The sequence below is a fragment of the Streptomyces sp. SX-6 genome, from assembly GCF_059089585.1.
In genome coordinates, this window is sequence record NZ_JBTHHU010000015.1 from 113,881 (window position 1) to 168,444 (window position 54,564).

The following is a 54,564-nucleotide window of genomic DNA, read 5'->3' on the forward strand; positions in this document are numbered from 1 at the left end:
GTCGCCTGCGCGCGCATCCACTCCCTGGTGAAGGTGAACGCCTCCGCCCGTGCGGGCTCGATGATCGGCAGCAGATAGTCCAGCACCGCCCCCGGGTCGAGCTCGATCTCCGGCTTGACGAATCCCTCGGCCCTCAGCAGCTCGTGGACCGACTCGGCGTCACCGTCCAGCGTCAGCCGCAGCGCGGTGCCTATCTGCGGCGGCAACCCCTGGGGCAGCCGGTCCACCGTGCCGAAGTCCAGCACCCCCAGCCGCCACTTCTCCGGCGGGCCGTCCGGGGCGTCCCCGGTCAGCAGCCGGAAGTTGCCCGGATGCGGGTCCGCGTGCAGCAGCCCCGTGCGGGTCGCGCCGGAGAACAGGAAGCGCGCCAGCAACTGACCGGCCCGGTCCCGCTGCTCCTGGGTGCCCTCCGCTATGACCTCGGACAGCGGCGTCCCGTCCATCCACTCCGTCACCAGCACCTGGTTGCCCTGGTGCACCACCTCCGGCACCGTCACATCCGGGTCACCGGCGAACTCCCGTGCGTGTGCGCTCTGGGCCCGTGCCTCCAGTGCGTAATCCAGTTCCTCGGACACCCGGTCACGCAGCTCGGAGATGAGGGGCTTGAGGTCCATGCCGGGGACAAGCGGCCCCAGCAGCCTGACAAAGCGCCCCAGTTGGGTGAGATCGGACAGCAGTGCATCGCCCGCCCCGGGGTACTGCACCTTGACCGCGACCTCGCGGCCGTCGTGCCAGACCGCTCTGTGCACCTGGCCGATCGACGCCGCGGCGGCCGGCTTGTCCTCGAACTCCTCGAAGAGATCCCGCCAGTCCGGGCCGAGCCGCTCCGCCAGCGCGGCGTGCACCGACGCGGTCGGCATCGGCGGTGCCGCCTCCTGAAGCTTGGTCAGCGCCGCCCGGTAGGGGCCCGCGATCTGCTCCGGGAGCATCGACTCGAAGACGGACAACGCCTGCCCGAGCTTCATCGCACCCCCCTTGAGCTGGCCCAGAGTTGCGAACAGCTGCTCGGCCGTACGCTGCTGCAGCTCCGCGGCGATCAGCTCCGCCGGCCGCCCGCCGATGCGCTTCCCCAGCCCGAGCGCGGTGCGGCCTGCGAACCCCAGTGGCAGCGCGGCCAACTTGGCGGTACGAGCGACCGCCTTGCGCGGTAGATCAGACATGCGCCCCTCCAACTAGCTGAACAGCCACGCCGCTGACGGCGGTTACCCGTGCATTCTCCCGTGCGGGACCCCCGAGGCCGAGGACCGCCCGGGACCGGCGGATCCCGCCGCACCGCACGAACACCGCGGATGAGCCTCGACGGTGCGGGAGGACCAGTGGGGACCCGGCAGCGCCAGCTCCAGGCGCACCCCCGCGTTCGCCATGGACCCGCAGTCGAGGAACGCGAGCGCCCACGACACGGTCAGCCCCGCCACCACCGTGGCCAGTGCCATGTCGCAAGACGGTACCCCCGCACGCCGGCCGGACCTCCACTGGGCAAGCATCCGTGGCCAGGCGGCGTCCTCCTCGGCCCGCCCCAGCTCCATGCAGCCCGCGCACGCGGACCAGCCGGGCAGCACCAGCGGCCCCACCACCCCGGTGGCCTCGGCAACTCCCGCGTACAGATGCGGCATCCCGGCGGAGACGAGATCCGTCGCCGCCGCGGGATCCGGTGCGTACGCCGCGAGCCCCTCGCGCGGCGCGAACACCGTGAGGGCCAGCGGCGGTTCGGGCCCCGCGCCCCCGGCCTTCCGCTCCCCGGGGCCGCCGCGCGCCCGGTCCCGGGGCAGGGGCAGCGGCGCGGCCTGCCGCACCACCCGCCGCGCGGCGGCATCCCGCCGCTCGCCCTCCCGGTCGGTGCCCAGCCCGCCGGGCCCCACGTCCCACGGCTCGACACAGCCGCCGTCCACCACGTCGACCCGGCCCACCCCCGACGCCGAGAGCAGCGCCGCGACGGCCGCACCCACCCGGCCGGCGCCCCGCACCTGCACCCGGGACTCCTGCCGCGCGGCCATCAGCCGCATCGCCGCACCCGGCTCCGGATACAGCACGGACAGCGAGGCCAGATCCGGCCGCAGCCGCTCCAGTGCTCCGCCGCGGCTCCGCAGAGCGGCACCGCCCTCGCCGCCGCCGCGCGAGTCGTCGAGCAGCCCGGCCCGGGCCAGCCGCCCCACCACCGCGTCGGCCCGCCCCTCGGGCAGCGCCATGGCTCTCGCTTCCTCACGCAGCAGCGGCAGGCCACGCGTGCCGTCCAGCAGGCCGAGGAAAGAACCCGTCGCGGTGTCCACCGGCGAGACCACCGCCGCGTGCGCCCGGGTCATCCCGAACTGCACGGTGTCGCGGCTGCGCCAGGCGCGCCGCAGCGCGGGCTTGATCACCGGATGTGCCGAGTCCGGCAGTGCAACCGCCTCCGGCGCGACCTCGCACACGTTCGTCTGCATGTCTCCCCCTCGAACCCCTCGAACCCCTCAAGCCCTTGAACCCCTCGAATCCTCGAGCCGGATTCAGCATGCACGTCCCGGGCGATGACCGTGCGCAGTTATCCACAGGCAGTCGGTGATTGTCGTATGAATGGTCGTGGCGCGGGTTTCTTCGCCAACCCGGCGGCGGGCGGGACTTCACGTGCCGCCAGCGGGTAACGTCGGGGCGTGCCCGTCGACCCACTGCACAGTGCCGCAAGACCACCGCGCAGCGCCTCGAGCCCGTTGGCCAAAGGCGCCGAGGACAGCGCGGTCGAGGTCCGTCGGAGCGCACGCCGTCGCAGAACCGTCTCCGCCTACCGCGAGGGCGACCGCACCGTGGTCCTCATCCCGGCCCGTATGTCGGACGCGGAGGAGCAGCGGTGGGTTGGCGTGATGCTCGAGAGGCTCGCTGCGCAGGAGAGCAAGCGGATGCTGGGCGACGCCGAGCTGGCGGACCGTGCCGAGCGCCTCTCGGAGCAGTACCTCGGGGGCCGCGCGCGGCCCGACACGGTGCGCTGGGTCACCAACCAGAACACCCGTTGGGGGTCGTGCACCCCGGCGGAGGGCAGCATCCGTCTTTCGCACCGGTTGCAGGGCATGCCCGAGTACGTCGTGGACTACGTCCTCCTCCACGAGCTGGCGCATCTGCTCGTACCCGGCCACGGCGCCGCCTTCTGGCAGCTGCTGGATGCGTACCCGCGCACCGAGCGTGCACGCGGGTACCTCGAAGGTGTGGTTGCCGCCGACCGGCTGCCGCACCTGCCGGCCGCTCGCACAGAGTGAGGTGAGGTCCGGGGCGGTTTCCGCCCCGGACCTCACCCCGTTCGCCTACGGCTCGTCTACAGCCGGGCCCGGGTCTGCTGCACCAGCCGCACGACCGATGCATCGGCGACCGAGGCCACCTCGTCGTACGGGAACCAGCGCACGTCCAGCGACTCCTCGCTGACGGCCGTCACGGCGCCCTCGGGTGCGAGCACCGCGTACTGCACGTCCAAGTGCCAGGCGCAGGGCGTCCGGTGACGGTCCAGCCGTATGGGGCCGCCCGGCAGGAGGGTCAGCCCGGTGGCGATGCCCGACTCCTCCGTGGCCTCGCGCAGTGCGGCACCGGCGAGCGTGGCGTCCTGCGGCTCGCAGTGGCCGCCCGTCTGCAGCCACATCTGCAGCTTGCGGTGCAGGGTGAGCAGGACGCGCCCGCCGACCGGGTCGACGATCAGGCCGCTGGCCGTGATGTGTCCGTCGCGGCAGGCCTTCCACATGCCGTCCGGGTGGGCCTCCAGGTGGTCGAGGTAGGCCAGCCGGAGGGCCTCCTGCGCGGGGTCACCCGACGAAGCGGTCCACTCCTTGAGCACCCGCTCCGCGTCGTCCCGAAGCGTCACTTGCCGCCCTCGGAGTCCGCGGAGCCTTCGGGGCCCTTGCTGTCCGAGGGGCCCTCGCCGTGCGAGCCCTTCTCCGGCTCGCCGGGCTTCGGCGCGCCACCGGCCGCCTCGCCGAGCATCTTGTCGAGCTCGGAGAAGTCCAGGTGCTCGCGGTGCACGAAGCCGTCCGGGTCGTCCAGGTCGGCCGCGGTCGGCAGCATGTCCGGGTGCTCCCAGAGGCCGTCACGGCCCTCCAAGCCGCGTGCGTCCGTGAGCGAGGCCCACAGCCGGGAGGCGTCGCGCAGACGGCGGGGCCGCAGCTCCAGGCCGATCAGCGTGGCGAAGGTCTGCTCCGCGGGGCCGCCGGTGGCCCGGCGCCGGCGCAGGGTCTCGCGCAGGGCGTCGGCGGACGGCAGGTGCGGGGCGGCGGCAGCGTGCACGACGGCGTCCACCCAGCCCTCGACCAGCGCCAGCGCGGTCTCCAGACGGGCGAGCGCGGCCTTCTGCTCCGGCGAGTCCTCCGGCTGGAACATGCCCTGCTGCAGGGCCTCCTGCAGCTGCTCGGGGTGGGTGGGGTCGAGCTGGCCGACCACGTCCTCGAGCTTGGCGGTGTCGACCTTGATGCCGCGGGCGTAGCCCTCGACGGCGCCGAACAGGTGCGAGCGAAGCCACGGCACGTGCGCGAAGAGCCGCTGGTGGGCCGCCTCCCGCAGAGCCAGGTACAGCCGCACCTCCTCCTGCGGGACGCCCAGGCCGGAGCCGAACGCCTCGATGTTCAACGGCAGCAGCGCGGCCTTGCCGGCCGGGCCGAGGGGCAGGCCGATGTCGGTCGAGCCGACGACCTCGCCCGCCAGCACGCCCACGGCCTGGCCGATCTGGGTGCCGAACATGGCGCCGCCCATGGAGCGCATCATGCCGATCAGCGGGCCGGCCATGGCCTGCATCTCCTCGGGCAGGACGCTGCCCATGGCCGCACCGACGCGCTCCGCGACCGGGTCCACCAGCTCCTGCCACACCGGCAGGGTCGCCTCGACCCACTCGGCGCGGCTCCAGGCCACCGCCGTGCCGGAGCCGGACGGCAGCGAGGTGACGCCGTCCAGCCACAGGTCGGCCAGGCGCACGGCCTCCTCGACCGCGGCGCGCTCGCCGTCCGTGACGCTCGCGTCCTTGGAGCCGTCGGCGGTGCCCTGCGCGACGGTCTGGCGCGCGATGTTCTTGGCCATCTCCCAGTTCACCGGGCCGCCCTCGTACGAGAGCATCTGGCCGAGCTGCTGGAAGGCGGCGCCCAGGTCGGACGGGTTCATGTTCATGGAACCGAACATCGCGGCGAACGGATTGTCGCCGCCTGCGCCCGGTCCGAATCCGAAGGGATTCACCGGACCCTGTCCGTGGTCGCCGCCACCCTGGTCACCACCCTTCTTCTTGCCGTTGTCGCCGTCTTCCGGCTTCTCCGGCGGAAGACCGAATCCGAATGGGGTGTCACTCACGGGTTTCCTCGGCTCGTAGGGCCACCGGCTCACGACCGGCGGCGAATGCCCGACAACACCACCCAGCGTAGACACCTCGGCCGTATCCGGGCTTGGTGCTTCGCCGACCCGGGGCCTGCGGCAGGATGGACGTCACCTGGTACGTACGGGTCATGACACACGTGGTGACGCGTACGCACTGAAGACAACCGCTGGAGACGCCCGGTGAGTTCCCCCGACCGAGAAGTTCGCGCAGCGCGAAACGGTTCCGCGCGAGACAGTACGAGCCTGCACGGCCGACGGCCCGTGGTCGCCGTGACCGGTGCCGCGAGCGGTGTCGGCGCGCTGCTCACGCGGCGGCTCGCCGCGTCCGAGGAGGTCAAGCACGTCGTCGCCATCGACGAGCGGCGCGGTGATGTGACCGAGGCGCAGTGGCATGTACTGGACGTACGCGACCCGGTGATCGCGGAGAAGCTGCGCGGCGCGGACGTCGTCGTCCACCTCGCGCTCGACCTCGACCTCGAGACCGACGCCGCCGCCCGTACCGCCTACAACGTGCGCGGCACCCAGACCGTGCTGACCGCCGCCGCGGCGGCGGGGGTGCACCGGGTGGTGCTGTGCACGTCGGCGATGGTCTACGGGGCCCGCCCCGACAACGACGTCCCGCTCGCCGAGGACGCCGAGCTGCGGGCGACGGCCGAGGCCACCGGTGTCGGCGACCTGCTGGAGATCGAGCGCCTCGCCCGCCGGGCCCCCCGCGCGCACCCCGGCCTGAACGTCACCGTGCTCCGGCCGGCGGTGCTGGTCGGCGGCACGGACACCGCGCTCACCCGCTACTTCGAGTCGCCGCGCCTGCTGGTGGTGGCCGGCTCGCGGCCCGCCTGGCAGTTCTGCCATGTCGAGGACCTGGTGAGCGCGCTCGAGTTCGCCGCCCTGGAGAAGGCCGAGGGCGAGCTGGCGGTCGGCTGCGACGGCTGGCTGGAGCAGGAGGAGGTCGAGGAGCTCACCGGCATCCGGCGCATGGAGCTGCCGTCCTCGGTGGCGCTCGGCGCGGCCTCCCGGCTGCACCGGCTGGGCCTGACCCCGTCCCCGGCGGGCGACCTCGAGTACACGATGCACCCCTGGGTGGTCAGCGGGCACCGGCTGCACGACGCGGGCTGGCGGCCGCGGTGGACGAACGAAGAGGTCCTCGCGGAGCTGCTGGAGGAGGTCGCGGGCCGGCACACGGTCGCGGGGCGCCGCCTCGGCCGCAAGGACGCCACCGCCGCGGGCGCCGCCGGTGCCACGGTCGCCCTGCTGGGCACGGCCGCGCTGGTGCGCAGGGCGCGCAAGGCCCGCCGCAGGGCGTAGGCGGGGGCCGTACGCCGGGGGACGGCGGGGTCCCCGTGGCGGGGCGTATACGGCACGATGGGCTCATGGTGCGTACGTACGATCACCCGGGCGAAGCCGCGGCACCGGATCCCGTCCGGCTGCTGGCGGTCCGTGACACCCCGCTGTCCGTGGACGAAGTGTTCGCGGCCGTCGGGGACGACGCCGCGGGCGGCACCGCGCTCTTCGTGGGCACGGTGCGCGACCACGACGGCGGCGCCGACGTCGAGCGGCTCGCCTATTCCGCGCACCCCTCCGCCGAGGCCGAGCTGAGACGGGTGGCGGAGAAGGTGGCGGCGGACTTCCCGGTGCGGGCGCTCGCGGCCGTGCACCGGGTGGGGGAACTGGCCGTCGGTGACCTCGCGGTGGTGGTGGCGGTCTCGTGCCCGCACCGGGCCGAGGCGTTCGACGCGTGCCGCAGGCTCATCGACGACCTCAAGCGCGAGGTGCCGATCTGGAAGCACCAGCGGTTCGCGGACGGGACCGAGGAGTGGGTGGGGGCGTGCCAGTCCACGGCGTAGTCCACGGCCACAGCCACGACCACGTTCACGGACGGATCGCTTCCGGTTGCGTAACCGGCCCCCTCACGTGAGCGTTGAGACGGCAGGCTATTAATCTGCTCATCGGTCAGTTAACGATGGTGTAAAGGGGTCGGAGGCCGGCATGGCGGCGCTCGCGTGGTTGCTGATTCCGGTTGCCGCGGCTGTGGTGGCCGCCCTGTGGGGAAGTTGGGCGGCCAGAAACCGCAAGAGCGGCGACGTTGCGGAGCTCGCTGGGTACGAGAAGTTCCGTGAGGCGATGGAACGCTCGGACTCGGGGCCCGGTTCGGCCTGAGGTCCTGCGCCGGATGCGCAGGACCCGCCGAGACGGGGGACGCAGGGGCCCTGCCCCGTACGGACCGCCCCGGGAGTGGACTGTCGGACCCGTCCCGTACTGTCGTTCCATGCCCCGGCGCACCGCGACGATGCTCGCTTCCCTCCTCATGCTGGTCGCGTTGCTCTGCGCCGGCGTGCTGATCCCCGTGCCGTATTCGGAGATGTCGCCGGGGCCGACGGTCAACACCCTGGGCGAGCACGGCGGCGAGCCGGTGATCCAGATCTCCGACCGCAAGACCTATCCGACCTCCGGGCACCTCAACATGACGACGGTGCGGGTGACTGGGGCGCAGTACCGGATGAATCTGGTGGAGGCCGTCTACGGCTGGCTGAGCCGCGACAGCCTGGTGGTGCCGCACAGCACGCTCTATCCGGAGGACAAGTCGCAGGACGAGCTGAACCAGGAGACCGCCGAGGAGTTCAGCCAGTCCCAGGAGAGCGCCAAGGTCGCGGCGCTCAAGCAGCTGAAGATCCCGGGCGTCGGCACGCACGTCGTGGTGTCGTCGGTGGTGAAGAACAGCCCGGCCGAGGGGCGGCTGCACGCGGGCGACGTGATCAAGTCGGTGGACGGCGCGGAGGTCGGGCAGCCCGGTGACGTCGCCAAGCTCGTCACCAAGCACCAGCCGGGCCAGAAGGTCACCTTCCGGGTGATACCCGCGAAGGAGGCGACCGCCGCCGAGAAGGAGAAGCGGCAGCCCACGGCGGAGGAGACCGTCACCCTCACGACGGCCCAGGCTCCCGGGGACAAGCGGGCGATCGTCGGCATCCAGGCGGGGTCGGCGCACACCTTCCCGTTCCCGATCAACATCAAGCTGGCGGATGTCGGCGGGCCCAGCGCCGGGCTCATGTTCGCCCTCGGCATAGTCGACAAGCTCACCCCTGGCGGCGACCTGGCGGGCGGCAAGTTCATCGCGGGCACGGGCACGATCGACGACACCGGCAAGGTCGGGCCGATCGGCGGGATCGAGATGAAGACCGTCGGCGCGCGGAACAAGGGCGCGCGCTACTTCCTGACGCCCAAGGACAACTGCGCGGCCGCGGCCAAGGACACCCCGTCGGGGCTCAGGCTCGTCAAGGTCGACACGATAGGCGACGCCCTCGCGGCGCTGGAGAAGATCCGCAAGGGCGACGACGCCGCCCTGCCGGGCTGTTCGGTGCGCTGAGCCTGGCCGGCGGATCTTCGCCTCATGGGCGCGGTCGGTTCGGCACCGCAGGATTCCGCCGTCGTGGCTTATCACGTGGCTTATCACCGCTGCGGCGGAGACGATGCGGGGCTCCGGCCCCGCACCCCGAGGCCTCCGGCTCCTGAGTGGGCGGCCACTGTGCCGCGCGGCGAAGGCCGCCGGACATCTCCCGGAGCGCGTCCGCGCGGCAGGGGCCCCGTCCCCAGGTCCCGGCGTCCTCAGTCGGCGAAGGTCACGGACAGCGCCTCGGCCAGCCCCGGCACCAGGTCCGGCCCCGTCAGCACCTCGGTCGGCGAGTCCTTCTCGCGCAGCCGCACCGCGGACTCGCGCGCCCCGTCGCGCAGCACCGCGACCGTCATCCGGACCTCCTGCCGGTCCGGGTGCCTGGCCACCCACTTGGCCAGCTGCTTCTCGTTCATCCCGTGCGGCACGGAGCCCTCCGCGGACGGCGGCAGCATCAGCCGCTCCACGGTCAGGGCGCACCCGACCACGGCATCCGGCCAGGCGATCGTGCCGAGGAACTTGTCGAGGGCGGTGCCAGCCGGCAGCTCGTCCTGCTCGATGGGGGTGAAGGACGGCGCGGAGGAGGCGTCCTGGGCCCCGTCGAGGCCGAGCTGGGCGGCCAGCGCGGGCTCCTGGGTGCGGAGCCGCGCGGTGTCGACGAGGGCGAAGAGGCGGGCGGGCTGGTCCCAGCCGAGGCCGGAGGCGTACTCGTCGATCTCGAGCACGGCGCGGGTGAGCGGGCTGGCGGCCATGGGGGTGCCGGGGTCGGGCAGGTTGGGAAGGCTCGGGAAGCCGGAATTGCTGGACATGCTCAATATCGTGCCCTGCCCGGGGCCGAAACCGGGAACCGAGTAAGCCCTCGGTAAGTTGCCACACTGGGGTCCTACTATCCCCAGGGCCCCGATCGACAGCCCCACTGACAGCGAACTTCGAGGTGCGCACCTTGGCTTTCCAGATGCCGGACCGCGGCGGAGGCCCGACAGGGCCGCGGATAAGAGTCGGCCGGCCGTCCCGGCGCGTCCGGACCCTGCTGATGACCTTGGGCGTGCTGGCAGCGCTGGCCATGCTCTTCGTCATGTTCGCCGGGTTCTGGACCGATTGGCTCTGGTATCGATCGGTGCACTACTCCTCGGTGTTCACCACCACGCTCGGTACCAAGATCGGTCTCTTCGCGGTCTTCGGGCTGCTGATGGCCCTGGCGGTGGGGCTCAACATCTGGCTGGCACACCGGTTGCGCCCGCCGCTGAGCGCCATGTCCGTGGAGCAGCAGAGCCTCGACCGCTACCGGATGAGCATCGCCCCGTACAAGCGGTGGGTGCTGCTGGCGGTCACCGCGATGGTCGGGCTGGTCGCCGGCGCGTCCGCCGCGGGGCAGTGGCGCACCTGGCTGCTGTGGATCAACGGCGTCCCCTTCCACCAGCAGGACCCGCAGTTCCACAAGGACATCTCCTTCTACACCTTCGATCTGCCCTGGTACCGCTTCCTGCTGAGCTTCGGCTTCGCGGCGGCCGTCCTGTCGCTGATCGCCGCCGCGCTCGTGCACTACTTGTACGGCGGGCTGCGGCTGACGAGCCCGGGCGAGCGCGCCACCGCGGCGGCCACGGGCCATCTGTCCGTCCTGCTCGGCGTCTTCGTGACCCTCAAGGCGGTTGCCTACTGGCTGGACCGCTACGGCCTGGCCGTGAAGTCCAGCGGGCTCAAGTCGACCGAGGGCTGGACGGGTCTGCGGTATGTGGACGCCAACGCCTATCTGCCGGCCAAGACGATCCTCTTCATCATCGCGCTGATCTGTGCCGTGCTGTTCTTCGCGACGCTCTGGCGGCGCACTTGGCAGCTTCCGGTGATCGGCTTCGGGCTGATGGTGCTCTCGGCGATCCTGATCGGCGGGCTGTACCCGGCGATCGTGCAGAAGTTCCAGGTCCAGCCGAACGAGCAGGCCAAGGAAGCGCCGTACATCAAGAAGAACATCAACGCCACGCGCACGGCGTACGGCATCGACGGCGCGGAGGAGAAGGACTACGCGGGCGCGAGCGACATCAAGGACAAGGACAAGCAGAAGCTGCGCGCCGCGGCCGACTCCACGGCCAGCCTCCGCATCCTCGACCCGAACATCGTGTCCCCGGCGTTCCAGCAGCGCCAGCAGGGCAAGGGGTACTACCAGTTCCCGTCCACCCTGGACGTCGACCGCTACAAGATCGACGGCAAGGAGCAGGACACGGTCATCGGTCTGCGCGAGCTGAACCTCAGCGGCATCCCCGAGCGCAACTGGATCAACGACCACTTCAAGTACACCCACGGCTACGGCGCCATCGCCGCCAAGGGCACCTCCGCCGACAGCCAGGGCGAGCCCGACTATCTGGAGCGGGACCTGCCGACCACCGGCAAGCTCGGCTCGTACGAGCAGCGGGTGTACTACGGCGAGAAGACCACGCAGTACTCGATCGTGGGCGGCCCGCAGGAGGAGCTGGACTACTCCAGCGACAAGGGTGAGCGGAGCTACAGGTTCAAGGGCAAGGGCGGCGTGAGCCTGTCCAACCCGGTCAACCGCGCGGCGTACGCCGTGGCCTTCGCCGAGCCGCAGATCCTCTACTCGGGTGCCATCGGCGACGGTTCGCGGATCCTCTACAACCGCACGCCCAAGGAGCGCGTCGAGGCGGTCGCCCCGTGGCTGACCATCGACGGCGACTCCTACCCCGCGGTGATCAACAACCGGATCCAGTGGGTCGTGGACGCCTACACCACGTCCAACGGCTATCCCTACGCCTCCCGGACGACCCTCGGCGACTCCACCGCGGACTCGCTGACGACCGGTCAGCGGGCGGTGGTGGCCCAGCAGAACCAGGTCAACTACATCCGCAACTCGGTCAAGGCCACCGTGGACGCGTACGACGGCACGGTCACGCTGTACCAGTGGGACCAGCAGGACCCGGTGCTCAAGACGTGGATGAAGGCGTTCCCGGGCACGGTGAAGCCCAAGACGGCGATCAGTGACGACCTGCTGAGCCACCTGCGCTACCCGCAGGACCTCTTCAAGGTCCAGCGCGATCTGCTCACCCGCTACCACGTCAAGGACGCGGAGACGTTCTACACCGGCAGCGAGCGCTGGCAGGTGCCGGACGACCCGACGAACAAGTCGGACCACGCGGTGCCGCCGTACTACCTGAGCATGAAGATGCCGGACCAGAAGGAGCAGACGTTCTCGCTCACGACGACGTTCACCCCGAACCGGCGCGACAACCTCGGCGCGTTCATGGCGGTGGACGCCGATGCGAAGAGCGACGACTACGGCAAGATCAGAATCCTCAAGCTGCGCTCCGACCGGACGGTCTCCGGCCCCCGGCAGGTGCAGAGCAAGTTCAACGGTGACACCGAGATCGCCAACAAGATCAATATCTTGAAGCGGGGCGACTCGGAGATCGAGTACGGCAACCTGCTCACCGTGCCGCTCGAGGACGGGCTGCTCTATGTGGAGCCCGTCTACGTCCGGGGTGCGGGGGCGAACTTCCCGCAGCTGAAGAAGGTGCTGGTCACCTACGGCGAACGGACGGCGTTCGAGGACACCCTGCCGCAGGCGCTCGACGTGGTGTTCGGGGTGAAGGGCTCGTCGCCCCCGCCGCCCGGTACCACCCAGCCGCCGGGCAAGCCCTCGGGCCAGGACGCCACCGTGCAGCAGGCGCTCAAGGACGCGCAGGACGCGTGGGACGCGTCGCAGAAGGCCCTGGAGGACAAGGACCTGACGGCGTATGACAAGGCCCAGAAGGCCCTGAAGGACGCGCTGGACCGGGCGAGCAAGGCCGAGAAGGCGGCCGCCGAGAAGGCCGGCGACAAGGACGGCGGCCGGAAGGAGGGCAAGCCGGGCAGCTGACCCGGGCCCCGCCCCGCGCTCGTGGTACGGTTGTGCCACAACAGCGCGGGGTGGAGCAGCTCGGTAGCTCGCTGGGCTCATAACCCAGAGGTCGCAGGTTCAAATCCTGTCCCCGCTACTCAAGGACAAGGCCCGGAGTCTCGTACTCCGGGCCTTGTCGTATGTCAGGGCGTATGTCGGGGGCGTATGCCGGGCGGACACACCCCGGATCAGTGTTCGCATCGGACGCCACGCTGCTCTGTGCGGGTTGTGTGGGGGGCTTTTGATTAGAGTTTGGGGCACCGCTGTGTCGGGAAGTCGGGAAGTCGACAAAACGCTGAAGTGACCTCACTGGCTGCGGTAATCCTGGTGTACGCAGGTTGCGGGAGTGCGACGATGGGACTCATGGGGGACAAGACGAGGCTGGTGGAGGCACGTCGGCTTGCCGCCGCTCCCGGTCACGGGAGCGACCAGAGCAGCTCTGACCCGGCGTCAATCGGCGCGCAGGCGACCGGTCCCACGCAGAACCCCGCCGCCGCCGAGGCGGCCGACCTCGAACTCGAAACCGCCCGCCGCCGTGCCATGGAGACCGGCGACCCCGCGGCCTTCAGCATGCTCGGCGCCCTCCTGCTGCGCCGGGGCGACCTCGACGGCGCCGAGCGCCATCTGCGGGCCGCGACGGCGGAGGGGGACCGCTCCGCGGCCAACAACCTCGGCGTCCTGCTCCACCAGAAGGGGTACGCCGACGAAGCGGCCGCCTGGTGGCGCGTCGCCGCGGTCGCGGGGTCCGCGGCGGCCGCGCACGCGCTCGGCCGCTACCACCGCGAGCGCGGCGACGAGCCGGCCGCCGAGTACTGGCTGCGCCAGTCCGCCGAGTCCGGGCACGCGCTCGGCGCGTACGCCCTCGCCGACCTGCTGGAGCACCGCAGCGACGTGGGCGCGGAGCGCTGGTTCCGCTCCGCTGCCGAGCGGGGGCACCGCGAGGCGGCGTACCGCCTGGCGCGCATCCTCGATGGCCGGGCACCCGGCGCCGCGAGAAGCGCCGGGCCCGGCGGGATCGCCGCGAGCCTCGGCCCGTCCACCGGCACCCGGTACCCGTCCGTCGGCGGCGGCGACACCTCCGTCCGCGACCTGCGGGCCGCGGCGGCGGGCCGGGGCGTGGCCGCCGAGGCCGAGCAGTGGTACCGGCAGGCCGCGGCCCGCGGCCACCGCCGCGCCGCCCTGCACCTCGGCACCCTGCTCGAGGGGCGCGGCGAGACCAAGGAGGCCGCGCGCTGGTACCTGACCTCCGCCAAGGACGGGGAGTCGCGGGCGGCCTGCGCCCTGGGCTTCCTGTTCCGCGACGCCGGTGACACCGAGAGCGCCGCCGTGTGGTGGCGCCGCGCCGCCCAGGACGGCGACGGCAACGCCGCCAACGCCCTGGGCGCCCTGCACGCCGACCGCGGCGAGACCCAGCAGGCCGAGCGCTGGTACCGGACGGCGCTGGAGGCAGGGGACGTCAACGGCGCGTACAACCTGGGCCTGCTCTGCGCCGAACAGGGGCGCACCGCGCAGGCCGAGCAGTGGTACCGCCGCGCCGCCTACGCCGGGCACCGGGAGGCAGCCAACGCGCTGGCCGTGCAGCTGCTCCAGGTCGGCGACGCGGCCGGGGCCGAGCCGTGGTTCTCCAAGGCCGCCGAGGCGGGCAGCGTCGATGCCGCGTTCAACCTGGGCATCCTGCACTCCGGCAGGGGCGAGGAGCGGGCGGCGTTCCAGTGGTACGAGCGGGCCGCCGCCGCCGGGCACATCGACGCGGCCCTCCAGGTCGCCATGGTCATGCTGCGCGAGGGCGACGAGGGGGCGGCCGAGCGCCATCTGCGGGTCGCCGCGCGCGGGGGCAACGCGGAGGCCGCCTTCCGGCTGGGCGCACTCCTCGACCGCGAGGACGGGCCGGCCGACGAGTGCGAGGAGTGGTACACCCGGGCCGCCCGGGACGGCCACCGGCGCGCCCAGGTGCGGCTCGGGATGCTCGTCGCCGAGCGCGGTGACGTGGTCGAGGCCGCCCGCTGGTACCGCGAGGCGGCCGAGGCGGGCAGCCGCAACGGGGCGTTCAACCTCGGGCTGCTGCTCGCCCGGGAGGGCAGCGAGCCCGAGGCGGCGCTGTGGTGGACCCGGGCCGCCCAGGCCGGTCACGGGCGCGCGGCGCTGCGGCTCGCGCTCCTGGCGGCGCGGCGGGGCGACCTGGCGGAGGGTCAGCTCTGGTGCGCCCAGGCCGTCGAGTACGGCCCGGCGGAGGTGGCGGAGCGGGCCGCGCGGCTGCGGGACGCGCTGCAGCAGGAGCTCTCGGCGTGAGACCGGTGCCGTAAGCCGTTTGCGCGTCTTCCCGTGCTGGGGTTACAGTTGGTCTCACCGACGCGGGGTGGAGCAGCTCGGTAGCTCGCTGGGCTCATAACCCAGAGGTCGCAGGTTCAAATCCTGTCCCCGCTACTCAAGACGAAGGCCCGGATCCTCGAGGATCCGGGCCTTCGTGCTGTGCGCTATTCCGTCGAGCAGTCGGGGCAGACGCCGCGGTAGGTCACCTCGACCCCGGAGACCTGGAAGCCGAAGCGTTCCGCCGCCGGAAGGTCGCCGAGGAGGTCCCCGGCGGGGTGGACGTCGCGGATGGTGCCGCACCGGGAGCACACCAGGTGCTGGTGCGCGTGGTGGGCGTTCGGGTCGTAGCGCTTGGCGCGCCCGTCCGTGCTCACCTCGAGGACCTCGCCCAGGGTCACCAGCTCCCCGAGCGTGTTGTAGACGGTCGCGCGGGAGATCTCCGGCAGCCGCTCGGCCGCCTTGGCATGCACCTCGTCGGCGGTGTAGTGCACGTGGTCCCCGTCGAGAACCTCGGCGACGACGCGCCGCTGCGAGGTCAGCCGCCATCCGCGGCCTCGGAGCCGTTCCAGCAGGTCACTCATGCCATTCACCCATCAGTCAGATAGCACCAGCGTAGCAGTGGGCCTCGTCCACCCATGGAACCCATATTTATATCTAGCTCATCTTGACTTAGACATAGTCCAATGTAAGACTCGGCCTCGGTTCAGGCCAGGGATGCAGGACGAGATGACGGAGGCGCACGTGTCGGTTCAGGACGAGGCCAAGGTGACTACGGGCCCGCTGACCACGGAGTCCGGCGCTCCGGTCGCGGACAACCAGAACAGCGAGACCGCGGGCGTCGGCGGCCCGGTCCTGGTGCAGGACCAGCTGCTGATGGAGAAGCTCGCGCACTTCAACCGCGAGCGCATCCCGGAGCGCGTCGTGCACGCCCGTGGTGCGGGTGCGTACGGCACCTTCACGGTGACCGCGGACGTCACGCGGTACACGCGGGCGAAGTTCCTCTCCGAGGTGGGCAAGCAGACCGAGACGTTTCTGCGCTTCTCCACCGTGGCGGGCAACCTGGGTGCCGCGGACGCGGTGCGCGACCCGCGCGGCTTCGCGCTGAAGTTCTACACCGAGGAGGGCAACTACGACCTCGTCGGCAACAACACCCCGGTCTTCTTCATCAAGGACGCCATCAAGTTCCCGGACTTCATCCACACCCAGAAGCGCGACCCGTACACCGGCTCGCAGGAGGCGGACAACGTCTGGGACTTCTGGGGGCTCTCGCCCGAGTCCACCCACCAGGTGACCTGGCTGTTCGGCGACCGCGGCATCCCCGCCTCGTACCGCCACATGAACGGCTACGGCTCGCACACCTACCAGTGGAACAACGAGGCCGGCGAGGTCTTCTGGGTCAAGTACCACTTCAAGACCGACCAGGGGATCAAGAGCCTCATCCAGGACGAGGCCAACAAGCTGGCCGGCGAGGACCCGGACAGCCACCAGCGCGACCTGCGCGAGGCCATCGAGCGCGGTGAGTTCCCGAGCTGGACCGTGCAGGTGCAGATCATGCCCGCGAAGGACGCGGCCGCGTACCGCTTCAACCCGTTCGACCTCACCAAGGTGTGGCCGCACGAGGACTACCCGCCGATCGAGATCGGCCGGCTCGAGCTCAACCGCAACCCGGAGAACATCTTCGCCGAGGTCGAGCAGTCGATCTTCTCGCCGGCGCACTTCGTGCCGGGCATCGGCCCGTCCCCGGACAAGATGCTCCAGGGCCGTCTGTTCGCCTACGGCGACGCGCACCGCTACCGCGTCGGCATCAACGCCGACCACCTGCCGGTCAACCGCCCGCACGCCACCGAGGCCCGGACGAACAGCCGGGACGGCTACGCCTACGACGGCCGCCACGGCCGGTCGAAGAACTACGAGCCGAACAGCTTCGGCGGCCCGGTCCAGACGGACCGTCCGCTGTGGCAGCCGGCCCCCTTCACCGGGGCGAGCGGCAACCACGAGGCTCCGTCGCACGCCGAGGACAACGACTTCGTCCAGGCGGGCAACCTCTACCGGCTGATGTCGGAGGAGGAGAAGGAGCGCCTCATCGACAACCTGGCGGGCTTCATCGCCAAGGTCTCGCGGGACGAGATCGCCGAGCGGGCGATCGGCAACTTCCGCCAGGCCGACCCCGACTACGGCAAGCGGCTGGAGGCCGCGGTCCAGGCCCTGCGCGGCTGACGCCCTTGCCGTACCAACCGAAGAGGCCGGACGCCACAGGGCTCCGGCCTCTTCGGCCGTCACCGGCTCAGCGCGTGCTCGCGGGCCGGTGCCCAGCAGCGGATGATGTCGCGCACCGACACCACGCCCACGACCTCGTGGCGGTCGAGGACGATCAGGTGCCGGAAGCCGCCGGACGTCATGGCCGCCGCGGCCTCGTCGAGGGTCCAGCCGGGGGCCGCGAAGACGACGTCGGTCGTGGTGTGGTCGCGCGCGTCCTCCCGGTCGGGATCGAGCCCGTTCCCGACCGCGTTGAGGATGTCGCGCTCGGTCAGGATGCCGGGACCGCCCGAGTCGGGGTCGAGGACGACCGCCGCGCCGACGCCGCGCGCGGACATCAGCCGGGCCGCCTGCCGGAGCGTGTGCGCGGGGCCGATGGTGAGCACCATCGAGGTCATGGCGTCGCGGACGAGCATGGGCCACCTCCGTCGTGACTGTGCGTCGGATATGACGGGTCGTCATCACGGGTTTTCACAAGTTCACAAGTGTGGCGGCCTTCATCGTCACACGATGCCGGGGCAACGACAAGGGGTGCGTACCGGGATTCCCGGTACGCACCCCCTTCGCGGTCACTTCCGCAGGTAGCCCAGCAGTTCGTCGTGGAGCAGGCCGTTCGAGGCGGCGGCGTTGCCGCTGTGCGGCCCCGGACGTCCGTCCAGGCCGGTGAACCGGCCTCCGGCCTCCTCGACGATGACGGCGTTCGCCGCCATGTCCCACAGCGACAGCTCCGGCTCCGCGCAGATGTCCACCGAGCCTTCGGCGACCATCATGTACGGCCAGAAATCGCCGTAGCCCCGCGTGCGCCAGCACGCGCGCGTCAGGTCCAGGAAGCCCGGGAGCAGCCCCCGCTCCTCCCAGCCGGAGAGCGAGGAGTACGCGAACGACGCGTCCTCGATCCGCTCGACCCGCGAGGCCTGGAGCCGCGTCGCCGACATCAGGCTGCGCCCGGTGTAGGCGCCCGCGCCCTTCGCCGCCCACCACCGGCGCCCGAGCGCGGGTGCCGACACCACGCCGACGACCGGCTGGTAGGCGCCGTTCTCGTACACGGTCAGGGAGATCAGCGTGGCCCAGACCGGCACGCCGCGGACGTAGTTCTTGGTGCCGTCGATCGGGTCGACGATCCAGCGGCGCGGGCCGGTGCCCTCGCTGCCGAATTCCTCGCCGAGTACGGCGTCGCGCGGGCGCGCCCGCTGAAGCTGGCCGCGGATCAGTTCCTCGGCGGCCTTGTCGGCCTCGCTCACCGGTGTCATGTCCGGTTTGGTCTCGACCTTCAGGTCGAGGGCCTTGAACCGGTCCATGGTGGCCGCGTCGGCGGCGTCCGCAAGGACATGGGCCAGTCGCAGATCATCGTGGTAGTCGGACATGCCAGGCACACTACCCGCGTCGGTGTGCTCATCGGTCGGGCCACGCTCGCGACGCAGGACCTCTTGACACCGTGTGGCGACGCGTCAATTCTGTGGCAGCAACGGGTCAGCAATACTCGTGCGGACCGTACGGCCGGGGAGGCGACGATGCCCGCGGCACGAGAACTCCTGCTGGACGCGGCCTTCGCGGCGCTCGGCACCCGGCCCTGGCACGGGGTCCGGATGGTCGATGTCGCCGCCGCGGCCGGGGTGTCCCGGCAGACCCTCTACAACGAATTCGGCAGCAAGGACGGCCTCGCCCGGGCCCTGGTGCGGCGGGAGGCGGACGCCTTCCTCGCCGGGGTGGAGCGCTCCCTGGCCGATGCCGCCGCGCGGAGCGGCGCGGACGCGGGGGAGTGCTGCGCGGCGGCCGCCGCCTGGACCCTGCGCGCCGCCCGTACGAACCCGCTCGTCCACGCCGCGCTCACGGGGTGCCGCGGGGAGCGGCTGCCGGCCCAGGCGGTCCCGGCCGTGCCCGCGCCGCGTACGCCGCCCGCGGCGGCGCGGGGCGCCCCGTCGCCGCCGGTGCTGATGGACCGCATGTGCGAGAGCGCCACCGCCGCGGTCAGACTGACCGGCGAGCCGGCGGAGCCGGATGTGACGCGGCTGGCCTGTGAGATCGCGGTACGGGTGACGCTGTCCTACGTGGTCTGCCCGGCGGCGTCCGACGGGGAGGCGGCGAAGCATGTCGCCCATGTGGTCCGCGCCCTCCTGGACCACAGGACCTGAGGAATCAGTGCGCCGAGCCGGAGAGCTGGAGGCCGATCACGCCGACGATCACGAAGGAGATCGAGACGAGCTTGAGCGTGGAGACCAGGTCGCCGAGGAAGACCATGCCGTAGATCGCGGTGCCGGCCGCGCCGATGCCCGTCCACACCGCGTACGCCGGGCCCACGTCGAGGCGTCTGAGCGCGAGCGTCAGCAGGCCGAAGCTGCCGAGCGCGAAGCAGGCGAAGGCGATCGTCGGCCAGAGCCGGGTGAAGCCGTGCGAGAGCTTCAGGCAGACGGCGAAGCCGGTCTCCAGCAGACCGGCGACCACGACCAGCAGCCATGCCATCGGATTGCCTCCCGTGTCGACGACCGCCCCGCCCGTCCCGGGCATGCTGATGCCCTTGCCAGCGGCGGTCATTCGCAAACGTAGGCGATCAGTCGCCTTCGCGCCGCTCGCGGGTGGCGAGCAGGCGGCGCAGGGAGTACAGCCGCTGGGGATCGGCGTGCCCGTCCTCGACCCACTGGTCGAGCGCGCAGTCCGGCTCGTCGTGGCTGCACGCGCGCGGGCAGTCCTCCGTGCCGGGCTCGAGGTCGGGGAAGGCGTGGATGACCCGCGAGGGATCGATGTGGTGCAGCCCGAAGGACCGTACGCCCGGGGTGTCGATGACCCAGCCCGAACCGCCCGGCAGGGGCAGCGCCAGGGCCGAGGTGGTGGTGTGACGGCCGCGGCCGGTGACGGCGTTCACCCGGCCGGTGGCCCGCTGCCGGTCCGGGACCAGGGCGTTGACGAGGGTGGTCTTGCCGACGCCGGAGTGCCCGACGAACGCGGTGACCCGCCCGGCCAGCCGCTCGCGCACCCGCTCGGCGGCATCGCCGTCGGCCAGCTCCAGCCGGTTGGTGACCACGTACGGCACGCCCAGCGCCCCGTACGACGCCATCAGGGTCTCGGCCGGGGCCAGGTCCGACTTGGTCAGTACGAGCAGCGGTTCCAGGCCCGCGTCGTACGCGGCGACCAGGCAGCGGTCGATCAGCCGGGGGCGCGGCTCGGGGTCGGCCAGGGCGGTGACGATCGCCAGCTGGTCGGCGTTGGCGACCACGACCCGCTCGAACGGGTCGGTGTCGTCGGCCGTCCTGCGCAGCACCGAGCGGCGCTCCTCGACCCGGACGATCCGGGCGAGCGTGTCCTTGTCGCCGCTCAGGTCGCCCACCACGGCGACCTGGTCGCCGACCACGACGCCCTTGCGGCCGAGCTCGCGCGCCTTCATGGCGATGACGATGCGGTCCTCGACGAGGACGGTCAGACGGCCCCGGTCGATGGTGATGACGAAGCCCTCGGCGGCGTCCTCGTGCTTCGGGCGGATGCTGGTCCGCGGCCGGTTGCCCTTGCGGTTGGGGCGGACTCGGACGTCGTCCTCGTCGGTGTGCTTGCCATAGCGGCGCATGGGTCGTCCAGGTCTCTCAGGTTCTCGGCACCGCTGTCGCTCCCGCGGCTGATCCGAGCATCCCGGCCCACAGCCCCGGGAAGTCGGGGAGGGTCTTGGCGGTGGTCGCGACGTTCTCCACCTGCACACCGGGGACGGTGAGGCCGATGACGGCCGCGGCGGTGGCGAGCCGGTGGTCCTCGTAGGTGTGGAAGACGCCGCCGTGCAGGGGGCGCGGGCGGATGCGCAGGCCGTCGGCGGTCTCGGTCACGTCGCCGCCGAGCTCGTTGATCTCCTTGGCGAGCGCGGCCAGCCGGTCGGTCTCGTGCAGTCGCAGGTGGGCGATGCCGCGCAGCTCGGACTCGGAGTCGGCGAGCGCCGCGACGGCGGCGATCACCGGGGTCAGCTCGCCGACCTCGTGGAGATCGGCGGAGATGCCGTGCACGCGGCCGGTGCCGGTGAAGGTCAGCCCGGCGTCGGTCAGTTCGCAGGTTCCGCCCATGGCGGTGAAGATGTCGCGCAGCGCGTCACCGGGCTGGGTGGTGTGCTCGGGCCAGTCCGGGACGGTGACCCGGCCGCCGGTGACCAGGGCCGCCGCCAGGAACGGCGCGGCGTTGGACAGGTCGGGCTCGACGACGATGTCGCGGCCGAGGAGCGCGCTGGGCGAGACCCGCCAGACGTCCGGCTCGCCGCCCGACTCCGGCGTGTCCACCTGGGCGCCGGCCGCCCGCAGCATGTCGACCGTCATCCGGATGTGCGGCATGGACGGCAGCTCGCCGCCCACGTGCCGCACCTCGACGCCCTGGTTGAAGCGCGGCCCCGACAGCAGCAGGGCGCTGACGAACTGGGACGACGAGGACGCGTCGATCTGCACCGGCCCGCCGTCCAGGGCGCCCGCGCCGTGGACGGTCAGCGGCAGTGCGCCGCGGTCGTTGTCGTCGATACGGGCGCCGAGGGCGCGCAGCGCGTCGATCACGCCGTGCAGCGGGCGCTCGTGGCTGCGGGGGTCGCCGTCGAAGCGGACGGGGCCGTCGGCGAGCGCGGCGACGGGCGGCAGGAAGCGCATGACCGTGCCCGCGTTGCCCACGTCGACCGTGGCGGGGCCGTGCAGCCGGGCGGGGATGATGCGCCAGGCCTCGCCGGTGCCGTCCGGGCCTACGCCCTCCTCGATGCCGACGCCCATGGCGCGCAGCGCCTCGGCCATCAGCAGGGTGTCCCGGGAGCGCAGCGGACGGCGCAGCCAGCCCGGCTCGGCGGCGAGCGCCGCGAGGACGAGACCGCGGTTGGTGACCGACTTGGAGCCGGGCACGGTGACGGTCGCGTCGACGGCTGAGGTCGCGGCCGGGGCGGGCCAGAGGTCGGTGTGCGCAGGGCTCTCGGTCATGCCCTCAACCTTAGTGGCTCGTTTCCGGGTCACACTCCGAGCAGCCAGCGGCCCCCGGCGGCCAGCGAGGCCAGCGACACGACGTGGAACAGCAGCAGCCACATGGCGGGCGGGATGCCGGTCAGGCGGGCCAGCTGGTCCGCGTCCGAGTCCCCGGCACCGCCCCGGCGCCGCTTGTGCTGGAGCTCGAAGGCCGGGCGGATGCCGCCGAGCAGCAGGAACCAGACCACCCCGTAGCCGAACACCGCCTGCACCTCGGCGTCGGCCAGCCAGGAGACCAGGACGAACGCTGCCCCGGCGACCACCACCGTCAGCACGCCGTACGCGTTGCGGATCATCACCAGCATCGCGGCGAGCAGCGCGGCGGCGCCCCACAGCAGTGCGGTGGTGTGCCCGGCCGCCAGCAGCGCGGCCCCGGCGAGGCCCAGCAGGGAGGGCGCGGTGTAGCCGGCGGCGGCGGTGAGGATCATGCCGAGGCCGGTCGGCTTGCCGCGCGAGACGGTCAGCCCGGAGGTGTCGGAGTGCAGGCGTATGCCGCTCAGGCTGCGGCCGGTGAGCAGGGCCACCAGCGCATGGCCGCCCTCGTGGGCGATGGTGATGGCGTTGCGGGTGACCCGCCAGACACCGTGCGGGGTGACGGCCGCGAGCGCGACCAGCGCGGTGACGATCACCGTCCAGTGGGACGGGGCGGGCTGGGTGCCGAAGACGCGGTCCCACAGGGTGGTGGCGGTGGTGTCCATGCGTGAGCCGCTTTCCTCGTGCGCGTGCGTTGGTCGTCCCTGCTGAGGGACGGCCGGGACCGGGCCATGGTTCCCCACAAGGCGTGACACCTGAGGCAGCATGGGCGTACGGGGAGTGAGCCGAAAGGGGAGGTGCCCGAACGATGTGCGGGCGGTATGCGTCGAGCCGGAGGCCGGAGGATCTGGCCGGGCTCTTCGAAGTGGAGCTGTGGGAGCCGGAGGAGACTCTGGCCCCCGACTGGAACGTGGCCCCGACCAAACAGGTCCACGCGGTGCTCGAGCGCCCGCTCAAGGGCTCCGGGGACCCGCGGCCCGTACGGCAGTTGCGCACCCTGCGCTGGGGACTGGTGCCCTCGTGGGCCAAGTCCCCGGACGGCGCGGCCCGGATGATCAACGCCCGGGCGGAGACCGTCCACGAGAAGCCCTCCTTCCGGCGGGCCTTCGAGGCCCGCCGCTGTCTGCTGCCCGCCGACGGCTACTACGAGTGGGTCACCGGCGCCGAGGAGCGCGAGCTCGAGGAGAAGGGCCGCCGCAAGCGCCCGCGCAAGCAGCCGTACTTCGTCCTGCCCGCCGATGGCTCCGTGATGGCGATGGCCGGGCTGTACGAGTTCTGGCGGGACCGCACGCTGCCGGACGACCACCCGGACGCCTGGCGCGTGACGTGCTCGGTGATCACGACGGAGGCCGACACCGAGCCGTTCGCGGGGGAGGGGCACGAGGGCGGACCGTGGTCCCTGGCCGCGATCCACCCCCGGATGCCGCTCGTCCTCCCGCCCGACCGGTGGGCGGCGTGGCTGGATCCGGCGCACACGGACCCCGAGGAGCTGCGGGCGCTGCTCACGCCGCCGCCCGCCGGGCGGATGCGGGCCTACCCGGTCGCGACCGCGGTCAGCGACGTCCGCAACAACGGTCCCGAACTGCTCGCCGAACTCGAGGCGCCCGAGGAGGCGACGCTGTTCTGAAGGCGGCGCTGTTCTGAAGAGTGTGGGACGGCAGGATGGGCCCGTGACCGTAGAGACAGTGGAAACCCCCGGCGGGGACGCGCGCGTTCACTGGCACCCGGCCCCCGCGAAGCCGCGGCTCGTGCTCGCCCTCGGGCACGGCGCGGGAGGGGGCATCGAGGCCCGGGACCTCGCGGCGCTCGCCGCCGCCCTGCCCCCGCACGGCATCACCGTCGCGCTCGTCGAACAGCCCTGGCGCGTCGCGGGCCGCAAGGTCGCGCCCGCGCCCCGCGTCCTGGACGAGGCCTGGTGCGCCCTGTGGCCGGCGCTCACCGCCCCCGGCGTGCCCGTCGTCGCGGGCGGCCGCAGCGCGGGCGCGCGCGTGGCCTGCCGGACGGCCGGTGACCTGGGCGCGGTCGCCGTGCTCGCGCTGAGCTTCCCGCTGCACCCGCCGGGCCGCCCGGAGAAGTCCCGCGCCGACGAGCTGCTCGGCACCGGCCTGCCCACCCTCGTCGTGCAGGGTGCCCGTGACCCGTTCGGGCGCCCCGAGGAGTTCCCGTCCGGCACCGCCCCGGTCCCCGTGCCCGGCGGCGATCACGGGTTCGCCGTGCCGAAGAAGGCGGACGTCACCCAGGAGGACGCAATGACCGTGCTCACGGACGCCGTTCTGACCTGGCTGGACGAACGGGAATGACACACGCGGTACGGGTGTTGTGTCAGTCGTAGTCACGTACCGGCACATGACAAAGGAATGGGAGATCCCCGCAATGGGTTCGATCGCATGCCTGTCCCGTCCGCAGACGGCCTACAGCGGTTGGCCGGTCATGGGCGGGTCCCTGCCGTCCTCTGCCGGAGGGGCGGGCCGGGCGGATCGTCGTCTATTCTCCGAAACGGGCGGGTCCGCAGAGGGCTCCGCCACGAGTTCGGAGGAGGTGGGTCCGGTCACCGGGACCGACGCGGGGACGAACCACGAGCCGGAGCGGCAGTCCGCCGAGAGCGCGGCGGAGCGCAGTGCCCGCTTCGAGCGTGACGCGCTGACCTTCCTCGACCAGATGTACTCCGCCGCCCTGCGGATGACCCGCAATCCCGCGGACGCGGAGGACCTGGTCCAGGAGACGTATGCCAAGGCGTACGCATCCTTCCACCAGTTCCGTGACGGTACGAACCTCAAGGCGTGGCTCTACCGGATCCTGACCAACACCTTCATCAACTCGTACCGCAAGAAGCAGCGCGAGCCGCTGCGCAGCGCGTCCGAGGAGATCGAGGACTGGCAGCTCGCGCGTGCCGAGTCGCATATGTCCCAGGGCCTGCGGTCCGCCGAGTCCCAGGCGCTCGATCACCTTCCCGACTCCGATGTCAAGGAGGCCCTCCAGGCCATTCCCGAGGAATTCCGTATAGCGGTCTACCTCGCGGACGTCGAGGGGTTTGCGTACAAGGAGATCGCGGACATCATGGGTACCCCGATCGGCACGGTGATGTCCCGGCTCCACCGGGGCCGTCGTCAGCTGCGCGGACTTCTGGAGGACTACGCCCGCGAGCGCGGACTGGTCCCGGCCGGGGCCGCCTCCGCGTCGAACGGTTCCGACGAGTCGCACAATCGGAAAGGTTCGGACTCATGAGCTGCGGAGACCCGCACGAGACGGACTGCTCTGAAGTCCTCGACCACCTTTACGAGTTCCTCGACCACGAGATGCCCGAAGGCGACTGCGCCAAGTTCGAGGTGCACATCGACGAGTGCTCCCCGTGCCTGGAGAAGTACGGCCTGGAGCAGGCGGTCAAGAAGCTCGTCAAGCGCTGCTGCGGACACGACGACGTGCCCGCCGATCTCCGGTCCAAGGTGATGGGCCGGATCGACCTGATCCGTACCGGACAGGCGGTCCCCGAGCAGGACGTCGTCGCCGAGGCCAGGGCCGCCGAGGCCGAGGCCCGCGGTGCCGTTCAGGACTGATCCAAACCGCCCGCTCCCACGCGTCACTCGAACGGACGGCGGATCGGCGGGATAGGGCCGTCTCCCTGTCGGCGTCCGCCTATTCTCACCGTCCTGGCGAGCACGCCGGGCGACCGCGTCCGACGGCCGCCCGAGGGACGGGGGACGTGCGATGGCGGCACTGCCGGCGACGGCGCGGCGCGGCATCGCGTGCGCCGTGCTCGCCGCGGTCCTGTGCGACGCCCCCGCCGTGGGCGCCGGTACGGGCGTCGCCTGGGGGAGCGCGGCCCTGCTCGCGGCCGTCGGCGTCGTCGGTGAACGGGCGCCGCGCTGGCCGCTGTTGACGCCCGTCCTGCTCACCGCGTCCCTGCTGCTGCCGCCCGCCGCCGCCGGGCTGGTCGCGGTGCCGGGCGCGCTCGCGGGCCGGGCCGGCGAGCGGCCGGTGTGGGAGCGCAGGGTGTGGCGCGCCGCCATGTACTCGCTGGCCGCGAGCGCCGCGGCGTACGTCTTCGCGCACGTCCACGCTTTCGCGCACCTCCTCGCCTTCGCGCACGCCCCGGCGCACGGTTTCCCGCACGCGGCGTTCCCTTACGCGCTGCCGGCCGCGCTCGCGGCGGCGCTCGTGCTCTCCCTCGTGGTCGCCGTTCTCGACGGCGCCATCAGGGTCGCCGCCGAGAACGTCCCGCCGGGCACCGCCTGGAGCGGCATGCTGCGGGGGACGCCCGTACCGGTGCTGGTGCACGGGCCCGCGGCGCTGCTGACGGCCCTGCTGTGGCGCAGCCCGTACGGGCCGGTGGCGGCGCTGCTGGTGCTGCTGCCGCTGTCCGTCTGTGCCCGGGCCCTGGACCGCCGGCGGCACGAGCGCGCCGCGCACCAGGCCGCGATCCGCGCGCTGGTGCAGGCCGTCGGCCTCAAGGACCGCTACACCCGCGGCCACAGCGAACGCGTGGGCCGCGCCTCGGTGTTGATCGCCCGCGAGCTGGGCATGGGCGGCGACCGGCTCGAGGTGCTGCGCTTCGCGGGCACCCTGCACGACGTCGGCAAGCTCGGCATCCCCACCCGGCTGCTGCGCAAGGACGGCCCGCTCACCCCCGAGGAGCGGCGGATCCTCCAGCGCCACCCCGAGTACGGCCACGAGGTGGTGCGCGACTTCGGCTTCCTCGGCGAGGCCCGGGCGGCGATCCTCCACCACCACGAGCGGATCGACGGCAGCGGCTACCCCCTGGGTCTGATAGGACGTCAGATCCCGGAGTCCGCCCGGGTGGTGGCCGTCGCCGACGCGTTCGACGCCATGACCTCCACCCGCAGCTACAGCCGCGCCCGCCCCGTGCCCGTCGCCCTCGCCGAGCTCCGTCGCTGCGCCGGATCGCAGTTCGACCCCCGGATCGTCGCCGCACTCTCCCGCGCGCTCGACCGCCACGGCTGGCAGGCCGAGAACCGGGCCGAGAGCCGGGTCGAAAACCTGGCCGAGAACCGGGTCGAGAACCGGGCCGTAAGTCGGGACGAAACCGCAGTTCCGGCCCGCCGAAACGTCCCTCCTGATCAACGTCCCGCGCACCCGGGCGGCCCCCGGTGAGCGCCCCGGCCGCCGTCCGCCGCCTCCACGCCGCCACCGGCGCGGGCGCCCTGCTCGCGCTGACCGCGACCGCCTGGCACGGCCTCGCGCAACCGCGCGCCGCCTGCGCGTACGGCCTGATCATCGCCCTCGGCGAGGCGGCCCGCCGTCTCCCGTCGGCCGGGACGGCGCCGGGCGCCCCCGTCGCCGCCGCCGGCTCGCTCGCCTACGCCCTGCTGGGTGACATCGGGGGGTGCACCGCGACGCACGGCGTCTGCCAGGCCGTGGCCGTCGTGTCCGGCGCCACCCTCGCCGGTGCGGCGGGCCGTCCGCCCGCGCTCGACCATGTCACCCGCCGCGTCCTCAACACGGCCTTCGCCGCCGCCTGTTGCCGCCTCGGCTGGTCGTGCGACGGCCCCTGCCGGGCACCGTTCCTGCTGTTCCTGATCGCCCTGACCGTCCTGGCCGACGCGCTGCTCGCCGCCGCGCTCGCCCGCGCCCGCACCGCGGGCCCGTACGGCACGGCCCTGCTCGAGGAACTGCGCGCGCTGGCCCCGTCCTGCCCGGCGGTCTGCGCGACCGGCGTGGTGGCCGCGCTCGCGCCCGCCGTCGCCGGGCTGTGGACGCTGCCGCTGTGCTGCCTCCCGCTGCTGCTCCTCCAGCTCTCCGGCCCGCGCGGCGAGGCCGCGGGCACCACCTGGCGGCAGACCGCCTCCTCCCTGGCCCGCGCGACGGAAATCGCCGGCTGCGCCCCCGCCGGCCATACGCGGCGCGTAGCCGGCCTCAGCCGGGCGGTGGGCCGCGAGCTCGGCCTGTCGGAGGCCGGCCTCACCGTGGTCGAGTACGCGGCGCTGATGCACGACGTCGGCAGGCTCTCACTCACCGACCCGGGGCCTGCCGGGGCGACCGAGTCGCTGCCGCCCGACGAACGCCGGCGCATCGCCCGCCTGGGCGGCGACGTCGTGCGCCGGACCGGGGTGCCGGCCGAGGTCGCCCGGGTCGTGGAGCGCCAGGCGGATCCTTACCGTGAGCAGCCGCTCGCCGCCCGTATCGTCCGCACCGTCAATGCCTACGACGACCTCGCCGGGGGTACGCCGGACCGTCCGCCGTGCCGGCCGGGGCGCGCGCTGGAGCGGTTGCGCAGGGCGACTGCGTACGACCACGAGCCCCGGGTCGTGGAGGCGCTCGCGCGGGTGCTCGCGCGGGGCGAGCCGGTGCTCTCGGACCCGTGAGACTCCGCGGGAGGTCCGAGTAGCGCGACTAACCCACGGGTAATGAGCGGGCGTCCGAAGGGGCATGGTTGGATGCGAAGAGACGCCGTAAAAGGGCGCGTGACGAAGAGAATGGCGAGACAGCGGGATCGGGGGGTGTCATGGGCGCCGTCGTCGGCAAGGAGACCGGTGGGGCGTCGCTCCCCGCAGCGGCGGTCCGGCCCACGGGCCGGGACGTGAGCAAGGTGTGGCAGGCCACCGTCAGGGAGGACGGTGCCCGTCACCTGGGCCATCCGGCGTGGGTGCACGCGGGACGTCGAGAAGGCAGCAGGCGAACATCGTGAGGATCTTCGGCAAGGTACGACACCGGCCTTCCGCCTCGTGGCGGCAGGCCACCGACCGTGCCTTCACTCTCATCGGCGACGGCCGGTACGAGGACGCGGGCGCGCTGCTGACGCGTGCCGCCGACATGGAGCCCTGGCTGTCCGAGTCGTGGTTCAACCTCGCGCTCCTGCACAAGTTCCGGCACGACTGGGAGCAGGCCCGCACCGCCGGCCTGCGGGCCGTGGCCCTGCTGGACCGCGAGGCCGGCGCCCCGGACTGGTGGAACGTGGGCATCGCCGCCACGGCTCTCCAGGACTGGCCGCTGGCCCGCCGTGCCTGGCAGGCGTACGGGCTGCGGGTGCCCGGCGAGGGCAGTCCGGCCGGCGAGCCGGTCGGCATGGAGCTGGGCAGCGCGGCCGTGCGGCTCTCGCCGGAGGGCGAGGCCGAGGTCGTGTGGGGCCGCAGACTCGACCCGGCGCGGATGGAGGTGCTCTCCATCCCGCTGCCCTCCTCCGGCCGCCGCTGGGGCGAGGTCGTGCTGCACGACGGTGTCCCGCACGGCGAGCGGGTGACCGCGGCCGGGCCGTCCTACCCCGTCTTCGACGAGATCGAACTGTGGGCCCCCTCGCCGGTGCCCACCTGGGTCGTCCTGCTGGAGGCCGCCACCGAGGCCGACCGGGACGCCCTGGAGCGGCTCGCGGCCGACGCGGGCTTCGCCGCGGAGGACTGGTCCTCCTCCGTACGTCTGCTGTGCCGCACCTGCTCGGAGAGCCGGATGCCCAGCGACGAGGGCGACGGCGAGCACCTCGACCCCCACGACCACAGCGAGCCCGGCCACCCCGGCCCCCTCGGCCACCGCACCGCGGGCTCCGGCCTGCTGTGGGTGCCCGAGCGCGAGTGCGGGATCGCGGCCCCCGCCGGGCTGGTCCGCGGGCTGCTGGACGGCTGGGTCGCCGACAGCCCGGACACGCGCGAGTGGCGGGATCTGGAAGAGGTCTGCTAGGGGGAGGCCGGGCACGGCCCGTACCCTGTAGGGGCCCAGTGGATTCAGGGCACGATATTGCTTTCGGGTTGTGAGAGAGGCATACGGCGGTCATGGCGCAGCAAGAGACCGAGCAGCCGGTGAACGACGAGTTCATCGTGGACACCGAGGACTGTGAGGAGCGTGAGCTCGCCCACCGCGAGCGTGGCACCTCCCGTCCGATCACCGTCTTCGGCAACCCGGTGCTGCACAGGGAGTGCAAGGACGTCACCGAGTTCGACGCGGGCCTCGCGCAGCTCGTCGACGACATGTTCACCAGCCAGCGCACCGCCGAGGGCGTCGGCCTGGCCGCCAACCAGATCGGCGTCGACCTGAAGGTCTTCGTCTACGACTGCATGGACGACGAGGGCGTGCGCCACGTCGGCCACGTCTGCAACCCGGTTCTGGACGAACTCCCCGCCGAGCAGCGGGTGCTGGACGACTCCAACGAGGGCTGCCTGTCGGTGCCGACCGCCTACGCCTCCCTGGCCCGCCCCGACTACGCGGTCGTGCGGGGCCAGGACATGAAGGGCAACCCGATCGCGGTCCGCGGCACCGGCTACTTCGCCCGCTGCCTCCAGCACGAGACCGACCACCTCTACGGCTACCTCTACATCGACCGTCTCTCCAAGCGCGACCGCAAGGACGCGCTGAAGCAGATGGCGGAGGGCACCCCGCGCTACCCGGTCGTCGAGAACGACTGACGGACGGTCAACGGCTGACGGGCGGTTCCGGTCAGGCGGGGAAGTCGGACGGCTCGAAGACCGGGCGGAGTTCGACGACCCCGTCCCGGAAGGGGATGCGCGTGGCCCACTCCCGGGCCTCGTCCATCGACTCGACCTGGATGATCCAGTAGCCGGACACCAGGTCCTCGGTCTCGGGGAACGGCCCGTCGATCACGCTCGGCTTCCCGCCGGCGAACACCACGCGCGCACCTTCGGACGAGGCCCGCAGCCCGTCGGCGGTGAGCAACGCTCCCGCCTTGACCAGGGAATCGTTGTACTTCCCCATCGCGGCGATCAGTTCCTTGGACGGCAGGGCGCCGGCCTCGGACTCCTCGGTCGCCTTGACGATCATCATCACTCGCATCGCGCACAAGCCTCCGCATACTCCACGAAAAACACGAAAACGGCAGGACCGCCGGACAGCATTCACCACCCGGCGGCCCTGCCGCACGTTTTACGCGTCGCGTCTCAGAACGCGTCGTCTAGAACTCGTCGTCGAACGAGACCGAGCCTTCCACCGCGACCTGGTACGCGGACGCGCGCCGCTCGAAGAAGTTGGTCAGCTCCTGGACGTTCTGCAGCTCCATAAAGGAGAAAGGGTTCTCCGAGCCGTAGACCGCCGGGAAGCCCAGGCGCTGGAGGCGCTGGTCGGCGACGCACTGCAGGTACTCGCGCATGGACTCGGTGTTCATGCCCGGCAGGCCCTCGCCGCACAGGTCGCGGCCGAACTGGAGCTCCGCCTCGACGGCCTCCTTCAGCATGTCGGTGACCTGCTGCTGGAGCTCGTCGTCGAAGAGGTCGGGCTCCTCCTGGCGCACGGTGTCGACGACCTCGAACGCGAAGTTCATGTGCATCGTCTCGTCGCGGAACACCCAGTTGGTACCGGTGGCCAGACCGTGCAGCAGACCGCGCGAGCGGAACCAGTACACGTAGGCGAAGGCGCCGTAGAAGAACAGGCCCTCGATGCACGCGGCGAAGCAGATCAGGTTGAGCAGGAAGCGACGGCGGTCGGCCTTCGTCTCCAGCCGGTCGAGCTTCTCGACCTCGTTGATCCACTTGAAGCAGAACTGGGCCTTCTCGCGGATCGAGGGGATGTTCTCGACGGCGTCGAACGCCGCGGCACGGTCGTCCGGGTCGGGGAGGTAGGTGTCGAGCAGCGTCAGATAGAACTGGACGTGCACGGCCTCCTCGAAGAGCTGCCGCGACAAGTACAGCCGCGCCTCGGGGGAGTTGATGTGCTTGTACAGCGTCAGCACGAGGTTGTTCGCGACGATCGAGTCGCCCGTCGCGAAGAACGCGACCAGGCGGCCGATCATGTGCTGCTCGCCCGGCGAGAGCTTGGCGAGGTCGGCGACGTCCGAGTGGAGGTCGACCTCCTCCACGGTCCAGGTGTTCTTGATCGCGTCGCGGTAGCGGTCGTAGAAGTCCGGGTACCGCATCGGACGGAGCGTCAGCTCGAAGCCGGGGTCAAGAAGGTTCTTCTCGGAGGGCATTACTGGCAGGCCTCGCAGGACTCGGGGTTCTCAAGGGAGCAGGCGATGGCGTCCGCGTCGGGCGCGGCCTGCTGCACCGGGATGGTCGTGGCGCCCGAAGCGGCGCGGGCGATCCGGGTCGCCGGGCGCGACCGCAGGTAGTACGTGGTCTTGATGCCCTGCTTCCAGGCGTACGCGTACATCGAGCTGAGCTTGCCGATGGTGGGCGAGGCCATGAAGAGGTTCAGCGACTGGCTCTGGTCGAGGTACGGCGTACGGGCCGCGGCCATGTCGATCAGGGAGCGCTGCGGGATCTCCCACGCGGTGCGGTAGAGGTCGCGGACCTCCTTCGGGATCCAACCCATGTCCTGGATCGAGCCGTTGGCGTCCGTCATCGCGTCACGGGTCGTGCGGTCCCAGACGCCGAGCTTCTTCAGGTCCTCGACCAGGTAGGTGTTGACCTGGAGGAACTCACCGCTGAGCGTCTCGCGCTTGAAGAGGTTGGAGACCTGCGGCTCGATGCACTCGTACACGCCCGCGATCGAGGCGATGGTCGCCGTCGGCGCGATGGCCAGCAGCAGCGAGTTGCGCATGCCGACCGTGGCGATACGGGCGCGCAGCGCCTCCCAGCGGTCCGCCCATCCGGCCACGGCGTTCGGGTAGTGGTCGGGGTGCAGCACGCCGCGCGCGGTACGGGTCGCGGACCAGGCCGGGTGCGGGCCGTGCCGCTCGGCGAGGTCGGCGGAGGCCTCGTACGCGGCGAGCATGATGCGCTCGGAGATCCGGGTGGACAGCTCCTTCGCCTCGGCCGAGTCGAAGGGCAGCCGCAGGCGGAAGAAGACGTCCTGCAGGCCCATCAGGCCCAGACCGACCGGCCGCCAGCGGGAGTTGGAGTTGCCCGCCTGCTCGGTCGGGTAGAAGTTGATGTCCACGACGCGGTCGAGGAACGTCACCGCGGTACGGACCGTGCGGTCCAGCTTCTCCCAGTCCATCTCGCCGTCGGCACCGAGGTGCGCGGCGAGGTTGACGGAGCCGAGGTTGCAGACGGCGGTCTCGCCGTCGTCCGTCACCTCGAGGATCTCCGTGCAGAGGTTGGACGAGTGGACGACCTTGCCCTTCTCGGCCGTCTGGTTGGCGGTGCGGTTGGCGGCGTCCTTGAACGTCATCCAGCCGTTGCCGGTCTGCGCGAGGGTGCGCATCATCCGCGCGTACAGCACCCGCGCCGGGATGGTCTTGACGGCCTTGCCCGCGGCCTCGTACGCGCGGTACGCGGCGTCGAACTCGTCGCCGTAGAGGTCGACCAGGTCCGGGGTGTCCGCCGGGGAGAACAGCGACCAGTCGGCGTCGGCCTCGACCCGGCGCATGAACTCGTCCGGGATCCAGTGCGCGATGTTGAGGTTGTGGGTGCGGCGGGCCTCTTCGCCCGTGTTGTCCCGCAGCTCCAGGAACTCCTCGATGTCCGCGTGCCAGGTCTCCAGGTAGACGCAGGCCGCGCCCTTGCGCCGGCCGCCCTGGTTGACGGCCGCGACCGAGGCGTCGAGCGTGCGCAGGAACGGCACGATGCCGTTGGAGTGCCCGTTGGTGCCGCGGATCAGCGAACCGCGCGAGCGGATGCGGGAGTAGGAGAGCCCGATGCCGCCGGCGTGCTTCGACAGGCGGGCCACCTGGTGGTAGCGGTCGTAGATCGAGTCCAGCTCGTCCAGCGGCGAGTCCAGCAGGTAGCACGAGGACATCTGCGGGTGGCGGGTGCCGGAGTTGAAGAGCGTGGGGGAGGAGGGCAGGTACGAGAGCGTGCTGGTGAGCCGGTAGAGCTCGGCGACGTCCTCGAGGGCCCGGACGGAGTGGTCCTCCGCCAGACCGCAGGCCACGCGCAGCAGGAAGTGCTGCGGCGTCTCGATCACGTCGCGCGTGATCGGGTGGCGCAGGAGGTAACGGCTGTGGAGCGTGCGCAGGCCGAAGTAGCCGAAGCGGTCGTCGGCGCCGTCGAGGAGGGCGGCGTCCACGAGGGAGTCCAGGCGCTCGGCGTGGGCCGCCACGAACGCGGCGGTGTCGTCCGCGATCAGGCCCTCGCGGTGCCCGACGGCGACGGAGGCCGAGAAGGAGACGGCGCCCTGTCCGGCGGCCTCCTCGGCGATGGCGAGGGTGAGCAGGCGCGCGGCGAGCTTGGAGTACTCCGGCTCCTCGCCGATGAGGCCGGCGGAGGCCTCGGTGGCCAGCGACCGCAACTCGGCCTCGTCCGAACCGGGGTGCCGGCCGCGCAGCGCGGCGGCGGCGACCTTGCCCGGGTCGGTGGCGGGCAGATCGGCGGTCAGTTCGGTCAGGGTGCGCAGCAGCGCGGTCCCGGGACCGCCGGTCGCTTCCGCTGAAACCGGATCTGCGGGCGCGATGGTCACAGTGCTCTCCACTCGCTCGGCTGGGGGCCGGGCGGGAGTGCTCGACGGGCGCGTACGGGCATGCCGGATCGCTCCCGGGCATGCGCGCAGCGTCCCTCGGCCCAACCCGCGAGGCCCGGACGTCATTCGACACCCGACCGCCGGGCCGGTGGGGCTCGGACGGGGGCGCGCTGCCGGCAGGTCCTCGGACTTGAGGTGCGGATATCCGTACACATACACCGTTGCGGGACAGTTCCGGATTCCCACCGGATTCCCCTGCGACGACAGCGAGGACGAGCATACATCTAGTGCCGGGGGGCGCGAGCACCCCCACATGTTGTGTCGTCGCGTCATGAAGTGGTAGCGGAATGTGTTATGCGGCGCGGCAGTTCGCGAAAGCGTAGACCTGCCGGTCAGCTCCGGGCGGCCCGGCTTCTGCGGCGGATGCGCAGGGGGAACACGGCCCGTACGACCGTCCCGCCGAGGGCGCCGGCGCTCCTGGCGCCGAACGTGCCGCCGTACGCCTCGCAGCGCCAGCGCATGCCCTGCATGCCGTATCCCTCGGTGGGCCTCGGCGCGTTCGGCCCGAGGCCGCGTCCGTCGTCGGTGACGGTGAGGGCGATGCCGTCGTCGCGACATATAAGGGTAATGCTGACGTGCCGGGCATCGGCGTGCTTGACCACGTTGGTGAGTGCTTCCTGGGCGACCCGGTAGACGGCCAGGTTCACGCCGTTCTCCACTGCACACGCGTGGGGACGGTCTCCCTGGACGTCCACGTCCACCGTGAGCCCGTTCTCGGCGGCGACTTGTCCGGCGAGAGATGTGACGGACTCGGCAAGCCCCAGCCCCCGGACGGTCGACGGGCTCACGGTGGTGATGATGCGGCGCAGCGTGCCGGCCTGCTCGTCGAGGGTGAGGGAGGCGTCCTCCATCGCCGCGCGCAGCGCACGGGGATCGTCCAGCAGGCGGGCCGCGTCGAGCCGCCGCCGCGTCAGTGCCAGCAGCTGGAGGACTTCGTCGTGCAACTCGCCCGCGAGTAGACCGGCGTGGTGCTCCTGCCGCTCCACCATCGCGCTGGCGCGTCCACGGCTGAGGACCAGCTTCAGCTCGGGCCAGGCCGGGACGGCGTACGCCGATGCCGCCAGCAGGAACCCCATGGCCGCGTAGTCCGTCAGCGCGGAATGCGACCACCGGTCCACGCTCAGGGCCGTGAACCCGCAGCAGACCAGGATCATCAGCCGGCGGGCGCGCCGCATGTCCCAGGCCAGCAGAGCGAGGACGGCGGTGCCCAGGGCGACGTTCGGGCCCGCGACCGCCCGGGGCGGCAGCCGGTCGCCGGCGAAGAAATTGACCGCGTAGGCCACGAAGCCGACCAGGGTGATCGCCGCGCAGATGCCGGCGGCGACGCCGAGGCGTTGCTGTGCAGTGGTCGGCCGGGCGGTTCCGCTACGCATCGGCGGAGCGGTGCTGCCGGGCGTACGCGACGAGGTCGGCCCGGGTGATCAGGCCCAGCCGGGCGCGCAGGGCGGCCCTGACGCTCTCCACCGTGCGGATGCTGACAGCGAGCTGTGCGGCCACCTCGCGGTTGGTGTGGCCCTCGGCCAGCAGGCCCAGGACCTGCCGCTCCCGCAGGGGCAGCTCTGCCTCCCGGCCCTGGGCACGGGCGAGTCCGGCGCCGAGCGAGGGCTGTACGTACCGCCCTCCGGACGCCACCGCCCGCGCCGCCACGACCAGTTCGGTCACGGGGCTGCTCTTCAGCAGATAGCCCGAGGCGCCCGCGGCCAGCGCGCCGCAGATGATGGCGCGGTCCTCGTAGCAGCTCTGCACGAGAATTCCCATCCCGGGTGCGGCCGCGAGAAACTGGGGAATGGCCTTGAGGGCCAGTCCCGACTCCAGCCTCATGTCCAGCATCAGCACATCGGGCCGCTGCTCAGAAACGATCTTGAGTGCCTCGCGTTCGCAGGCGGCTTCCCCGACCACGATGAAACCTTCGGGTTCCAGGAACGCCCGGGTTCCGGCTCGTACGGTCGGATGGTCCTCGGCCAGGACCACTCTCACGGGACCGTCCATCGATACATCGCCTTTCGGGAACCACGAGGGAAATCACGACTGCTTGCTTTGCCGCCCTCGCGAACGCGTTCACCTTCCGATGTAGTGGCCAAATTTGTCAACCGTCGGAATTCCCGGCGAATGTCAAAACTTCAATTTTCTGCGGAGAACCCGCAGAAATCCTGCGGACATATGCGGATGTCCCGGGCCGGGCGGGCCGGACACGATCGTCTCGTCCACACCGATCACCAGGCACCCGGTGATCACCGAGAAAGAAGGAGTCCCGAGATGCTTTCCACGTTCTTCGACATCGCGACCGGCCTGTTCAACTACGCCCTCCAGTGGTTCCAGGGCTAGTACGCCGGGACCGGCCGGGACACATTCGCCGGGAGAGAGCGCACCCCCCTCGCTCTCTCCCGGCCCCTGACACCCCATCAAAAAACCGCGCGGTGGAGCGGCCCGGAGGAATTCCGGGCCGCTCCTCGCCGTGTATGCGGTACCGCGGGCATCCCGTGCGACGCGCCCTGACGGAGTAATGTGTCCGATTTCCGGCATGTTGTGATTAATCTACGGAGCGATTGATCAACGGCCCGTCCGACCCCCGTGAAGGACGCCCATGTGATGGCCTTCCGCACGCGCCGCCGCGCCCTGTGCACCCTGCTGCTGCTCGCCCTGGTGGCCCTGGCCGCCGGGCTCTGCAGTCGCGGGGTCGGGGAGCGGCTGGCGCCGGGCGGCTGGACGCCCGCTCACGCCGAGTCCACCCGGGCCGACGCCCTGCTGGCCGACCGCTTCGACGCCGGCCAGCCCCACCTGCTGCTGCTCGCGACCGCGAAGGGATCCGTCGACGCCGCTGAAGCCGAGGCCGCCGGAAGGGAGCTGACGGCCCGCCTCGCGACCGACCCGCGCGTCGCCTGGGTGCACGGCTACTGGCCGCAGCACCAGCCCGAGTTCCGCGGCCGCGACGGACACAGCGCCGTACTGGCCGTGCGCTTCGCCGGTGACGAGCGCGCGGTGCGGCAGGCGAGCAAGGCGGTGACCGAGCGCGAGACGAGCCACGGCGGAGGAACGCTGCGGATCGCGGTGGCGGGCGAATCCGCCCTGTTCTCCGAGATGGAACGCCTCAGCACCCAGGGCGCCATGATCGCCGAGATGATCGTGGCCCCGCTGGTGCTGCTGGTCCTGCTGTGGGTCTTCGGCAGCCTGGTCGCGGCCCTGCTGCCGGTCGTGGTGGGCGCCTTCGCCGTACTGGCCACGACCGCGCTGCTGCGGGTGCTCAGCGAGCTGATGACGGTGTCCATGTTCGTCCTCAACATCGCCACCGCGCTGGGCTTCGGCCTCGCGGTCGACTCCTGCCTGCTGATCGTCAGCCGCTACCGCGAGGAACTCGCCGACGGGGCGCAGCCGGTGACCGCCGCCGCGCATGCCATGCGCACCGCGGGCCGGGCGGTGGCCTTCTCCGCGACCACCGTCGCCGCCGCACTGGGCGCGCTGACGGTCTTCCCGCTGCCGCTGACCCGCTCCCTCGCGCTGGGCGGCGCGGTGGTCGCGGTCTGCTCGGCCGCCGGGGCGTTCCTGGTGCTGCCCGCGCTGCTGGTGCTCCTGGGAGAGCGCGTCAACTGCTGGGACCCGTTCGCCCGTTGGCGGTCCGATGTCCGCAGGCCGGTGGCGGAGGGCCGCTGGTACCGGCTGGCGCTGTGGGTCACCCGGCGGCCCGCGCCGGTCGCCCTGGGCACCCTGCTGCTGCTCGGCCTGCTCGCCTCGCCGGGCATCCAGGTCCGGTTCGGCATGTACGACGAGCGCATCCTGCCCGGCTCCTCACCGGTGGCCCGCGCATCCCAGCAGCTGCGCACCGACTTCCCCGACCTCAGCGACAACACGGCTGATGTGGTGCTGCCGGACGTCCACGTACTGCCGCCGTCAACCGAGCACTCCCGCGCGGCACTTCGCTCCGCTCCCGAGGAGCCCGCGGTGGACGACTACGCCTCCCGGCTGTCCGGCCTCCCCGGCGTACGGCAGGTGGCGACCGCCACCGGCGTCTACCGCGACGGGCGGCGCGTCGCCGAGGCCGGGCCCGAAGCGGCGGCTTTCACCGGCCCGGCCGGGACACGGCTGAGCGTCGAGCCCGGCGGTCCGGACTCCCCGCTGTCCCCCGCCGGACGCCGGCTGACCGAGCGGCTCCGGGCCGAACCCGCGCCCGTAACGCCCCTGGTGGGCGGGTCGGGCGCCCGGCTGACCGACACCGAGGACACCCTGACCGGCCCGATGCCGCTCGCCGTGCTGCTCACCGTGGCAGCGACCCTGCTGCTGCTCTTCGCCTACACCCGCAGCGTGCTGGTGCCGGTGAAGGCCGTCCTGCTGAACGCGCTCAGCCTGGCCGCCACCTTCGGCATCATCGTCGCCGTCTTCCAACAGGGCTGCCTGGAAGCCGTGATCGGCCCGTTGCGAGGCCCCGCCATCACGGACGTGGTGATTCCGGCGGTGATGTTCTGCACCGCCTTCGGCCTCTCCATGGACTACGAGGTCTTCCTCCTCTCCCGCATCCTGGAGGAGCACCGCCGGGGCACGCCGACCCCGCTCGCCGTCGCCACCGGCCTGCAGCGCACCGGCCGGCTGTTCACCTCCGCCGCCCTCGTCTTCGCCGTGGTGATGGCCTCGCTGGCCGCCTGCGACCTGGTGATGCTCCAACTCATCGGCTTCGGGCTGGCGGTGGCCGTCATCCTGGACTGCACGCTGGTGCGCGCCCTGCTGGTACCGGCGGTCATGACCCTGGCGGGCGGCGCGAACTGGTGGCCCGCCTCCCGGATCCGTCGTTCCCGGGAGGCGGGCAGCGGTCCGGTCAGCCGGCCGTCGTCGTCCGGAGCGGCCGATCCGCCGTGTAGTCCTCCGGTGAGGTCCGGTCCACCCCGTCGGGGACCTTCGCCGCCTTGAACACCAGCGTCAGCACCACCGCCACCACCACGTTCAGCACAAACGCGGTCAGGCCGATATACCCCTTCTCCCCGATGAAAGGGATCAGGTTCGTATTGCCGAAGTGATCCTGCGTCGCGCTCGGCGTTTCGTACGCCCGCCATGTCCCGTACGCCATGCCGACCGCCCACCCGGCGAACAGCGCCCACCGGTGGAACCAGCGGGTGAAGAGCCCGCCCACCAGTGCGGGCACGGTCTGGAGAATCCAGATCCCGCCCAGCAGCTGGAAGTTGATCGCCACCGTCTTGTCCATGGTGAGCACGAACACCAGCGCCCCGACCTTCACCAGCAGCGAGGCGAGCTTGGACACCTTGGCCTCGTGCTCGGGCGAGGCGTCCGGTTTGATGAAGTCCTTGTAGATGTTCCGCGTGAAGAGATTGGCCGCGGCAATCGACATGATGGCCGCGGGAACGAGCGCCCCGATCCCGATCGCGGCGAAGGCCACACCCGTGAACCAGTCCGGGAATTCCTTGGCGAACAGCTCCGGAATCGCCAACTGCCCGTTCTTCACCTTGATCCCGGCCGCCACCGCCATGAATCCGAGCATGGCCAGCAGACCGAGCATCAGCGAATACAGCGGAAGGATGGTGGTGTTCCGGCGAATGACCTCACGGCTCTTGCTCGACAGCACGGCCGTCACCGAATGCGGATAGAGGAACAACGCCATCGCCGACCCGAGCGCGAGCGTCGCATACGCCCACTGCGCGTCCGGCCCGCCGACGAGCGCACCGCGCGGCTTGCCGGTGGCGGGGTTCGTGGCGGCAAAGGCGTGGCCGGCCTTGGCGAAGATGTCACCGAACCCGCCCAGTTTGATCGGGATGTAGATGATGGCCACCGTGATGACGATGTAGATCAGCGCGTCCTTGACGAAGGCGATCAGCGCGGGCGCCCGCAGACCCGAGGAGTACGTGTACGCCGCGAGCACACCGAAGGCGATGAGCAGCGGCAGGTCCTTCACGAACCAGTTCGTGTTCTCCCCGCCGCCGACACCCATGACATCCAGCACGGCCTGAATTCCGACCAATTGGAGCGCGATGTACGGCATCGTCGCCAGAATTCCGGTCAGCGCGAGCGCCAGCGAGAGCCCCTTGGACCCGAACCGTCCGCGCACGAAATCCGAGGACGTGACATACCCGTGCTTGTGCGACACCGACCACAGCCGTGGCAGGAAGGTGAACACCAGCGGATAGCACAGGATCGTGTACGGCACCGCGAAGAACCCGGCCGCTCCGCCCGCGTAGATCGCCGCCGGAACGGCGACGAACGTGTACGCGGTATAGAGGTCGCCGCCCAGCAGGAACCAGGTGACCCACGTCCCGAACGACCGCCCGCCCAGCCCCCATTCATCGAGGTTGTCGGCATTCTCCGCCCGCCGCCACCGGGCGGCGAGAAAACCCATGACCGTCACGGCCAGGAAGAAGAAGATGAAGACGGCAAGCGCCACACCGTTGACGTCGTGCTTCACCGCGGCTCACCGCCCTTGCGGTCACGCTGGTGCTTGCGTACGAGCACGTACGCAATGACCGTGAGCACGGTCGAGATGAGCACCCACAGCATCTGGTACCAGTAGAAGAACGGGATGCCGATGAAGGCCGGCGTGAGCCGGGAGTAGGAGTCCACCCACAGCATCGCGACGAACGGTATGGCGAGACAGACTCCCGCCAGTACCAGCTGTAGGGACACGGTCGGTTTGTGATGGCTCTGCGGTGGTCCTGGTTCCGACATGCGGTGACTCCGTCCCCGTGTGCGATCACGTGCGTAATGCGCAGGAAATCTAAGGGAGGGCCCCTCCGGACGTCACCCCCTGTCCGGATATCGGTATGACAACGTCATGTCGGGGAGGGGAGGTTGGGGGTCTCATCGGCACCTTGTGCCCCCGTAGGCTCACGCTCATGACACTTCGCCCCTTTGACCTGGTGATTTTCGACTGTGACGGCGTACTGGTGGACAGTGAGCCCATCTACGCGCGCGTGGACGCCGAGGTGTTCGCCGACCTCGGCTGCCCCTTCACGGAGGAGGAGATCCTCGAGCGCTTCGTGGGTGTTTCGGGAGAGGCGCTCACCGCGGCGCTGGAGGAACGGCTGGGCCGTCGGCTGGAGGAGGGCTGGTGGAAGCCGTACCAGCCTTGGTACCAGGCGGCGTTGGAAGACCTGAAGCCCGTCGACGGCATCGCCGCCGTACTGGCCGAACTCGACGTCCCGTACTGCGTGGCCTCGAACGGCGGCCACGAACACATACGCCGCAACCTGCGCACCACCGGCCTCTACGACAGCTTCGACGACCGCCACATCTTCAGCGCCGAGGACGTCGAGCAGGGCAAGCCGGCCCCGGACCTGTTCCTGCACGCGGCGCGCAGCATGGGGATCGACCCGTCACGCTGCGCGGTGGTCGAGGACAGCGTCTACGGCCTGCGGGCGGCGCGGGCCGCCGGGATGCGGTCGTTCGGCTACCACGGGGGTGGGCTGGTGCCGGTGGAGCGGATGGAGGGGGAGGGGACGGTGTTGTTCGACGACATGCAGAAGTTGCCGTTGTTGCTGGGGGCGTAGCAGGTCAGGTGCCGGATCGGGCCGCGTCCAGGGCTCAGCCACAGGCAAGTGCGACTGAGTGCTTCGCCGAAGTCGTACCGGATTTCTGCTGTGCCTGTTGCCATGGCCCGTACGGCGCTAGCGTCGGGTCCCGTGATCGTATGGCTCAATGGCACCCATGGCGCAGGCAAGACGACGACCAGTGCACTCGTGCAGCAGTTGATCCCGGATTCACGGGTGTTCGACGCCGAGAAGGTCGGCGAGACGCTCATGGACATTACGCCAGGGCTGCCCTGGACGGGCAACTTCCAGCACTGGCCGCCGTGGCGGCCGCTCGTCGTCGAGACCGCCCGCCATGTACTCGACTACGTTGGCGGCACTCTGGTGATCCCCATGACTGTCCTGGTCGAGCAGTACTGGCGCGAGATCAGCGCGGGCCTTGCCCAACATGCCATTCCAGTACGACACTTCGTCCTCCACGCCGACCAGGACACCCTCCGCGAGCGCATCGAGGGGGACACCCTTATGGGCCCCTCCCCATTCCGTCTCGAACACCTTGAGCCCTACGCCGAGGCGGCCCGCACCTGGCTGCACGGCGAGGCCGAGGTCGTCGACACCACGCACCTCACGGCCACCCAGGCCGCCCTGCAGATCGCAGAGGCCGTCAAGAGCTGAGAGATCCACCCGCCACGGGCTGCTGCCTACGCACGTACAGGCGGAGAGACGGGTATGAGCTGACCGTTTCTGTGCCCCTAAACCGTGAACTCTTCGTGTGGAACCGCGCGTTCCCATGTGGCTTCGAACGCAGACGAGCACAGCGCCACGATTGCCGGGTCCTCGCACATTTCCCCGCTTGCCGATGCGCCATCACCCGTGAAGTGATTGAACCTGACCAGTCGGTCGTCGAAGACCCAGAAGTCGTTGCCGGGCAACCTCAGGTCCGAGGCCCGCCGTCGGGGGAGCCAACGGACGGACTCACCTGCGGCAATGTTGGTGAACGTACCGCTGTGTTCGAACCTGATGTACTCGCTGACTGGTTCCGACACGATTCGCGCACGACGGATGGATACGCCCCGGCCGACGGTTTCGGACACGAGGTCCAGCCATGGGCGCCACCACGAGGCACGGTCGGTGGGGTCATGTCTGTGCCCGGCCTTCCAAGCGGCGAGGCCCGACTTCTCGTAGTCCACGGCGTACGAGTCCCGCATCTCCAGATGAACGGCCGACCGTTCGCTGCTGCGCAGCAACTCCTCAAAGCTTGGCACGCTCTGCGACATCACACGCCTCCCCGGTTCGTAACGTGTCGAATCGGCACACAATTTGATGCAACTTCGTCTCGAGGAAGCGTCGCTTTTTCGTGCGTTACGCTTCCTGATAACTGAGTCCGCCGCCCCGCAGCGGCCCGGGTCAACTGTCATCGGCGAAATCCGTGGACGACACGTGGTGTCACCTCCGCAGGGCGGCCCGCACCGCTGCTGCCCCACGCGCGGTGGTTTCGGCAGCTGTCCGATGTTCGGAGTCCAGTCGGCAGTCGCGGCAGAGCGTCTCCCCGTTCACGGGGACGAAGAGTAGCGGCTGGATGTGACTGCTGCCCTGGCACTCACGCGCCTGCGCGAGCCGTGGCGTCAACGGGTCACGTTTGACCGGCTGTTGACGCGCGATGGGCGGGACCTCGGGCATCTTGCGCACGAGCCGGTTGTGCAGCAGCGCCGCGGCGTGATGCAGGGGCTCGGGAAGCCCCGCCGTCAACGCCTCCCGTACCTCCGCGACCGAAGCCCCGCGCAGCAGCCACTCACCCACGAGCGGTGCGAGCCACTTGACCTCCTTGCCGGTCAGGCGTAGCCGCCGGTCCTGGTGCGACATGGCGCCGAGCACGAGCGCACCGCGCTCGGCGAAGGGGTGTTGGGGTTCGGGCTCGGGGTCGGGGTCGGTGCGGGAGGGCTGGGAGGGCGGGTGGTGAATGTTCCCCTTATTGGTGTTCTTAGGGGAACGGCCGACCGACCGGGGGCTCGGCCCACCGACGGCCGGTTTCAAAGGAGTCGGCCGGAAGCCGTCGCGGATCGCGGCGGCCTCGTCGGCGCTCAGCGGTACGTTCGACACGAGCTGCGTCGTGGCCCAGCGCCCGCGCGGCCCTTGGTGACGCCACTCGTGCACGTAGCCCTCGGCGGTCAACTCCCGCTTGGCGCGCTGGAATCCGTAGTTCTTGATCCCGGCGCGCTCGGCGGCGTCCGAGAGCGACAGACGTTCCGGGTCGGGGAGCGACAGCACCCATAGCAGGAGCCGGACGGCGTCCGAGCCGAGGCGTGGGTGACGGATGAGTTCGTTCGGTGCCTGGGTGAAGAAGCGCGTGGGCGCGATAACATGCGCGAGCATCTGCGGGGAGCCCTGTCTCCTGGTGGGTGTAGACCCCTGATCCGGCCCTAATCCGGCATCAGGGGTCGCTTCGTTTGCGGCACGAAGCGGCCTGATGCGGGGAACGTAACCCGGCTTCGCGTGGGTTTGGGTGGGCGTTGGGGCACTCAACACCCGTGTGGGTTACGGGAGAAGCCGGTTCGGTGACGTTACAGTGCCACCGTGGCAGAGCTGATTCCCTTTGACGAGATCACCTACCTCTTCACGGACTTCGAGCACACGGCCTGGCGCCTCGAGACCCGGCGCGGCTATGCGTCGGATCGGCAAAGCCCTAAATGGGAGCGCTTCCAGCGAGGAGAAGCGCTCGGATTCAGGCCGGATCACCCTTGGCATGCCAACGTGCGAGCACAGACGGAGCGGGGCAAGCGCTTCGAACGGGTCCGGCTCGTCGACGACCCGCCCACCGAGGGGCAGCGCTTTCTGCTGGCCAGCGGCCTGGGCAACGTCGAGGCGGGCGAGGACATCCGCAACTTGTACCGCGCGGAGGCGCAGCGCATCGGGCTGCCGGACTACGACTTCTGGTTGTTCGACTCCAGGACGGTCGTCAAGTTCGTCATCGACGACGAGGACGTCACGGTTGGAGTCCAAGTCCTGGAGGATCCCGCGACCGTCGTTCACGCCTGCCAGATCCGTGATGCGGCGTGGCATCACGCCGTGGCGACAAAGGAGTTCCGTGCCGGTGCTCATCAGCTTTGACGAGTTCGACGGGATGTTTGAGACGTTCGAGCACACGGCCTGGCGCCTGGAGACTCGTCGCACCTACCAGTCGGACGAGGAGACCGAGACCTATCGGCGCTTCACCCGGGGCGAGGACGCCGGGTACGACCTGGACGATGCCTGGTGCACATCCCGCCGCCAACAGGCCGCACTCGGCAAGCGGTTCGAGCGCGTGCGGATCGTCGACAACCCGCCCACGCAAGGCCAGCTCTACCTTCTCGACGGAGCGCGCCGTAACACGGCCGTAGGGGAAGAGATCCGCAACCTCTGGCGGACCACGGCAGAGGAGCTTGCGCTGCCGGCCGAAGATTTCTGGCTCTTCGACTCGCGTGTGGTGGCGCTACTGCACTTCGACGACACGGATCGCATGACCGGCGTAGAGCTGATCACGGAGCCGGTGCAGGTGGTCCGTTACTGCCAGGTCCGTGATGCTGCCTGGCATTACGCCGTCCCTCATGAAGAGTTCTCCGCTCGGGTAGCTTCCGGTGGGTGACCACTGATTTTCAGCGAGGACAGGATCGCCCTCGGTGCGCGGGAAGCCTGGCTGAGGGGAGTGGCGGCGCCTTCAGGTGGCTTGCGTGGTGGCGTAGTTGCTCAGGTTGAACCTGTGAGAGCGCGCACGTGTCCGTGCGCGCCGGGGCCCCGCACAGACCGGGTCAGTTGCCCGGGTGGGAGGCCGTCCAGCCGTGTTCGAGCAACGCGAAGGCCTCGTCGGCTGCGCGGCTCGGCTCGGCGTGTCGCAGGACGAGGCCGCGAGCCTCAAGGGCGAAACGAGCCAGGGCGGCGCAGCTGATGTCGTCCTCGGGGGCGCCGACAGCCTCGGCGATGGCCCGCGCCAGGGCCGCTTCGTGGCGCGTCCACATGCGGTGGGCGTAGTCGCGCAGCGCAGGAGTCTCCTGCACCATGCGCGTGAAATCGGCGAACCGCGGGTCCGTGGCATGGACGGCGAACTGGGTCTGCTTCAGCAGGATGTGCTCGCGCAGCGCCTGCGGGATCGACTTGCCGGGGGTGCGGTCGCGCACGGCGGCGACGAGCGCTGCCTCCAGGTCGTCGTCCTGGTCGAAGACCAGGGCTTCCTTGCCGGAGAAGTGCTTGAACAAGGTGGTTACCGAGACGTCGGCGGCGTCGGCGACGTCCTTGACGCCGACCTGGTCATAGCCGCGGTCTAGGAAGAGCTCGAGTGCGGCGTCGGCCAGGGACTGGCGGGTCTGGGCCTTCTTGCGCTCGCGGCGCCCGGTCGGTTCGGTCACTCGCCCACCGTACCTCAGAGTGGAGCGACTGTGAAAGTTTAGTCGTTGCACTTATTTGGTGGGTGTGCTTTCTTGGTGAGGCCGGACCTCCCAGCGGCTCACCCATCTCCCGAGGGGGACTCCCATGAACTCTGCTCCTGAACCCCGCATCGCGATTGTCGGCGCCGGCCTCGGCGGCCTCACCTGCGCCCGAGTCCTGCAGCAACACGGCCGCTCCGTCACCGTCTTCGAACGCGAGGCCTCCGCCGACGCCCGTCCGCAGGGCGGCACCCTCGACCTGCACGCCGACACCGGCCAGGCCGCCCTGCGTGCGGCGGGGCTCCTCGACCGGTTCCAAGCCCTCTCCCGCCCCGAAGGAGAGGAATGGCGCGTGCTCGACTTCACCAACGCCGCCCTCCTGGCGCATGAGGGGCCTTCCGCCGCCGGCGGCCGCCCGGAGATCGACCGAGGCCAACTGCGCGGGCTGCTCCTGGACTCGCTCACCGAGGGCACGGTGCGGTGGGACCACGCCGTCACCGGGGTCACCCCGCTGACGGACGGCACCTGCCGGCTGCTCTTCGGTGACGGCACCGCCGAGGACTTCGACCTGGTGGTCGGCGCCGACGGCGCCTGGTCGCGCGTCCGCCCGGCCCTGTCGGATGCCGCACCCGGCTACACCGGTGTCACCTTCGTCGAGACCGGATTCGACCACTGCGACACCCGCCATCCCGACCTCGCGCGGCTGGTCGGCAACGGATCGATGCTGGCGAAGGGCGTCGGCAGGTCCCTGGTCGCCCAGCGCAACAGCAACGGCCACATCCGCGCCTACATCGCGCTCCGCGCGCCGGAGGACTGGCACATGGCTGCCGGTATCGACCTCGACGACCAGCGGGCTGTGCGGACACACCTGCTGAGGATGTTCGACGGCTGGGACGAGAGCCTGCGCTACATCCTGCGGAACGGCGACAACGGGTTCACCAACCGGTCCCTCTTCGTCCTGCCCGCCCCGCACACCTGGGAGCACGTTCCCGGTGTCACGCTGCTCGGCGATGCCGCGCACCTGATGCCCCCGGTTGGGCTGGGTGCCAATCTCGCCATGCTTGACGGCTCCGACCTCGCCCACGCCCTCGTCACCGAATCCAGCGTCGACGACGCCGTCCGCGCCTACGAGAGCATCATGCTGCCGCGCTCGATCGAGGCCGCGACGGGCAGCGCGCAGGGGCTCGACCACCTCGTTCCCGCGACGACCTCCTGAGCCGAGTGCGGCGTCGGTCCCGGAACGACGCCGCCCTTGGGTCAGCCGGCGTCGCGCGGCACGAAGCGGAATGCCAGCACGGCGGCAGCCAGGAATCCGCATCCGCCGATGGCCATGGCGATGTGCAGCCCCGGAATGAATTGCCCGGCGGCCAGCGTGCCGAAGAGCGCGACGCCAATGGAACTGCCCATCTGCCGCGCGGTATTGAAAGCGGCGGACACCACCCCGCCGAGCTCCGGGGAAGCGGATTCCATGATGGCGGCGGTGGCGGTCGGCATGGTGAACGCCATCCCGAAACCGGTCACCGCCATGGGCCCGGCGAGGACGGCATAGGACGTACCGGCGTCGGCGAGCAGCCAGCCGAGCAGCCCCACCGCCCCGATCAGGGGCCCGGTCACCAAGGGCAGGCGCGGGCCGGTGCGTGCACTGACCCGTCCGGCCAGGGCCGAGGCCACCGTGCCGAAGGCCGCGGCGGGGAGGATCGCGGCGCCGGTCCGCAGGGCGTCGTAATGACGGACGTCGTGGAAATAGAGCGGGGCGAGGAAGAGCATTCCGTAGAACCCCATGTTGAGCAGCACGCCAATGGCCGCACAGGCGGAGAAGCCGCTGTTGCGGAAGAGCCCGAGCGGCAGCATCGGCCATCGTGACCGCGCCTCGAGATACAGGAACGCCGCGGTTCCGATGACGAACGCGCCCCAGGAGGCGAGGACAAGCGGATGCGTCCAGCCGCGCGGCCCGGCCTCGTTGAGCCCGGTCGCCAGCCCGGCCAGGCTCACCACGGCGGCGGCCTGGGCAGGAACGTCCAGCCCCGAGCGCGCTGCCGATTTCGGCGGCGACGGTACGTACTTGACGGTCAGAGCCACCGCGGCAATTCCCACCGGCAGATTGACGAAAAACACCGTCCGCCAGCCACCCGGGCCCGAGACGAGCACACCTCCGAGCACCGGTCCCGCTGCAGCCGCGAGCGCCGAGACCGCGCCCCAGATGCCGAACGCGCGTGCCCGCGCCGCCCTGTCCGTGTACGCGGCACGCAGCAGCGACAGCGACGCGGGCACCATCAGCGCTGCCCCCGCGCCCTGCACCAGCCGGGAGAGGACGAGCCCGGCCGGCGAGAATGCCGCACCGCACGCGACGGACGCCCCGGTGAAGACAATCAGCCCGCTCACGAACACGGCCTTCGTACCGCGCCGGTCACCCAGCCCACCACAGAACAGCAGCAGTGCGGCGAATACGAGCGTGTAGCCGTCAACGATCCATTGCAGCCCGGAAACTCCGGTATGCAGTCCTGTGCTGATGGCAGGCATGGCGACGGTCACCACTGTCGCATCGAGAATCACCATGAAGTAGCCCAGGCATATGGCCAGCAGTGGCAGTCGTGCAGCTCCGCGATGAATGGTGGGCGGTGCCGCAGGGGGCGTCGTTGTGAGCATGGTGGGGAGTGTGTCGCCGTTCCGGTACGGCGCTCGGCGAAGCGTTTTCGACGTACACGTTTCGCCGGGCACCGAAATATCCACCGCATACGCTGACGCCCATGCTTCTCACCACCGACACGGAGGCGGACATCGCCCATGTCGCGGCGGCCATAGGCGACCCGTCACGCGCGAAGGTGCTCCTCGCACTGGCCGGCGGCGACGCCCTGCCCGCCAGCGCCCTCGCCGCCGAGGCGGGAGTCGGCAACTCGACCATCAGCGCCCACCTCACCAAGCTCCGCGCGGCGAAGCTCCTCACCGTCGAGCACGACGGCCGCCACCGTTACTACCGTCTCGCCTCGACGGACGTCGCCCGTGCCCTCGAACAACTCGCCTTGATCGCCCGCCCATTGCCCCCACCGAACTCGCTGGTCGGCGACCATCGCACCAAGGCCCTCCTCCGAGCCCGCCTTTGCTACGACCACCTGGCGGGCCGGCTCGGCGTCTCCCTCATGAGCGCCCTCCAGGACCGCGACATCCTGGTGGCCGACTCGACGCCCGACCCCGCCTACCGGCTCACACCGCGCGGCACACGCGAACTGACCGACCTGGGCGTCGACTTGGAACACGTCCTGAGCCGCCGCCCCGCCGTCCGCTACTGCGTCGACTGGGCCGAGAAGCGTCACCACCTCGCGGGCGCCCTGGGCGGCGCGCTCACGGCGCGCATGTTCGCCCTGGGCTGGCTGCAGCGCGGGAAGCATCGCCGTGTGGTGCGCGTGACGGATGTCGGCCGCGAGCGGCTGGGGGAGGTGTTCGGTGTGAAGTCGTAGGTAGAAGCACAGGTCGGCAACACACGGCGGAGACGGTTGGAGAACACGCATCGTGTCCGGGCGAGCAGATCACGAAATCGCCCGCGCCGACTGATCTCTGGTCTTTGGCCGACGGCGTTTCGCGGTAGCGGCTCGATGCGCACCTGCGCCGGATCACTGAGGTATGCGACGAGCTTCTCAGGGCGGTAGCGGCCGTCCTTGTCGTAGCGGATCTTCGCCGACTCCTCCAGGGCTTCGAACCCGCGCGGGCCGTCGTTGCCGATGGGCCGGTGGTAGGCCGGCAGCAGGCGGTACAGGCATTTCCGCGAGTTGTGCAGTTTGCCCAGCGGATTGGGGTGCACCTGGAAGTCCGTCCTCGTGGCAGGGACCATCCGCTCAGGGCCGGCGGCGTTCAGCACCTCGCCGTCGAACTCCAGCTTGTACCGTTCGGCCTGTTGGACCATCCACAGCAGGGCCAAGTCGGACAGCGACGTGTCCGAAAAGCCGCCGCCCACGTCGCAGTGCGAGCCACTGAACCACACCTGCTTCAGCTCCTGGCCCTTGGCCCCAGGCTGCTGCTCCCACAGCGTCGGCTTGAAGGGCGGGCGCTCCTCGTCGATGGCCAGCGCCTGGAACGCGCCGTCGACCCGGCGGCTGAGCTTGGTGTCATGGAACCTCGAGGACCTGTTGAACAGGTACAGCAGCGGAGTCGCCCAGCGCCCGCCCAGCCGGGGGATACCGAGCGATCCCACCGTGTCCCACACCCCGATGAACCTGATCCGCGGCTCGTGCGCGTACGCCCGCCGGAACAGCACGGACGCGACCCCGCTCGGCTCCTCCAGCCGGTCCCGGTACAACGCCCACGCCTGCTCGAGCCGACCCGCGTTCTCCCGCCGCAATACTCCGCAGTTGCGGATCAGCCCGGCCAGACTCCGAGCGGTGAACGCACCCCGGCTGAACCCGAACAGATACAGCTCGTCCCCCGGCTCGTAGTTGTCCACCAGGAACCGGTACGCGTCGACCACGTTCCGCGACAGCCCCCACCCGAACGCCCCACCCGACAGCCGGTCCCACCAGTGGGTGCCGACCCCCGGGTGGTAGTACACGCGCTGTTCCGTGCCCCTCGAACCCCGGGGCAGGATCGCCAGCGCCACCTTGGTGACATTCGTCTTGTCGCGCCGGTCCGGCTTGTCCCACGTCCCGTTGCAACACACGACCAAGCGCTTGACCATGCCGTCCCTCCCCACCCGAGGGAGATGCTTCTCCTCCCCACGCTAGAGCCCTCTCGAAGGCACCGCACCGCGGTGTAACGGCCCTGGGGCATCAGGACGGCGAAGGCTGCGGCGGGGCGGGCATGATCAGGAATCGAGCACTGCGGCGACGGCCTCGATCTCGACGAGCTGGTCCTGGTAACCGAGCATGGTGACGCCCATCAAGGTGCTGGGGACGTCGTGGTCACCGAACGCGTCCCGCACCACTTCCCACGTGGCCACCAGGTCCTCCCGTCGAGCTGATGCGACGAGGACCCTGGTGCTGATGACGTCCTGGAGGGTCGCGCCGGCGGCCGTGAGGGCAGTCCGCATGTTCTCGATGGCTTTCGTCGCCTGGCCCGCATAGTCCCCGACTGCTGCCGTGGAGCCGTCGTCGTTCAGCGGGCACGCCCCGGCCAGGAAGATCAGCCGAGACTCGGCGGGCGCCGTGACCGCATAGGCGTACTCGGCCACGTCGGAGAGGGAAGTGGAGCGGATCAAGGTGATGGCGCGGGCCAAGGTCGTCGGGTCCTTTCGCGTCGGGTGCGGGGCGCGGACATCCGCCGAGTGCGGCTGGCTCACGCGGACCTGAACGGATGGGCCGGGAGCGCCCGTCACTGACGTGTGCCGGATGGAACAAGCGGGCGACGGGGTAGGCCAATACGGGGGATCGGGGGACGTGCCAACCACGAGGAGAGCATCATCGCCGACATGACCGACACCCCGTGCCCCGGCCCGCACCACTTCTGCAAAGGGTGCAGAGGCAGGGGGATTTGCGACGGCCCGACGCTCTACGTCAGCGGGTCCGGCCTGGCCGGCGAGATGATGGCGGCCCACAAGTGCTTCGCATGCCACGGGCGAGGGTTCTTCTGCAAGGCGACCCCACTGTGCGACGAAGACCATGAGAGCGGCACGCACGTCATCGCGCCGGACGCCGTGCCGCCCGTTTGACGCGCTTCAGTCCTGGCTCGCGTCCTCCGGAAGCAGGGGGAACAGGCGGGTGATGAGTGCGACCGGGCGGGCATCGTCGGGCCGGGCCAGCGGCCGTTGTTCGCGGTTCTGGTAGGGAGCCAGCACCCGTTGGATGGAGGCGGCGACGCGGCGCATCTCCTCGGGGGTGAGGTAGGCGACGGCGCTGAACGCTTCGTCCTCGCGCCACTCCGGCGGCGCTTCGGCCCGGCGGTCGAGCCACCGCTGCCAGCTCTCGTCCTCCAGGCCGCGGGCCAAGTCGCCGAAGTCGTCGGCAGGAGCTGCGGAGTTCGGCTGACGCAGGCGCCAAGGGCGGGCGCGGCCCCCGCCGCGGGGCGCTTCTTCGATGTGGCCGTGGCGGGCCAGCTGCCGTAGGTGGAACGAGCAGAGGCCGGAGCTCCAGCCCAGGCGGTCAGCCGCTTCGGTTGCCGTGACGGTGCCGACTTCGGCGAGCAGGTCCAGCAGGGCGGTGCGGACCTCGTGCTCACGCAGTCCTTCACCGGCCTCGATGTCTTCTTCAGTCACTTTGCAAAGTCTGCTACTTTGCAAAGCGCCGCGCAAGGAGCCGCGCAAAGAGGGGAAGACTGCGATGTCCGTTCAGGGGTCAGTGCGCCGGATCACGGTGGTGGGGGAGGAGGTGCTCGACCGTCCGTGCCGGGAGGTGACCGAGTTCGGTACGCCGGAGCTGTCGGCGCTGATCGACGACATGTTCGTGACCATGCACGTGGCGGATGGCGCCGGCCTGGCCGCCAACCAAGTGGGCGTCGATCTGCGGCTGTTCGTGTACGACTGCCAGGACGACGACGGCGTCCGGCATGTCGGCCACGTCATCAACCCGGTACTCGACCTCCCCGAACCGGGCGACCGGCGGCTCATCGACGAGTACGAGGGATGCCTGTCCGTGCCGGGGGCCGGTATGGTCGTGCCGCGTACCGACCGTGCTGTGGTGCGGGGATACGACAAGGACGGCAATCCCGTCGTGATCGAGGGAACGGGGTACTTCGCCCGCTGCCTGCAGCACGAGACCGATCACCTTTACGGTCGGCTCTACATCGACCGCCTCTCCAAGCGCGACCGCAAGGACGCGCTTCGGCAGATGGCCGGCCGCCGCGACGAGGTCTTCGCTCAACGCGCCGAAAGGGCCGCGGCTTTGGGTGGATGAGCTGTCGTCATCAACGGATGCTGAGCCGCAGTCCGCGGAAGAAAGCCCGGATGTCGTCGATGAGCAGGTCGGGCTCCTCCATCGCGGCGAAGTGACCTCCCCTGTCGAACTCCGTCCATCGGACGATGTTGTTCGTGCGTTCCGCGATGTGACGCAGGGCGATGAAGTTCTCCTTCGGGAACGCCGCGAACGCGGTGGGTGTCGACGAGGGCTCGGGCGGGGTGCCCCAGTAGTCGGCGTGGGTGCGCTCGTAGTAGATCCGAGCTGAGGAGCCTGCGGTCCGCGTCAGCCAGTACAGCATCACGTTGGTCAAGAGGTGGTCGCGTTCGACGGCGTCCTCCGGCCGGTCGTGCGAGTCCGTCCACTCCTTGAATTTCTCGGCGATCCAGGCGAGTTGGCCCACCGGGGAATCAGTGAGGGCGTAGGCGAGGGTCTGCGGGCGGGTGGACTGGATATCGGCGTAACCCTGCTTGTCACGGTTCCAGGCCTGCAACCGTTCCCAGGATGCCACGGTGCGCTCGCGCTCGGCCGGGCTGAGCCCGGCCAGCTCTTCGTCGGCCGGCTCGGCTGTTGCCCCGGCGCCGGGGATCAGGTTCAGATGGACGCCGATGACCTGGTCCGAGCGGATGCGGCCGAGCTCGCGGGAGATGGCCGCGCCCCAGTCGCCTCCCTGCGCGCCGTAGCGCTCGTACCCCAGGCGCCGCATCAGTTCGCCGAAGGCCGCGGCAACGCGCCGGTATTCCCAGCCCGTCTCCCGCGTGGGGCCCGAGAGCCCGAAGCCCGGGATGCTCGGCAGCACCAGATGGAACGCGTCGGCGGGGTCGCCACCGTGAGCCCGGGGGTCGCTGAGAGGGCCGGCGATCCGCTCGAACTCCGCGATGGAACCGGGCCAGCCGTGCGTGATGACCAGAGGTGTGGCATCCGGTTCCGGAGAACGGATGTGGGCGAAGTGGATGTCCGCGCCATCGATCGTGGTCATGAACTGCGGCCACTGGTTCAGTCGGGCCTCCGCAGCCCGCCAGTCGTATGCGTGCCGCCAGTAGAGGGCGAGCTCTTTGAGGTAGTCGCGCGGGACGCCGTAATCCCAGCCGACGCCGGGCAGTTCATCCGGCCACCGGGTGTGGTCGAGGCGGTAGTGCAGATCCTCCAGATCGCTGTCCGGAATTGCGATACGGAACGGTCGGATGGACGCGTCGGGCAATGTCGTCATAGCGGTGCAGCATAGGCATGGTCACGCGTTTGGCCGACGGCACGTCAGCGGTGAGTTGGAGCGCGTCGATTAATAACGTGCAACCTCGTGGGGTCGGTTGTCGTTGTCCTGGTGTGGGTGTGTCTGGGGACGTGGGCAGTGCGCTGGCGGTGAAGTTCAGGGAGCTCTTCCCTCATCTCGATGAGCGGCAGCGGCGGTTGGTGATAGGAGCTGAAGCGCGGGCGCTGGGGCATGGAGGGATGAGGGCGGT

General features: G+C 70.8%; 52 protein-coding genes, 2 tRNA genes, 2 pseudogenes and 1 riboswitch (1 of these 57 only partly in view). Of the genes and pseudogenes, 29 read left to right on the plus strand and 27 right to left on the minus strand.

Going from position 1 to position 54,564, the window contains the following annotated elements:
• Window positions 1-1,160: the 5' portion of an ABC1 kinase family protein gene (locus ACV530_RS19950; RefSeq protein WP_494333902.1), read on the minus strand. Its footprint begins 205 nt before the window's first position; only the first 1,160 of its 1,365 coding nucleotides appear in the window; it begins with the start codon at window positions 1,158-1,160; the stop codon falls past the left edge of the window.
• Between the two features lie 42 nt (window positions 1,161-1,202).
• Complete coding sequence (locus ACV530_RS19955) at window positions 1,203-2,420, minus strand: ThiF family adenylyltransferase (protein ID WP_494333903.1); 1,218 nt, start codon at window positions 2,418-2,420, stop codon at window positions 1,203-1,205.
• A 207-nt stretch (window positions 2,421-2,627) separates the two neighbouring features.
• Between ACV530_RS19955 and ACV530_RS19960 the strand changes: the two genes are divergently transcribed.
• Window positions 2,628-3,224 (plus strand): M48 metallopeptidase family protein, encoded by a 597-nt coding sequence (locus tag ACV530_RS19960; RefSeq protein WP_494333904.1) that lies wholly within the window; start codon window positions 2,628-2,630, stop codon window positions 3,222-3,224.
• Window positions 3,225-3,280: 56 nt separating this feature from the next.
• On the opposite strand, the gene ACV530_RS19965 is transcribed toward ACV530_RS19960, so the two are convergent.
• Window positions 3,281-3,817: an NUDIX hydrolase gene (locus tag ACV530_RS19965; protein WP_494333905.1), complete on the minus strand. Its 537-nt coding sequence runs from the start codon at window positions 3,815-3,817 to the stop codon at window positions 3,281-3,283.
• A complete protein-coding gene (locus ACV530_RS19970) occupies window positions 3,814-5,283 on the minus strand; it encodes a zinc-dependent metalloprotease (protein ID WP_494333906.1) in 1,470 nt (489 codons plus the stop codon). The genes ACV530_RS19965 and ACV530_RS19970 overlap by 4 nt, the downstream gene beginning before the upstream one ends.
• Window positions 5,284-5,487: 204 nt before the next feature.
• Between ACV530_RS19970 and ACV530_RS19975 the strand changes: the two genes are divergently transcribed.
• From ACV530_RS19975 to ACV530_RS19990, 4 genes are all read left to right on the plus strand, one after another.
• Window positions 5,488-6,612, plus strand: a complete 1,125-nt coding sequence (locus tag ACV530_RS19975) for an SDR family oxidoreductase (protein ID WP_494333907.1) — start codon at window positions 5,488-5,490, stop codon at window positions 6,610-6,612.
• Between the two features lie 65 nt (window positions 6,613-6,677).
• Complete coding sequence (locus ACV530_RS19980) at window positions 6,678-7,151, plus strand: molybdenum cofactor biosynthesis protein MoaE (RefSeq protein WP_494333908.1); 474 nt, start codon at window positions 6,678-6,680, stop codon at window positions 7,149-7,151.
• Window positions 7,152-7,293: 142 nt separating this feature from the next.
• Window positions 7,294-7,464 carry a hypothetical protein gene (locus ACV530_RS19985; protein WP_494333909.1) on the plus strand — a complete coding sequence of 57 codons (171 nt, stop codon included), beginning with the start codon at window positions 7,294-7,296 and terminating at the stop codon, window positions 7,462-7,464.
• Window positions 7,465-7,573: 109 nt separating this feature from the next.
• A complete protein-coding gene (locus tag ACV530_RS19990; protein WP_494333910.1) occupies window positions 7,574-8,668 on the plus strand; it encodes a YlbL family protein in 1,095 nt (364 codons plus the stop codon).
• Between the two features lie 239 nt (window positions 8,669-8,907).
• On the opposite strand, the gene ACV530_RS19995 is transcribed toward ACV530_RS19990, so the two are convergent.
• On the minus strand, window positions 8,908-9,501 hold the full coding sequence (locus ACV530_RS19995; RefSeq protein WP_494333911.1) for a PPA1309 family protein: 594 nt from the start codon (window positions 9,499-9,501) through the stop codon (window positions 8,908-8,910).
• Window positions 9,502-9,647: 146 nt separating this feature from the next.
• Here ACV530_RS19995 and ACV530_RS20000 point away from each other — a divergent pair, with 146 nt between their 5' ends.
• The 4 genes from ACV530_RS20000 to ACV530_RS20015 all read left to right on the plus strand — a co-directional run bounded on the left by ACV530_RS20000 (window position 9,648) and on the right by ACV530_RS20015 (window position 15,002).
• Window positions 9,648-12,557, plus strand: a complete 2,910-nt coding sequence (locus ACV530_RS20000; RefSeq protein WP_494333956.1) for a UPF0182 family membrane protein — start codon at window positions 9,648-9,650, stop codon at window positions 12,555-12,557.
• 44 nt (window positions 12,558-12,601) lie between these two features.
• Window positions 12,602-12,675: transfer RNA gene (locus ACV530_RS20005), tRNA-Met, on the plus strand.
• Between the two features lie 257 nt (window positions 12,676-12,932).
• Window positions 12,933-14,867 carry a tetratricopeptide repeat protein gene (locus ACV530_RS20010; protein ID WP_494333912.1) on the plus strand — a complete coding sequence of 645 codons (1,935 nt, stop codon included), beginning with the start codon at window positions 12,933-12,935 and terminating at the stop codon, window positions 14,865-14,867.
• Window positions 14,868-14,928: 61 nt separating this feature from the next.
• Window positions 14,929-15,002, plus strand: a tRNA-Met gene (locus ACV530_RS20015).
• Window positions 15,003-15,052: 50 nt separating this feature from the next.
• Here ACV530_RS20015 and ACV530_RS20020 read toward each other — a convergent pair.
• A complete protein-coding gene (locus ACV530_RS20020; protein ID WP_494333913.1) occupies window positions 15,053-15,469 on the minus strand; it encodes a Fur family transcriptional regulator in 417 nt (138 codons plus the stop codon).
• A gap of 133 nt (window positions 15,470-15,602) precedes the next feature.
• Between ACV530_RS20020 and ACV530_RS20025 the strand changes: the two genes are divergently transcribed.
• On the plus strand, window positions 15,603-17,105 hold the full coding sequence (locus ACV530_RS20025) for a catalase (protein ID WP_494333914.1): 1,503 nt from the start codon (window positions 15,603-15,605) through the stop codon (window positions 17,103-17,105).
• Window positions 17,106-17,164: 59 nt separating this feature from the next.
• Here the strand turns inward: ACV530_RS20025 and ACV530_RS20030 are convergent, their stop codons facing one another.
• Both ACV530_RS20030 and hisN read right to left on the minus strand, forming a co-directional pair.
• Window positions 17,165-17,560, minus strand: coding sequence for a CBS domain-containing protein (locus ACV530_RS20030; protein WP_494333915.1), 396 nt, complete (start codon window positions 17,558-17,560; stop codon window positions 17,165-17,167).
• Window positions 17,561-17,713: 153 nt separating this feature from the next.
• Window positions 17,714-18,508 carry a histidinol-phosphatase gene (hisN, locus tag ACV530_RS20035; protein ID WP_494333916.1) on the minus strand — a complete coding sequence of 265 codons (795 nt, stop codon included), beginning with the start codon at window positions 18,506-18,508 and terminating at the stop codon, window positions 17,714-17,716.
• 147 nt (window positions 18,509-18,655) lie between these two features.
• Between hisN and ACV530_RS20040 the strand changes: the two genes are divergently transcribed.
• The gene (locus ACV530_RS20040) at window positions 18,656-19,276 is read left to right on the plus strand and encodes a TetR/AcrR family transcriptional regulator (RefSeq protein WP_494333917.1); all 621 of its coding nucleotides are present in this window, start codon (window positions 18,656-18,658) and stop codon (window positions 19,274-19,276) included.
• A gap of 4 nt (window positions 19,277-19,280) precedes the next feature.
• Here ACV530_RS20040 and ACV530_RS20045 read toward each other — a convergent pair whose 3' ends face one another.
• The 4 genes from ACV530_RS20045 to ACV530_RS20060 form a co-directional block, all read right to left on the minus strand.
• Window positions 19,281-19,604 carry a DMT family transporter gene (locus ACV530_RS20045; RefSeq protein ID WP_494333957.1) on the minus strand — a complete coding sequence of 108 codons (324 nt, stop codon included), beginning with the start codon at window positions 19,602-19,604 and terminating at the stop codon, window positions 19,281-19,283.
• An 88-nt stretch (window positions 19,605-19,692) separates the two neighbouring features.
• Entirely contained in the window at window positions 19,693-20,700 is a 1,008-nt protein-coding gene (gene rsgA / locus ACV530_RS20050; protein ID WP_494333918.1) for a ribosome small subunit-dependent GTPase A, read from the minus strand.
• Between the two features lie 16 nt (window positions 20,701-20,716).
• Window positions 20,717-22,063 carry a 3-phosphoshikimate 1-carboxyvinyltransferase gene (aroA, locus tag ACV530_RS20055; RefSeq protein WP_494333919.1) on the minus strand — a complete coding sequence of 449 codons (1,347 nt, stop codon included), beginning with the start codon at window positions 22,061-22,063 and terminating at the stop codon, window positions 20,717-20,719.
• Window positions 22,064-22,092: 29 nt separating this feature from the next.
• The gene (locus ACV530_RS20060) at window positions 22,093-22,803 is read right to left on the minus strand and encodes a M50 family metallopeptidase (RefSeq protein WP_494333920.1); all 711 of its coding nucleotides are present in this window, start codon (window positions 22,801-22,803) and stop codon (window positions 22,093-22,095) included.
• A 143-nt stretch (window positions 22,804-22,946) separates the two neighbouring features.
• Between ACV530_RS20060 and ACV530_RS20065 the strand changes: the two genes are divergently transcribed.
• The 8 genes from ACV530_RS20065 (at window position 22,947) to def (ACV530_RS20100) (ending at window position 30,486) form a co-directional block, all read left to right on the plus strand.
• Window positions 22,947-23,765, plus strand: coding sequence for an SOS response-associated peptidase (locus ACV530_RS20065; protein WP_494333921.1), 819 nt, complete (start codon window positions 22,947-22,949; stop codon window positions 23,763-23,765).
• Between the two features lie 43 nt (window positions 23,766-23,808).
• A complete protein-coding gene (locus tag ACV530_RS20070) occupies window positions 23,809-24,438 on the plus strand; it encodes an alpha/beta hydrolase family protein (protein ID WP_494333922.1) in 630 nt (209 codons plus the stop codon).
• A 238-nt stretch (window positions 24,439-24,676) separates the two neighbouring features.
• The gene (locus tag ACV530_RS20075) at window positions 24,677-25,363 is read left to right on the plus strand and encodes a sigma-70 family RNA polymerase sigma factor (RefSeq protein ID WP_494333923.1); all 687 of its coding nucleotides are present in this window, start codon (window positions 24,677-24,679) and stop codon (window positions 25,361-25,363) included.
• Window positions 25,360-25,692 carry a mycothiol system anti-sigma-R factor gene (gene rsrA / locus ACV530_RS20080; protein ID WP_494333924.1) on the plus strand — a complete coding sequence of 111 codons (333 nt, stop codon included), beginning with the start codon at window positions 25,360-25,362 and terminating at the stop codon, window positions 25,690-25,692. Before ACV530_RS20075 ends, rsrA begins: the two co-directional genes overlap by 4 nt.
• Window positions 25,693-25,843: 151 nt before the next feature.
• Window positions 25,844-27,247, plus strand: a complete 1,404-nt coding sequence (locus tag ACV530_RS20085; RefSeq protein WP_494333925.1) for an HD-GYP domain-containing protein — start codon at window positions 25,844-25,846, stop codon at window positions 27,245-27,247.
• Window positions 27,244-28,458, plus strand: coding sequence for an HD-GYP domain-containing protein (locus tag ACV530_RS20090; RefSeq protein ID WP_494333926.1), 1,215 nt, complete (start codon window positions 27,244-27,246; stop codon window positions 28,456-28,458). The genes ACV530_RS20085 and ACV530_RS20090 overlap by 4 nt, the downstream gene beginning before the upstream one ends.
• Before the next feature lie 319 nt (window positions 28,459-28,777).
• Entirely contained in the window at window positions 28,778-29,764 is a 987-nt protein-coding gene (locus ACV530_RS20095; RefSeq protein ID WP_494333927.1) for a tetratricopeptide repeat protein, read from the plus strand.
• A gap of 92 nt (window positions 29,765-29,856) precedes the next feature.
• Window positions 29,857-30,486, plus strand: coding sequence for a peptide deformylase (gene def, locus ACV530_RS20100; protein ID WP_494333928.1), 630 nt, complete (start codon window positions 29,857-29,859; stop codon window positions 30,484-30,486).
• A gap of 31 nt (window positions 30,487-30,517) precedes the next feature.
• Here def (ACV530_RS20100) and ACV530_RS20105 read toward each other — a convergent pair whose 3' ends face one another.
• The 5 genes from ACV530_RS20105 to ACV530_RS20125 form a co-directional block, all read right to left on the minus strand.
• Complete coding sequence (locus tag ACV530_RS20105) at window positions 30,518-30,871, minus strand: YciI family protein (RefSeq protein WP_494333929.1); 354 nt, start codon at window positions 30,869-30,871, stop codon at window positions 30,518-30,520.
• Between the two features lie 118 nt (window positions 30,872-30,989).
• Window positions 30,990-32,000 carry a ribonucleotide-diphosphate reductase subunit beta gene (locus ACV530_RS20110; protein WP_494333930.1) on the minus strand — a complete coding sequence of 337 codons (1,011 nt, stop codon included), beginning with the start codon at window positions 31,998-32,000 and terminating at the stop codon, window positions 30,990-30,992.
• Complete coding sequence (locus ACV530_RS20115; protein WP_494333931.1) at window positions 32,000-34,372, minus strand: ribonucleoside-diphosphate reductase subunit alpha; 2,373 nt, start codon at window positions 34,370-34,372, stop codon at window positions 32,000-32,002. Before ACV530_RS20115 ends, ACV530_RS20110 begins: the two co-directional genes overlap by 1 nt.
• 158 nt (window positions 34,373-34,530) lie before the next feature.
• Window positions 34,531-34,681, minus strand: a riboswitch (cobalamin riboswitch).
• 83 nt (window positions 34,682-34,764) lie between these two features.
• Window positions 34,765-35,805 carry a sensor histidine kinase gene (locus ACV530_RS20120; RefSeq protein WP_494333932.1) on the minus strand — a complete coding sequence of 347 codons (1,041 nt, stop codon included), beginning with the start codon at window positions 35,803-35,805 and terminating at the stop codon, window positions 34,765-34,767.
• Entirely contained in the window at window positions 35,798-36,421 is a 624-nt protein-coding gene (locus ACV530_RS20125; RefSeq protein WP_494333933.1) for a response regulator, read from the minus strand. The genes ACV530_RS20120 and ACV530_RS20125 overlap by 8 nt, the downstream gene beginning before the upstream one ends.
• A gap of 171 nt (window positions 36,422-36,592) precedes the next feature.
• Here ACV530_RS20125 and ACV530_RS20130 point away from each other — a divergent pair, with 171 nt between their 5' ends.
• Both ACV530_RS20130 and ACV530_RS20135 read left to right on the plus strand, forming a co-directional pair.
• Window positions 36,593-36,757, plus strand: a complete 165-nt coding sequence (locus tag ACV530_RS20130) for a hypothetical protein (RefSeq protein ID WP_494333934.1) — start codon at window positions 36,593-36,595, stop codon at window positions 36,755-36,757.
• 264 nt (window positions 36,758-37,021) lie between these two features.
• Entirely contained in the window at window positions 37,022-39,328 is a 2,307-nt protein-coding gene (locus ACV530_RS20135) for an MMPL family transporter (protein ID WP_494333935.1), read from the plus strand.
• On the opposite strand, the gene mctP is transcribed toward ACV530_RS20135, so the two are convergent.
• Window positions 39,237-40,832 (minus strand): monocarboxylate uptake permease MctP, encoded by a 1,596-nt coding sequence (gene mctP, locus ACV530_RS20140; protein WP_494333936.1) that lies wholly within the window; start codon window positions 40,830-40,832, stop codon window positions 39,237-39,239. The genes ACV530_RS20135 and mctP overlap by 92 nt on opposite strands.
• Window positions 40,829-41,092: a DUF3311 domain-containing protein gene (locus tag ACV530_RS20145; protein ID WP_494333937.1), complete on the minus strand. Its 264-nt coding sequence runs from the start codon at window positions 41,090-41,092 to the stop codon at window positions 40,829-40,831. Before ACV530_RS20145 ends, mctP begins: the two co-directional genes overlap by 4 nt.
• A 167-nt stretch (window positions 41,093-41,259) precedes the next feature.
• On the opposite strand from ACV530_RS20145, the gene ACV530_RS20150 reads away from it, so the two are divergent.
• Window positions 41,260-41,913: an HAD family hydrolase gene (locus tag ACV530_RS20150; RefSeq protein ID WP_494333938.1), complete on the plus strand. Its 654-nt coding sequence runs from the start codon at window positions 41,260-41,262 to the stop codon at window positions 41,911-41,913.
• A 132-nt stretch (window positions 41,914-42,045) separates the two neighbouring features.
• Window positions 42,046-42,567 carry a P-loop nucleotide/nucleoside kinase family protein gene (locus tag ACV530_RS20155; RefSeq protein WP_494333939.1) on the plus strand — a complete coding sequence of 174 codons (522 nt, stop codon included), beginning with the start codon at window positions 42,046-42,048 and terminating at the stop codon, window positions 42,565-42,567.
• 77 nt (window positions 42,568-42,644) lie between these two features.
• Here the strand turns inward: ACV530_RS20155 and ACV530_RS20160 are convergent, their stop codons facing one another.
• Both ACV530_RS20160 and ACV530_RS20165 read right to left on the minus strand, forming a co-directional pair.
• Window positions 42,645-43,169 carry a DUF6879 family protein gene (locus tag ACV530_RS20160; RefSeq protein WP_494333940.1) on the minus strand — a complete coding sequence of 175 codons (525 nt, stop codon included), beginning with the start codon at window positions 43,167-43,169 and terminating at the stop codon, window positions 42,645-42,647.
• Between the two features lie 169 nt (window positions 43,170-43,338).
• Window positions 43,339-44,265 carry a hypothetical protein gene (locus ACV530_RS20165; RefSeq protein WP_494333941.1) on the minus strand — a complete coding sequence of 309 codons (927 nt, stop codon included), beginning with the start codon at window positions 44,263-44,265 and terminating at the stop codon, window positions 43,339-43,341.
• Between the two features lie 201 nt (window positions 44,266-44,466).
• Here ACV530_RS20165 and ACV530_RS20170 point away from each other — a divergent pair, with 201 nt between their 5' ends.
• Entirely contained in the window at window positions 44,467-45,000 is a 534-nt protein-coding gene (locus tag ACV530_RS20170; RefSeq protein WP_494333942.1) for a DUF6879 family protein, read from the plus strand.
• Window positions 44,978-45,514 (plus strand): annotated as a pseudogene (locus ACV530_RS20175) (DUF6879 family protein); the annotation flags it as partial. The gene ACV530_RS20170 and the pseudogene ACV530_RS20175, both read left to right, overlap by 23 nt.
• A 163-nt stretch (window positions 45,515-45,677) precedes the next feature.
• Here the strand turns inward: ACV530_RS20175 and ACV530_RS20180 are convergent.
• Complete coding sequence (locus ACV530_RS20180; protein ID WP_494333943.1) at window positions 45,678-46,271, minus strand: TetR/AcrR family transcriptional regulator; 594 nt, start codon at window positions 46,269-46,271, stop codon at window positions 45,678-45,680.
• A gap of 124 nt (window positions 46,272-46,395) precedes the next feature.
• Between ACV530_RS20180 and ACV530_RS20185 the strand changes: the two genes are divergently transcribed.
• Window positions 46,396-47,505 carry an FAD-dependent oxidoreductase gene (locus ACV530_RS20185; RefSeq protein ID WP_494333944.1) on the plus strand — a complete coding sequence of 370 codons (1,110 nt, stop codon included), beginning with the start codon at window positions 46,396-46,398 and terminating at the stop codon, window positions 47,503-47,505.
• Between the two features lie 41 nt (window positions 47,506-47,546).
• Here ACV530_RS20185 and ACV530_RS20190 read toward each other — a convergent pair whose 3' ends face one another.
• Window positions 47,547-48,935 (minus strand): DHA2 family efflux MFS transporter permease subunit, encoded by a 1,389-nt coding sequence (locus ACV530_RS20190; RefSeq protein ID WP_494333945.1) that lies wholly within the window; start codon window positions 48,933-48,935, stop codon window positions 47,547-47,549.
• 101 nt (window positions 48,936-49,036) lie between these two features.
• Between ACV530_RS20190 and ACV530_RS20195 the strand changes: the two genes are divergently transcribed.
• The gene (locus ACV530_RS20195) at window positions 49,037-49,744 is read left to right on the plus strand and encodes an ArsR/SmtB family transcription factor (protein WP_494333946.1); all 708 of its coding nucleotides are present in this window, start codon (window positions 49,037-49,039) and stop codon (window positions 49,742-49,744) included.
• 443 nt (window positions 49,745-50,187) lie between these two features.
• Here ACV530_RS20195 and ACV530_RS20200 read toward each other — a convergent pair.
• Both ACV530_RS20200 and ACV530_RS20205 read right to left on the minus strand, forming a co-directional pair.
• A pseudogene (locus tag ACV530_RS20200) lies at window positions 50,188-50,955 on the minus strand (T6SS phospholipase effector Tle1-like catalytic domain-containing protein); the annotation flags it as partial.
• 126 nt (window positions 50,956-51,081) lie between these two features.
• On the minus strand, window positions 51,082-51,492 hold the full coding sequence (locus ACV530_RS20205) for a RidA family protein (protein ID WP_494333947.1): 411 nt from the start codon (window positions 51,490-51,492) through the stop codon (window positions 51,082-51,084).
• Window positions 51,493-51,684: 192 nt separating this feature from the next.
• Between ACV530_RS20205 and ACV530_RS20210 the strand changes: the two genes are divergently transcribed.
• Window positions 51,685-51,924: a hypothetical protein gene (locus tag ACV530_RS20210; RefSeq protein ID WP_494333948.1), complete on the plus strand. Its 240-nt coding sequence runs from the start codon at window positions 51,685-51,687 to the stop codon at window positions 51,922-51,924.
• 6 nt (window positions 51,925-51,930) lie between these two features.
• Here the strand turns inward: ACV530_RS20210 and ACV530_RS20215 are convergent, their stop codons facing one another.
• Window positions 51,931-52,467 carry a helix-turn-helix domain-containing protein gene (locus ACV530_RS20215; protein WP_494333949.1) on the minus strand — a complete coding sequence of 179 codons (537 nt, stop codon included), beginning with the start codon at window positions 52,465-52,467 and terminating at the stop codon, window positions 51,931-51,933.
• A 64-nt stretch (window positions 52,468-52,531) separates the two neighbouring features.
• Between ACV530_RS20215 and def (ACV530_RS20220) the strand changes: the two genes are divergently transcribed.
• Complete coding sequence (gene def / locus ACV530_RS20220; protein WP_494333958.1) at window positions 52,532-53,104, plus strand: peptide deformylase; 573 nt, start codon at window positions 52,532-52,534, stop codon at window positions 53,102-53,104.
• 10 nt (window positions 53,105-53,114) lie between these two features.
• Here def (ACV530_RS20220) and ACV530_RS20225 read toward each other — a convergent pair whose 3' ends face one another.
• Window positions 53,115-54,314 carry an epoxide hydrolase family protein gene (locus ACV530_RS20225; RefSeq protein ID WP_494333950.1) on the minus strand — a complete coding sequence of 400 codons (1,200 nt, stop codon included), beginning with the start codon at window positions 54,312-54,314 and terminating at the stop codon, window positions 53,115-53,117.
• Between the last annotated feature and the right edge of the window lie 250 nt (window positions 54,315-54,564).

What these genes read in the sequence shown, in the direction of transcription:
- ACV530_RS20195 (WP_494333946.1), top strand. Translation starts at nt 49,037, where the DNA reads ATGCTTCTCACCACCGACACGGAGGCGGACATCGCCCATGTCGCGGCG.
- ACV530_RS19955 (WP_494333903.1), bottom strand. Translation starts at nt 2,420, where the DNA reads ATGCAGACGAACGTGTGCGAGGTCGCGCCGGAGGCGGTTGCACTGCCG.
- hisN (WP_494333916.1), bottom strand. Translation starts at nt 18,508, where the DNA reads ATGTCCGACTACCACGATGATCTGCGACTGGCCCATGTCCTTGCGGAC.
- ACV530_RS20145 (WP_494333937.1), bottom strand. Translation starts at nt 41,092, where the DNA reads ATGTCGGAACCAGGACCACCGCAGAGCCATCACAAACCGACCGTGTCC.
- ACV530_RS20225 (WP_494333950.1), bottom strand. Translation starts at nt 54,314, where the DNA reads ATGACGACATTGCCCGACGCGTCCATCCGACCGTTCCGTATCGCAATT.
- ACV530_RS20125 (WP_494333933.1), bottom strand. Translation starts at nt 36,421, where the DNA reads ATGGACGGTCCCGTGAGAGTGGTCCTGGCCGAGGACCATCCGACCGTA.
- ACV530_RS20045 (WP_494333957.1), bottom strand. Translation starts at nt 19,604, where the DNA reads ATGGCATGGCTGCTGGTCGTGGTCGCCGGTCTGCTGGAGACCGGCTTC.
- ACV530_RS20020 (WP_494333913.1), bottom strand. Translation starts at nt 15,469, where the DNA reads ATGAGTGACCTGCTGGAACGGCTCCGAGGCCGCGGATGGCGGCTGACC.
- ACV530_RS20120 (WP_494333932.1), bottom strand. Translation starts at nt 35,805, where the DNA reads ATGCGTAGCGGAACCGCCCGGCCGACCACTGCACAGCAACGCCTCGGC.
- ACV530_RS20040 (WP_494333917.1), top strand. Translation starts at nt 18,656, where the DNA reads ATGCCCGCGGCACGAGAACTCCTGCTGGACGCGGCCTTCGCGGCGCTC.
- ACV530_RS19995 (WP_494333911.1), bottom strand. Translation starts at nt 9,501, where the DNA reads ATGTCCAGCAATTCCGGCTTCCCGAGCCTTCCCAACCTGCCCGACCCC.
- ACV530_RS20065 (WP_494333921.1), top strand. Translation starts at nt 22,947, where the DNA reads ATGTGCGGGCGGTATGCGTCGAGCCGGAGGCCGGAGGATCTGGCCGGG.
- def (WP_494333958.1), top strand. Translation starts at nt 52,532, where the DNA reads ATGTCCGTTCAGGGGTCAGTGCGCCGGATCACGGTGGTGGGGGAGGAG.
- ACV530_RS20135 (WP_494333935.1), top strand. Translation starts at nt 37,022, where the DNA reads ATGGCCTTCCGCACGCGCCGCCGCGCCCTGTGCACCCTGCTGCTGCTC.
- ACV530_RS19985 (WP_494333909.1), top strand. Translation starts at nt 7,294, where the DNA reads ATGGCGGCGCTCGCGTGGTTGCTGATTCCGGTTGCCGCGGCTGTGGTG.
- ACV530_RS20130 (WP_494333934.1), top strand. Translation starts at nt 36,593, where the DNA reads ATGCGGATGTCCCGGGCCGGGCGGGCCGGACACGATCGTCTCGTCCAC.
- ACV530_RS20010 (WP_494333912.1), top strand. Translation starts at nt 12,933, where the DNA reads ATGGGACTCATGGGGGACAAGACGAGGCTGGTGGAGGCACGTCGGCTT.
- ACV530_RS19980 (WP_494333908.1), top strand. Translation starts at nt 6,678, where the DNA reads ATGGTGCGTACGTACGATCACCCGGGCGAAGCCGCGGCACCGGATCCC.
- rsgA (WP_494333918.1), bottom strand. Translation starts at nt 20,700, where the DNA reads ATGCGCCGCTATGGCAAGCACACCGACGAGGACGACGTCCGAGTCCGC.
- ACV530_RS20000 (WP_494333956.1), top strand. Translation starts at nt 9,648, where the DNA reads ATGCCGGACCGCGGCGGAGGCCCGACAGGGCCGCGGATAAGAGTCGGC.
- def (WP_494333928.1), top strand. Translation starts at nt 29,857, where the DNA reads ATGGCGCAGCAAGAGACCGAGCAGCCGGTGAACGACGAGTTCATCGTG.
- ACV530_RS20165 (WP_494333941.1), bottom strand. Translation starts at nt 44,265, where the DNA reads ATGCTCGCGCATGTTATCGCGCCCACGCGCTTCTTCACCCAGGCACCG.
- ACV530_RS19990 (WP_494333910.1), top strand. Translation starts at nt 7,574, where the DNA reads ATGCCCCGGCGCACCGCGACGATGCTCGCTTCCCTCCTCATGCTGGTC.
- ACV530_RS20210 (WP_494333948.1), top strand. Translation starts at nt 51,685, where the DNA reads ATGACCGACACCCCGTGCCCCGGCCCGCACCACTTCTGCAAAGGGTGC.
- ACV530_RS20185 (WP_494333944.1), top strand. Translation starts at nt 46,396, where the DNA reads ATGAACTCTGCTCCTGAACCCCGCATCGCGATTGTCGGCGCCGGCCTC.
- ACV530_RS20085 (WP_494333925.1), top strand. Translation starts at nt 25,844, where the DNA reads ATGGCGGCACTGCCGGCGACGGCGCGGCGCGGCATCGCGTGCGCCGTG.
- rsrA (WP_494333924.1), top strand. Translation starts at nt 25,360, where the DNA reads ATGAGCTGCGGAGACCCGCACGAGACGGACTGCTCTGAAGTCCTCGAC.
- ACV530_RS20160 (WP_494333940.1), bottom strand. Translation starts at nt 43,169, where the DNA reads ATGTCGCAGAGCGTGCCAAGCTTTGAGGAGTTGCTGCGCAGCAGCGAA.
- ACV530_RS20150 (WP_494333938.1), top strand. Translation starts at nt 41,260, where the DNA reads ATGACACTTCGCCCCTTTGACCTGGTGATTTTCGACTGTGACGGCGTA.
- ACV530_RS20030 (WP_494333915.1), bottom strand. Translation starts at nt 17,560, where the DNA reads ATGCTCGTCCGCGACGCCATGACCTCGATGGTGCTCACCATCGGCCCC.
- ACV530_RS20025 (WP_494333914.1), top strand. Translation starts at nt 15,603, where the DNA reads ATGCAGGACGAGATGACGGAGGCGCACGTGTCGGTTCAGGACGAGGCC.
- ACV530_RS20060 (WP_494333920.1), bottom strand. Translation starts at nt 22,803, where the DNA reads ATGGACACCACCGCCACCACCCTGTGGGACCGCGTCTTCGGCACCCAG.
- aroA (WP_494333919.1), bottom strand. Translation starts at nt 22,063, where the DNA reads ATGACCGAGAGCCCTGCGCACACCGACCTCTGGCCCGCCCCGGCCGCG.
- ACV530_RS20190 (WP_494333945.1), bottom strand. Translation starts at nt 48,935, where the DNA reads ATGCTCACAACGACGCCCCCTGCGGCACCGCCCACCATTCATCGCGGA.
- ACV530_RS20110 (WP_494333930.1), bottom strand. Translation starts at nt 32,000, where the DNA reads ATGCCCTCCGAGAAGAACCTTCTTGACCCCGGCTTCGAGCTGACGCTC.
- ACV530_RS20105 (WP_494333929.1), bottom strand. Translation starts at nt 30,871, where the DNA reads ATGCGAGTGATGATGATCGTCAAGGCGACCGAGGAGTCCGAGGCCGGC.